Below are 52,251 nucleotides of genomic sequence, written 5' to 3'. Positions count from 1 at the left end.
CTGCTCCTGGAGGAAAACATTGGGTAACAAGTGCATTATCATCAACTTATAAGTTATGGCTAGGAGGTCATGTCAGTACAAGTAGGAATGCCTCTTTAATTGATAACTTATGCAGTTTAGTATCAAAATGTTGTGATCATAAAAAGTTGTTACTTATTGCGACAGATGGATTAAGTAGTTACAAAACAGGTATAAGAAAACATTTTCATAAGAAAATTCCCCGAAATGGTAAAACAGGAAGGTCTTCCTATTGCTTTCCTATAAATATAGTGTTAGTACAATGTATCAAAAACTATGTTCGAAAAGGAAAGCGTTATTTATGCTATGGTGTTAATCATTGCAACATTGCTTTGGGTACCCCAAAAGCAATCCCCTTTCTGATGAAGAAATTAAATAATAAAGGGGTAATTCATACTGCTTTTATTGAAAGATTTAATGCGACAATGAGAAGCAGTATACATACTTTCACACGAAGAAGTAGATCAGTGGTCAAAAATACTAGCTTGTCAGAAAAGTGGTTATATCTTTTCGGTGGTTTTTACAACTTCTGCAGAGTGCATCAATCATTAAAGAAAACACCCGCACAAGCTTCTGGCATTGTAAATCAGAAACTTACCTTTGAAGAACTGACTTTAATACATAGGTCGATAAAAAAATGGACGCCCCCTAAAAAGAAAGGACGTCCATCTAAAAAAGAACAAATATTAATAGATAGGTGGTATAACAACACTTAAATAGTTACCTACCCAAATGAATGATGATTCCGTTTATTAATTAGGGAGGGGCTACTTCTTTGAAAAGATCTTAATACCTGTTTTATAACCAATTTGAAACTTGACAAATTGGTCTTGGTAATTTTTAGCATCATTGGCTAACACTTCATTTGGTGTACCATAATAGTACAGAGGGTTTTCTGTTAGTTCAGCTCTTGAATACATAAACCTTAAAAACACTCTCTTTTGTGTGTTGCTTTTAGGGTTATAGAATAATTCAATTCCAATATTTACTAATCTTTGATCATTTCTGGCTTCAAAGAATTTTGGATCATTGATATATTGCCATTCATATCCACCAGAAACTTCTAGTCCATAATTAGTATAGGCTTGAAGTAAATAATGGAAATTGAGATTTAAACTTGAGGAGGAAATTCTACCAACATCACCTGTGAATGTATTTCTGGTGTCTGTTAAATAATAATTAAAGCCACCATTTATCTCAAATGTATTATTATGAACTTTCCACTTGATAAGATTCAATTGGGCAGAAAGTTCCAAGAACGATTGCTGTTTCACTTTCAGTTTATTATTAACTCTAAAAACAGAGGAAGTATCAGTGCCATTTATAAAGGAAACCGTATCGATATTGGCATATCTTGAAGAACTATCAAGTAGTGAAAATCTTCCGTTAAATTCTATTCGACTTAGGAACTTCAAGTAAGTTCGTCGCTTTTTTGAGGGTATAATGTCATTGAATAATGGAAATGGCATTGACAGCTCGGTATCTACTAATCCATTATCAGCTTGCCCAATTAAACCTAAAGCATCTGTGAAAATTCTAACATCAAGGTAATGATCTAGGGAAACACCTTTATGAAGAGGTAATTTACTTTTAAACCCTTCAATATCATAGTTGCCTTTACCCGGTCTATACATCACATTTTCTGACTTAGGCATCCAGTTAATTACATCATAAAACTTTACCGTTTCTTTTTCTTTTTTATTATAAAACTCTAACTTATTTAACCTGTTTTCCTGTTTTAAGTTGATTGGACCACTACTAAAAGTATTATAATCATGTGTAATTATTTTCACAAATAATATCCCATCTTCATTGACTTCTACATGTGTTGATTTTCTATAATATGTTCTAGTTTTTGATTTAAATTCTCTGAATCTAATTTTTAATGTACTACCTCCAACTTTTAATAATAACCAATCTAGTTGTTCTGGGATGGTACTATTTGAACGAATGTCATAAATTGGATATTCTAATTTGTAATCGTCAGTTGAATCGTTATCGTTTAAAATCTTTAGGTTGATTTTTCTTTCATATGCTCTTGGTTTGAAGAAATGACCCTTATGCTCTTCATTATCTATAGAATGGATGCGTAAAGTTGTTAAAGTATCCTTTTTATGTTTAATTATCATAGTGTCATTTCTGGTAAAGATATCAAGTGAAATTGTATCTTCTTTAAGTTGTATATGATCCTTATTAGTATTGATAAGTATATCAAAATTATTGATCGAAAGTTTTACAGAATCACGGTTTATTACTTCTCTATCTTTTTGGACTTGGAAATTATCGTAAAAATATAAGTAACCAACAGTGTCTAGATAACTTTCATTGATGTACTGTTTTAAAAGCTCAATAGTCTCTTTGTTTTCTTGAGCTATTTTTCTTGCAGTTGCGTCCTTGGTAGAATCAGCTGTTGCAGTTGAGTCGTTTTGACTTTGAGAGAAAGCACTGCTGGTTAGTAATAGTAAGATGAGAATTGTTGTAATAAATGTTTGCATATTTGTTAATGTAGCTAAGTGAAAAATCATTGTGTTAACAAAATTAACAATTATTCTGTTAATGTAAGGAGAGATTGTGGGATTTTATTCTGAGAATATATTATTTAGAATGATAATAAAAAGTCATCAAAAATCAGACACTCCCAATTTCAAACGACTATATATAATTTATACACTTGTCCTTTAAATAAAATCAAGTAACATAATAACATAACCTTTTCTTATTCGTTGATTTTTGTATTAATCATCTGGAGAAAAGTGTATTATTTTTAATCAACTAGGAATGAAGATATGGTACATATTTTTGATCTCTTTTTTCTGCATCTATTATAAACGGGATTATTGTAATCTATTTCCTCATAATACCTGTTGTCTATACAAAGTCTATCCTTAAAAAACATTGAAAAAGCCTTTTATAAGTCCGTTGTAATAGATTTTACAACCTTTTACAATAGAAATTCAAGTCTATAAGAGTGTAAATTTTAATATTAAGTGGGGTGTAATTTTTTTACCACACTTCCGTTTCCTTAAAATTGACTTAGTTTATTCAGCAAATCAATATAGACTAGCTTATTGGACTTCTGTCCTAGCACTTCACTAGATTAATGAATATAACGATAGAAATGAATCGAATTAGATTAATTACACTATTTGTCTTTGCACTGTTCATAGGAGCATGCAATAAACAACAAGAGCAACCTAAAGAAGCTAAAAAACACTTTGAGCCGAATTGGGAATCATTGAGTCAATACGAGTGTCCTGAATGGTTTAGAAATGCCAAGTTTGGTATATATACTCACTGGGGTGTTTACTCGGCTTCTATGGCCACGGGTAATTCAGATTGGTACGGAAGAAACATGTACAATGATTGGCACCCGAATTACAAATTCCATAAAGAAACGTACGGAGATCAGAAAGAATTTGGCTATAAAGATTTAGTGCCGAAACTGACTGGTGAGAAATTTAATGCAGATGAGTGGGCTGAATTGTTCCAAAAAGCAGGGGCACAGTTTGCAGGACCGGCGGGAGAACATGCTGACGGTTTTTCAATGTGGGATTCTAAAGTGAACCCTTGGAACTCGGTAAAAATGGGCCCGAAGATCGACGTGGTTGCGGAGATGAAAAAAGCGGTAAAGAAGAGAGGAATGAAATACGTGGTCAGTCTGCATCACTCTTGGCTTTGGGGTTGGTATCCCACTTGGGATGAAAATACGGATTGTGCTAATCCAGAATTTGCAGGTTTATATGGACCAAAAATTCCTGAAACTTCTCGTCTTCTTAAGATTGGTGATGAAAAAGGGTCTTACCCAATGCCTAGCCCTGAGTTTGAAAGAATTTGGCTAGAAAAAGTAAAAGAAGTAGTGGATGGCTATTCACCAGATTTACTTTGGTTTGATAACAGAGTTAGAATTTTATCAGAAGGTATCAGAAAGCAAATGGTGGCTTATGTACATAATCACAGTGCTCAAAATAATATAGAAAGAGTATTTACATTTAAGCGTCCTGACTTCCCATTGGGTGTTGGAACAGTAGATTTGGAGCGTGAACGCATGCCGGATATCTATCCTGATCCATGGTTAACGGATACATCTATTTCAAAATCTTCTTGGTCTTATGCATCAGACTTAAAATGTTATCCTACGAACCGTTTAATTGATGACCTTGTGGATATTGTCAGTAAAAATGGTTGTCTATTACTAAACGTTGCACCACATCCTGATGGTACAATCCCTCAAGAACAAAAAGAACGTTTGTTGGAAATGGGAGCATGGTTAAAGTTAAATGGAGAAGCAATTTACGATAGCCGTCCTTGGTTGATTTTTGGAGAAGGCCCAACGAAAACGAAAAGTGGTCACTTAGCCGATCAAAAATTTGATGGTTTTGGAGCTGAAGATATCCGTTTCACAACAAAAGGAGATCAGTTATATGCTATTGCATTAGGCTGGCCTGAATCAGGAGTATTGCCTATCAAATCATTAGGTTTAATTGCATATAATTCGAAAGTAAAAGATATAGAATTGATTGGCCACAAAGGGAAATTAAAATGGGAAAGAACGGAAGAAGCATTGAATGTAACGCTTCCTAAAGATAAGCCATGTGATTTTGCTTATGTATTTAAGATCAATTTTAAAGAAAATAAATAATACTTATGATATGGTTCGTTAGGATATTGCATTGCAACGTTCTCACGAACCATATTACAATCCATGATATTTATTATATAAACTAATAGCTCAAACCAAGCTGAGCATCATTAACATTAGAAATAGACATTATATTAAAACAGAAATGAAAATATTTAATCTTCAACTACTCACAAAAACAGGAATGTTACTCGCATTCTTGTTGTCTTCAGCAATTTCTTTTGCTCAAAAAAAACAACCCAATATCATTTACATTATGTCAGATGATCATGCCGCACACGCTATCGGTGCTTACGGTGGACGATTATCATCATTAAACCCAACACCCAATTTAGATAAGCTGGCAGACGAAGGAATTCGTTTTAGCAATGCTTTTTGTAATAACTCTATTTGTACACCAAGTAGAGCATCAATTATCACTGGTCAGTACCCTCAGACAAATGGTGTATTGGACTTGGATATTCGCTTAGAGCCGGAAAAGCAATATTTACCAAAAGAAATGAAAAAGTTGGGGTACAGTACTGCGATAATTGGAAAGTGGCATTTGCATATTGAACCAACTGCTTTTGATTATTATAAAGTGTTACCTGGCCAAGGAAAATATTTCAATCCTTCATTCCATGAAAAGGGAAAAGGAGAGTGGCCAAAAAATAAAGTGAAAACGGAAGGACACTCAAGTGATGTAATTACGGATGTGACGATCGAATATTTAGAAAATAGAGATAAGAATAAGCCATTTTTCTTAATGCATCATTACAAAGCACCACACGATTTCTTTGAATATGCACCTCGTTACGAAGACTATTTAGCGGATACTGAAATTCCAGAGCCTTCAAGTCTATATTATCAACCCAATTGGGGATCGGAAGGCACAAGAGGAGCCAATGATTCTTTGACAAACTATATTGGTACTTCGGTTTCTGACCGTCATATGTATAGAAATTATAATAAATTTTTCCATGAGGATTCTCTAAAAGGGCAACAGTCGGCACACGTTGCTTATCAAGATTATTTGAAAAGATACTTGCGTTGTGTAAAAGGAGTGGACGATAACTTAGGTCGTTTATTTGATTACTTAAAGAAAGAAGGCCTTTGGGAAAATACTATCATTGTTTACACGGCAGATCAAGGAATGATGTTGGGTGAGCACGATTTGCAAGATAAACGATGGATTTATGAAGAGTCTATGCGTATGCCATTTATCGTACATTATCCTAAAATGATTAAAGAAGGGAAGGAAGCCGATCTTTTAATTAACAATACAGATTTTGCTCCAACATTAATAGAAATGGCAGGAGGAAAAGCACCTGAGTACATGCAAGGAAGAAGCTTTGCAAGGACGCTAAAAGGAAAAGAAGAGAAGGGTTGGAGAACGTCAACTTACTACCGTTATTGGATGCATATCATTCATCATTACGTACCGGCTCATTTCGGTTTACGTACCAAAGATTATAAGTTAGTATTCTATTATGGAAAGCACTATTTACCAGAATCAGAGTACGCAAAACATTACTGGGCAAAACAATATTATGGTATCGAAAGAGAAACGCCTCACACTTGGGAATTCTATGACCTTAAAAATGATCCAGAGGAATTGCATAACCGCTACGATGATCCAGAATACCAGGATATTATTGCAAAGTTGAAATCAGAATTAAAACAACAAAGAGAAGACTTGAATGAGACAGATGAAAACTATCCGGAAATTCAAGCGATAGTGGAGAAATATTGGGATACAAAAACGTTATCTGAATAAGAAAAATACCCTCTCTTTAAGTAGTGTTTTACTTTTTGAGAGGGTATTTTTTCATGCTTTTTTATACATCAGAAGATTTCTGATAATCTAAAAGTCATGAATGATACAGTAGGTTAACATTAGTGCCAGCAAGTGTGAGAGTAGTGCTATCCTCTACTTTAAAGCATAACATAGCACAGAAAATTTAATTAGAAGTTGGTGAAAACCTAGTTGATAGTGCATTTATACTTTACTAAATTTAATTACAGATATTTTCCCTGAACTATCATGAAGTCTTAGTATACTCGCAGTATGATATTTCTTTTGAAGTTCCCACCATTTTAATTCTTCTCCAGGTTTTAAATTCAACGAACCAAATTCAATTAATTGTCCATTGAAGTCGTATAGTTTCCAATTTACCCTTCCTGATATTTCTATTTTTGTTTTCTGATTGTTCGCATTATTTACATTGTATTGAACAAAATCTATAGAATTAGGGCAAGATTTCCCATGGTCATATATTTCCCAGCCATGCTCGCTCACTATCTTTTGTCTACCTGCCTCACCTTTACAGTAAGTAGCCGATATATCTATCTCAAGGTACTTTACCAGGTCTAATTGACTCCAACTATTTAATAGATCATCATATTTATCGCTTGGGTAATTTGTATCAAGAAGGAAAGACCGCAAAGCATATACGGATGTTACATCCCATTTACTTAAGTCTCCTTTAAAACTTTTAGCTCTATGAAACATCCCACTCATATCTACTACTGATGAAACATCCCATAAACTAATATCACTATTAAATGTAACGGCCCCATAAAACATCCACGACATATATTCTACAGATGAGACGTCCCAATTGCTGATATCACCGTTAAAACTCAATGCTTCTTCAAACATCATGGGCATATCTGTTACAGAAGACACATCCCATTTACTAAGGTCCCCATTAAAACTACTTGCACCAGAAAACATCCATCCCATATCAGTCACTGAAGACATATTCCATTTACTTAAGTCACCATTAAAGTGTGTAGCTCGAGCAAAAGCCGCCCACATAATTGATACAGAGGATAAATCAGGTGTGTCTTTTGCCGAAAAAGCAATAAGATTCGTACAGTGGTAAAAGGCATTTTGGAATGAGGTGAAATTAGTATGTCCCCATTGTGCTACATCAATAATGCTTTGCGGAGCATTGAAATGATTTAATTCTCCTCTTATGCGGATTGTATCAATAGATCCTGTAAAATGATGTTCAATCGTTTCCATTCCATTGGTAGTCACTTCTACCCAATGACCATCATTGCTCCAGTCGATATAGAAGGATGAATTAGTATTGACTCTAAAAGTAATAGGCGAAAGTTCTTGATCCACGACAATAATAAAATCAGATTCACACTCTTGTGCAAAAACAGTATTGGATGATAGGAGCAAAAATAAGTAAATGATATTCTTCATAATCCATTAGTTTTAATTTTGGGTAATACCGCTTGTTAGATTTAATTATTATTGAAAGTCAGTGTGTTATCTATTTATTAGACTTTGGATTATTTTTTTTGCCACCAAATAACGTTGTTAATAAAACTTAACAAGGGTCTATCCTTTAATCTACTTATTTCTTGGCCTCAAATACTTATATTACTTCGAGTTAATTTGAAAGGAGAAAAAATATTTAGTTTTTCGAAGGTTAGTTGTGTTGATGAAAACCTATTTAATAACCTTATTTTACTGAATAAGGTTATTAAATAAGTAAACGGAAATTTTACATCAAGATATCATTTTTAGCTTGAATAGGTGCAGGTAAATCTTTTTCACCAAGCATTTGTAGTAGGTCTATTTCTATCACTCTACAAAGAGATAACATCGGTATATCATTGGCCATACCTTGAAATGGATTTTCTGAATAATCTCCCACAATTTCCATCATTACATAAACCCAACCTATTAAAGCTGAAATAGGAACAGATATCCAAATGCCCCAACTGCCTAATTTCATTAATTCAGGTATCATACTGAAAGGGAGTAAGAAAATCAGAATTGTTACAAAATACCTACTCATATTGGCATATTGACGAGGCAAAGGAAACTTCTTTATCCTTTCATTTTTACCTTGTAAAGTATAGAAACTGGAAAGTATTTTCATCATTTCCATATGTCTAAAATCTTCAATCAAGTCAGATGCCCTTAGCTGTGTTAATTCGCGTGACTGTTCATTGATAATTTGTGTGGCAGTATTGACATAATTAGTCAACCTTTCATATTCGCTTAAAGGTAAAAAGTTTTTTAGTTCCGATTTCGTCACTTCATCATCTACCAGTCCCACTCCAAAATTTTTCTGAAAATACTTAGCAGTATTTCCAATATGACCTTTTTGACTTGAATGCTCCCATTGTGTAGCCACTAAAAGTTGACTTCGATGGGCGTAAAGCCATCCTATATGACGGTAAATTAATCTTTTTTTGATGGCTTTTATTTCGTTTTCACTTACCTTTTCATTAGTAAACTGATTGGTTATAAATCCATCAACCATCATTCCCCATGTCCTGCTATCATTTATAATACCTCCCCATATCTTACGTGCTTCCCACATTCGGCTATAAGCCTGATTGTTTTTAAAACCAACATAAAAGGCAACAGCTGTTCCTATTACAGAAATCGGTAACCAGGGAATCCTAAATTCAATAATTTTAAAATGGTACAGAGAGGCCATAAAGGCCATGAAAAGTAGAAGCCAAAGCATATGTAGGCCAGACCATTGTATTAATCTTTTTAATCCAATACCTTTTGAAGTAATCATAAACTGTTTTTTTAAGAGAAGCTGTTTAGTAATTCAAAATAGGGTTGTAATCTGTAGTGTAGGTTTGTGTCTATCACTAAAGCAATAAAGAAAAGGCCAATAAACCCAAGAGCTAAACCTTTGAGATAATCTGTTTTAAACAAAAAAAATAATCCCAATGCAATGACAATCAATAATGCCCATACTGGTTTTAATTTTGAATAGGCTTCATGGTCTTTTTTGGCTTTTGCATATTCTTGTTCTATTGCTTTCATTTTACTTTCATTATAAACGGACTCCACCTGAGTGATGTGCCCATTTCTGGTAAAAGTTAGAAAACCTCCATAGCCTAGTAACATTACAATAGCCAGTGAAAAGGGAATCAAAGTGCCTTTTAATAATTCATGATTACTTCTCAGAATCATTATAACAGCAATTAGAAATAGAGCACCTACGCATAACATCACCTTTCCTTGATAAATATCGCCTTTGGCCCAGGTTGTTGTGTGTTCAAGTAGTTTCATAGTAGTTTTTTTGATTTGTAGCAAACTTTAAAAGCCCGACGTATTTAAATTATAAAAAAAACTCCATTACTCAAATTATTGTCGAATACATTCTACTAAGAGAAAGCAGTTAATGAATAGACGTTTCAAAACAACGTCCACTCATTAACCACTATAAAAAACTAAATGCTTTTCTAATCGTGATTTTAAAAAAAACTTTTTCAAAAAAATCAACTGATCTTAAGCCTCTCGGTTAGCACTAAATTTATTAGTCCCGACACTCTCTGTAATCGCTTTGATAACTCCTTCTTTATCCTTTTTCACGAGTTCAATAAATTCAGCACTCACATTTAAGCCATCCTTATGTTTAGCAGACCAGAGTATAAGTTCCAATAATAGTGGGATTAAGTCTATCCCCTTATCTGTCAGTGAGTAAACTTTAAATTTTCTTTGTTTTTCATAAGGATGTGACTCCACAATGCCCAAACTTTCAAGTCGTTTTAAACGGTCTGTAAGGATATTTGTAGCTATGCCTTCCTTCGAATTCAGGATCTCTTTAAAGAATTTTTTTCCTTCAAAAACAAGGTCTCTAATTACCAGTAATGTCCACTTATCCCCAAGGTATTCCAGGGCATAATTGATAGGACATTCTGATCTTAATTCATCTTTTTTCATTTTATAGCTTGTAAAATGCAAGTTAATGCTTTATGTTTGTGATAGATTGCAAAACGCAAGTTAAAGATTATTTATTGAAAAACCTTTTAATAAAGTTTAAAATGGAAACGTTAAAAATTGATTTACAGCAGTATCAAAAGTCAACATGGACAGCACAAGAAGTAGAAAACGCAACGATCGTAGTTGACTTTGTGCAGCACTTGATGAATGATCATGATTTTGAATACATCAAGAATACTTATGGAAGTCACCCTTATAAGCAACACAATCAAAGTATGGTAGATGGCTTAGAAGGAGTATTGGAAGTGGTTTCAAATTTCGCGAAAACATACCCTGATTATATGTATGACGTAAAACATATTTATGTAGATGGTGAACACGTAACAGTCCACTCTCATGCAACAAATGATAAAAAGCATAGAGGAAATCCTCAAAAAGGTTTGAATATCATAGATGTATGGAAAGTAGAAGACGGTCAAATCACAGAACATTGGGATGCTGTACAGCCTATTCACGGTCAAATGAGATTCTATTTCTGGATGGTTGGCGGAAAATTCAAAAACGAGAACACTTATTTCTAAACCATTCACTCTCTTCAAATTAATAACATCATGACAAAACTAGGAGAAGCAACATCACAAGCCATTATTAACGCGAACATTGAAAGTATCAACATTTCAGAATGGCTTTTTACGATTACATCTGAAGAATATGCCGCCTGTTCATCTGGACATCAAAGTGCGGCACAAGGACAATTGCCTTCCGGAAAAAGGGTGTCTATGAATGTAGAAAATGTAGCGGGTTACTTTATGGTTCAGCACTACATAGAAACAATTTCTGAAAAGCACAGAGTATTGACAGTCTCACCCAATACCACACTATGGTTGGATGATGTCAACTATATACTATTACAAATCACTTGGGAGTTGACAGTTGAAAAAATAGATGAGGACACCAGTCTGCTTACTTGTAAAGTGATTTCAGAAACTGAAAATGAAAAATTTATCGAAGCTACTCACGAGCTAACAAAAGACATTGATCCTCAGGAAACACCTTTCCAACTTCATATCAATGAAGAAACACCGCTCTTCGCTAAAGATATTGAAAGAAAAGCACTTGCAGGCGTATTTATGCTGGAAGAGGTTTGAGATAGTACAAACTTCCAAAGAAGAAATGCTTCTGATTTTCCTTTGAATAGAATGGGGGAAATTGGAAGCATTTTTTTGTGGTTGGAATAAAAGGATATTGTTCTTGTTATAGCTGCCGATGTTTAAGTTGGGAGGTAATGTAATTTATCTTAAATGTTTTCTGGAAATCCCATCTTAAAATTCTCCAAAGCATTTAAAGAGGAGCTTCAAAAGCTATCTCAAAAAGGATATGCCATAGCAAAAGCGAAAGTGAGTTATATTATTTATTGGTGGTCAGAAGAACATGAAAAAGAAGTGAAAATAGTAATGCCGGAGTTATTGTTGAGAAGGTTATAAAAATTAGCCATATTTGACTGTTATTACTCAGTTAAACTGAAAAAAAGAAGCTTTTAACTATTAATTATGAAGGATATAGAAAAACAAATACTAAAGGGATTACCTGATTTTCACCATCCAAAAGAAATGGAAGAGTTGTACGTGAGGTTTTTGGATATGGATTATTTTACCATAAAAGATATCCAAAAATTACCCTATGATACTCTAATAGAAGACCTTGTTAAAGGAGTTGAAGATGGACTATCACGCTATACTTACTTTAGAAATATATACGAAGATGCAGAGGATCCAAAAGAAATAGGAATTGTTTACCATGGGCTTCAAATTTTAGGAGAGATGGCTCCTGAAAGAGGAAAAGAGTTATTACTAAAATTATATGCTCAATCTGAAGAGTTCATTGACTTTTATTTATTAGAAGAGATAGTAGATTTTTATAATGTATGTTACAAAATGCTGAACAATGATTTAGCATTAGTAAAAGAATTTTTAGTGTCTCCTCTGCAATCATCATTTGCAAAATCTTCTATGGTTAGAGGGATGTGTGCAATAGCTGTTTATCAACCAGAACGTAGAGAGGAGCTACTAAACTTTATGGATGAAGTATTGCATGAATATCTAACGTCAACAGATTCAAAGGTGATAGATCCCTCTCTAAACGCGATGATCTTAGGTGAAATTGAAAATGCAAATTTACATGAATTAGAGCCTTACATAAAGAAACTATACGATGCTGACAGAATAGATGAGTCGTTTTGTGGTGATTATGAAGAATATCAGACCTTTTCAGAAGGGTTTGCATTGAAGGAAGAAAACTTTATTATAGACGTCGTAAAAGTAACCTACCTTGAATTAGAAGAAACCTATGATCCTGATGATAAAATGTTTGATCTTTCGGGCCTTGAAAGGGAACTAGGTTTAGATGGAGAAGAAGAAGCGGAAGAGATAATGAATGCTTACTTGTATGAGAAATCATTATCTGATGAACCTAAAGTAGGAAGAAATGATCCTTGTCCGTGTGGGAGTGGGAAAAAGTATAAGAAGTGTTGTATGTAACACCTTCCTGTTTTCTCTATTAAAAGAAAGTTGATCTTGTTTGCACCATAGTTAGAACTGTGGTGCAAACAAGATTTCTTATTTCAGGTGTTGAGTGTGAGCGTGAATTTAGAGTATAAAATAAACCCTGTCCGTAATTTTAAAATTTTATATATTGAAAATTATGGCAAAGCAATCCTCAAAAGAATGTGCTGATTTATGTCCTTAAAACACTCTATATTGAATTAGAAAAGATCAATAATCTCACTAAAAAATAGGGTGGTTAACATCGTGAATTATGTTGTGAGCTGAGTATTTGTCAACTTACTTCCTTTTCATTTTTGAGTGAAGACAAAATTAAGAGGAGCACTCTGAAAGCTTATAAAAACATCTTTTACTGATTGGAAATAGATCAGAATTACCCACCTTAAGAAATCTAATAGAAGCCCCACTTGTTAAGTTTTTATCTCCATTAAGGCATTAATTAGTGTTTGATACTTTTTCTTCTTTTAGAAATATCAGTTTATGTGTTAACAAATGTCTATGAAATTAATAATCGAAAAAATGGACATCATTATTGTATGCTAAAAAATACTTTTAAACTTTCATATTTTTTGACTTTCGGTAAACTACTTTATGAAAAATAAGATCGTAAGTATTTTTCTACTTTTATTTATTTTATCCAATTCTTTAAAAGCACAACTTAGGAACACCTCCCAGTTGTCACTTTCTCAATATAAGATGAAGGTGTACACTGACAAGGACGGGTTACCTAACAACGGTGCTTTATTTGTAAAGCAAACTAATGATAAATACATTTGGATCGGAACGTACAACGGGTTAATACAATTCGATGGGGTTCAGAAGACATTTTTTACGCCATCCAATACCAAAGAGATACACGGTAGAGTTTTTCAGGCCATGCTTGAAGATAAAGATACGTTGTGGATCGGTACTCAAGGAGGTTTGAGTAAAGAAACGGATGAAGATTGGAGTTCTTTCCGAACACAAGAAGGGCTTCCAAGTAATATTATTGCCTCTATCAGTAAAGATCAAGAGGGCAAGATTTGGGTGGGAACCTCCAACGGATTGGCCTTCTATGCTCCTCATGAAAATAAATTCATCACAGAAGGCATTACTCCAGAATTACAGAATACGCATATTTCAACCATTTATTCAAGCAAGAATGATGTGCTTTGGGTAGGTACAAATACAAAAGGTCTGTATGGGGTAGCGGATAATAAATTAATCAATTTCAATAAGCGCAATTCAAACTTCACCTCCAATCAAATCAACGCGGTTTTTAAATCTGCCACAGGTAAGCTTTGGGTAGGTACAAAAGAGGGATTGTTTTTTATAGATCAAAATGAGAAAGTACAGCCTTTCCCGCTTCAAAATCAACTGCCCAACAAACATGTAACGGCACTTTATGAAGATCAGTTTGGTGCCTTATGGATTGGTACAGAATCGGGATTGTCTAAGTTTTTTGATGGCAACATTAGTCATATCGTCAAAAATGATAAGATCGATAAGCATATTGTGCTTGATATAACGGAAGATCATGAGGGAAGTATTTGGGTTTCCACTTATCATTCGGGTATTTACTTATTAAACCGCGGAAAGTTCATCACTTACCAAGAGGAACAAGGGGTGATTGATGATGTGATTTATTCTATCAGAAAAGGACATCATGAAGGCGAGTTTATTGTGGGTACTGATGAGGGAATTAGTATTTACAAAGATGGAGATTTCTTCACGCACCGTATCACCAAGCACTTGATCACACCAGTGGTGAAAGATGCATTTGTAGATAGCAAAGGTGTGATGTGGGTTTGTTCTAAAAAGGGATTAATCAAAAGTACTGATCAAGGACACACTACAACGGTACTGACTACGGCAAGCGGTTTATCGAATGATTATGCTCGTCAGGTTTTGGAAGACCATCAAAATAATATCTGGGTAGGTACAGCCAATGGCTTAAACGTAATTCATCCAGATGGCTCTATTGAGAAGTTCTTTATGAAAGATGGTTTGATCGACAATTTTATTCTGTCGATGTACGAGGACAGCCAAAATCAATTGTGGATATGTACTCGTGAAGGGATGACGACCTATAAAGATGGGAAGTTTGAGAACTTCATGAAGAAAAATAATTTGAAAAATCAGATTGTATTTAAAGTATATGAAGATAAAGAGGGGACGATTTGGTACGGAACAAACAATGGTATTTTCTGCTATAAAGACGGAAGTGTTTTTGAATTTGGCAACAAAGTAATTGGTATTACCACCACTGTTTTTGATTTGGTAGAAGATAAAAACCAAACGTTTTGGGTGACCTGTAATAATGGTATTTATACTGTTTCTAAGCGTGATTTATTGGCTATTCGTTCTGGAGAAAAAGAAAATACAGAAATTAAATTATACAACCACAATGATGGTTTAGCGTCGAATGATGCTACTGCCAATGGTGTCTCACTAAAAAGAGAAAATGGTGAAATCTGGTTTCCAACGTTAGGAGGTATTGTTGTAGTGAATCCAGAAAACTTATACGTCAATCCTTTCCCTCCAAATGTATTGATCAATGAGGTCTACATTAATAATGAAGAGCAAGATTTCAAGAAATCCAATGAAGTGACGATTCCTGCAGGAAATGAACGTCTTGAAATTAAATTTACAGGTTTAAGTTTTGTCGCTCCTGAGGTAGTTGCCTTCAAATACAAATTGACGGGTTATGATGAGGAATGGATTGATAGCCGTTCATCAAGAAAAGCATTTTATACCAATATTCCTCCGGGTAAATATCAGTTTGAAGTGATTTCTTGTAACAATGATCAAGTGTGGAATACAAACTCCGCAAAAGTGACCATTATCAAACTTCCTTTTTGGTATGAACGTCCAATTGTTCAATTGCTTATTTTACTTGGCTTAATCGCATTAGTCGCATTAGGGTATAGAGTGAGAGTAAAGCAATTACAAGCACAGCAAGTAGAGTTAGAGCAGAAAGTAGAAGAAAGAACAATTGAAATTAAAACTCAGGCTGACGAAATTCAACAACAAGCGGAAGAGTTACAGCAACAAGCAGAGGAGCTGGAAATTCAAAGAGACCACTTGTCTGAAACAAACTTGATTATCTCTGAAAGAAATCAAGCACTTTACGATAAAAATGAAGAGGTTTCTAAACTAATCGAACAAGTACAAGAAGCCAATTTAGATATTACGAGAAAGAATAAAAAAGTGACGGATAGTATTCGTTATGCGGAAACGATGCAACAAGCCATCTTACCGGAAAAAGACCTTATTTATTCTAACTTCAGCGACTTCTTCGCAATTTTCCAGCCCAAAGATATTGTATCAGGCGATTTCTATTGGATCAGTAAAAAAGCAGGAGATACATTATTTGTTGCTTGTGTGGACTGTACAGGACACGGTGTACCTGGTGCATTGATGTCAATGATTGGTACCAACTTGCTTTCAAAAATCGTCAACGAAAACAATATTCACGAACCGGACTTGATTTTAAAAGAGTTGGACTTAGGAATTAAGTCGGCTTTAAAACAAGAAAAGTCAAACAACAAAGACGGTATGGATTTGTCTGTGATGCGTATTGATCCATTCGTTGATGGAAAAAGTAAATTACATTTCTCAGGAGCAAAAAGTTTTATTTTCTATTTCAATAGAGAAAAAGGCGAGCTAGAGAAAATTACCGGTAACCGTATTGCGATTGGAGGTATCCGTAAGAAGAAAGTAGAAAAGAGTTTTGATGTTCATACAAGATCCATCGAAAAAGGTGATAGAGTTTTCTTGATGACAGACGGTTATATTGATCAATGTAACGACGAGAGAAAGAAATTTGGCTCTACCAAACTAACCACTTTGCTCGAACAAACGGTAAGTCAGTCATTAACCTATCAGCATAATGCCTTGATCGATAGCATGAAAGATCACCAAGGTCAAACTGAACAAAGAGACGATATAACTATTTTAGGCATCGAGTTCTAAACGTTATTGTTTTATTAAAACATCATAATAATGGGCACCCTTTAATGAAGAGGGTGTCCATTTTTGATTCTATATCTTTTCATTTAGCGTTGCTACATTATGAACTAAGTTTACGTTATTTATTGTATTTAGAAATCAGGAGATCTCTGATGATCTGTAGGGCACGAATGACGCTTACGCTTAACATTCGCGCCAGTGGGCTTTTTACTCTATTCATTGGGTAGTGCTTTCCCATGACCTTGAAGGGAAAAGCATTAATGAGTAAAAATGTAGTTGCTTTGAAAGCAGAATTAAATGAATACCATTTTAATCTTAGCCTAGTGTAAGTACTATGACAAAAGAAATGGATATTTTATCTTATCTTTTTTATCCTACTCTTCGTTAGATTTTTATCGCGTAGCTACGGCTATGCTCTGCAAATCTGCCTTGATTAGAATAAAAAATATTAAACTAAAATCATCCCTTTTCTTCTGTCACAGTACTTATTAATTAAAATCAATGGTTGTTTTAATAAGTTTTTTCCAATCATCATCATAATAATTGATTTCATTTTGATGTTTGTCGATATTAGTTTTTACTTTTCTAACAAATGAAAGACAAGTATTATAACGAATATCTATTTCATCAGAAAGCTGTTTAATATTAACGTCTCCTTTATGGATAAAAACGTAATACATAATGTAAAAGGCCTTTTGTAAGGGGAATCTCACTCTGCTGAAAATTGTATTTACAATTTCGGATTCGATATAATTACATTTTTTGCACCTTCTCCCTTTATCTGAATTTGTAAAAAAGTGACCTGAACATTTAGGGCATTGATATTTATTTTCCCATTTCAGACTTGCAACTAATTGCCTACAATTTTCATCTTGAGGATATAACTTTTTAAAGTCATCAAATGACATATAACTGCCAGAAGACATCTTTTCTTTAATGTCTACATTGTCGGCTTCTAACAGTTTATTTTTTTCAGTTAACAAATTATTTATCCTTCTGATTTCTTCTGCTTGATGGAATACCTGTTGTATTGCATTTTCTAAGGATTCATTTTTCTTGACAATGATTTGTTTTTGTTCTTCTATTTCTTGAGTGCGAACTTCTACTTCTTGGCTAATAGTTTGCTCTTTTTCTTTCAAAAAAATGATTAAATCTTCTTGTACTTTTTGTTCTTGAACTTTAATTGTATTGAACTTTTTAAATAGGGAAATACTAAAAGAAATAATCATTATAACTATGCATAAATAGCTACTATAATGGTTAATGATACCTGATTCATTGATGACTCCTGAAAAAGAATTTGACTCTGTACCCAGAATATAGAAGGAACACATCACAAAAAATAACCCAATACAAAAATACCTGTCAAGTGAGTTCACAAACACTGACCAATAGACCAAATAAAGGAATATTGCAATTAATGGAATATAGAAAAGTAATGAATTCCAAATCACTAGATGTTGTGGCGTGATGACAAAATTATTCCATAGGCAGAGAACAATTACATATAAAAAAAAGTAGAGCTTAATTCTTTTTAATCTCTTTTCGATTTTAATATATGACTTTATAAATAGAATAAATGTAACTAATAAAAGTATTGGGGACCAGTTGATTAGATAAATATTAAGAGACTCAAAAGAATACCATATATATTGATACCCTAGTCGGTCTCTGACTAGAGAAGTGATAATGAAACTCAGCAAGAAGAGTGAATAATAAAAATAAAACTTCTCTTTAAAGTAGGTCACCATCAAAAAATTATAAAGTAATATCATGGAAAACAGACCATAAAAAATACCTAGAATACAGTATTCTTTATTAGAGTAGGCATTAAATACATTCTCAGATCTGATTTTATAAATTAAGGTTCTCCCATAAGATTTATAATAACGGATAATAACTGTCACATCTGCGTTATCTTTTATGTCGAAAGTGAAGTTTTTATGATCTCTTGGTCGTTCTTTAAATTGAGTGTATTTAGTATAGGTTCCTATCCATTCATAGTTCTGTTCATTATCATAGGAAAAATAGACAGAAATAGAATCAATATTTGAAGCCATCAATTCTAGTACTCTTTTTTTTGATTTGGAGTCTTCTGCTTTAATATTAATTTTTACCCAATGAATTTCTGATCCTTTTTTAATTTTTTCATAGTAGGAACTTTTACTAAATTCTTTTGACTTCACATCTTCAATACCTTCATTCGGGTTTTGAGAACTGTAATGTGTTATTCTGTCAATAGGAATTAAAAATTCACCCCTATGTTTTTGATCCATTGAGTAGGCATAATCAAAGAAGAAGAAATAACATGATAAGGTTAATAAGAATGATAATAAGAATTGCATTTATAATGGTGAAGTTGGTCTTGTTTAAGTACTAAAACAGAAGAAAAGGGATAATTTTAGTTTAATATTTTTTATTCTAATTGAGGCAGATTTGCAGAGCATAGCCTTAGCTACGCGATAAAAATCTAACGAAGAGTAGGATAAAAAAGATAAGATAAAATGTCCATTTCTTTTGTCTTAGTACTTAAGCTAAATATGGTATGCAAAGGTACTTTTTGCAATAAAAAGATGAAAGTTATAAATGTTTGATATTGACTTGGTAACACTTAAAAAAGTGTAAAACTCATTAATATCATTGATTAATGAGTTTTACTTTTTCTTTAATTTAATATCCTACATTCTGTTTAAAATTAGGACATTTATCTAATTCAGATTGAGGGATAGGCCAGAAGCCTCTCTTTCCAGCATCAAACTGTTTTTCAAAATCTGATGGCACTCCAATATCACCCCATAAAGGTTCTTCTTCATTGGGCCTCATTTCATAATTTACCACATCTAATTCCTGTTGAGCAAATTGAAAACCTCTTCTGAGGATATCCCAATAGCGGTGCCCTTCCATGGCTAATTCTAACCTTCTTTCTAAATAGATATCATCAAGAGTAACTAATGATAAGTTTTCAAGTCCTGCTCTATTTCTTACTCTATTTACATAGTCCGTTGCTTTACTGATATCGGAAGTGAGTTGCAGTTCAGCACCAATAAGTAAAATATCAGAGAAACGGATATAATGATAATTTTGATCATAATTGATTGCTGTGTTGCTAGGGTTGGCACGGTAGGCGTGTGTAGTATATTTATAACCAAATGCTCCAGTATTTGTGAAACTAGGGTTTAATCCATTACCAGATTCATCTTCCATGAGTGCTTTGGCAGTTATAAATGTTGACTTTTTTCGTTTATCCTGATCAGAATATAAATCCATGAGTTCATGTGTCGGTAACCCAAAACCCCAACCATTACTTAATAAATCACTTCTATATCCTCTAGGCCCTGCTAGCATACTTTGCATATTTCCTAAGGAGTTGATACCCCAAGTATTTGAATTGATGTTTCCAAAGCTAATTTCAAAAACAACTTCCTTAGAAAAGTCACCATCATAGGTGAAAATGTCATGAAATGAATTTAATAATCCATGGCCAGAATTATGAATTAAATCTTCAACCATCTGAATAGCATCCTGATGGGTAAACATACTGCCATCATTTTTTGGGAGGTGATCCTTTTGGTAGTAACCTGTGTAGAACATAAACATCTTTAATAATTCAGCTTTTGCAGCCCAAGAAGTTAAACGACCTTCAATAATCCCAGATTCGGCCATTAGCGGTATTGCATCAAGCATATCTGTTGTGATTTGAGCATATAATACTTCAGGTGATGCCTGAGTGTATTCCCTCCAAGATAAATGATCTTCTGATTTTAATGTGAGCGGTACATTTTCAAAGAAACGGGCCAATTCAAAATAAAAATGGGCTCTTAAAAATAAAGCTTCACCTTTATAGTTATCCTTCTCTTTCTGTTCATTTGTTTTAAAAGTGATCTCATCATATTTATCTAATAGGGTATTTGAACGTTGGATGGCGATATAGCATTTCTTCCAAATTTCTTCCCCATTGATATTGGCAGGATCTCCTCTAAAAGCACCGAGTTGTTTTAATCCAATATTATCAGCGGCACCGCCACCTCCAACATACAGGTCGTCTGACATGGCATCTGCTGTTAAAGCTAATGGAATATAGATATTGGTGTGATCATGTCTTAACTTCTCATAAATCCCTATTAATGCCTTATAAGCATCATCAGCATTATTATAAAAGTTATCTTCAGTTACTTTATCGTTAGGGGAAAGCTCTAAGAAACGGGAACATGAAGTAGTAAAAATAATTCCCATCAAAAATATAAGTTTTATAAAGTTATTCATTGTTTGCGTATTTAGAATGAAATATTGGTACCTAACATAAATGACATAGCTTGTGGGTAAGAACCTTTATCCCAGCCAGCGCCCATAGCACCTCCAAATGATAATTCAGGGTCAAATCCAGAGTAATCTGTAAAAGTGAGTAAATTGTTCAATGATAAGTAAACCCTTAATCTGTTAATCTTTAGCTTGTTTAAAACCTCATCATTAAAAGTATAGCCTACTTGAATATTCTTTAATCTTAAATAGGACGCATCCTCGATATGAACCATGTCATTGATGTAGTCATAATTATGGTTAGGATCATTGAAAGTCATCCTTGGGAAAGAATTTGTAGAACCCTCACCATTCCAAGTATTCGCATATCTTGAATTGTAATTTTGAAGCGGTGCTAAATCTCTTCTTTGAACAGCATTGATCATTTGAGCCCCGAATTGACCTTGCCAGAACATTGAAAAATCCCATCCTTTATAATTGAACCCAACGGTAAGACCTGCAATCCAATCAGGAACCGGAGAACCTATATTTGTTCTATCATTTGCATCAATTTTTCCATCACCATTCGAGTCTACATATCGGATATCACCAGGTCGTGCATTGGGTTGAATACGTTCTCCCTTATCGTTGACATGAGCATCAATCTCCGCTTGATTCTGGAAAATTCCATCCGTTTTAAAACCATAGAATATTGGTAAAGGCATTCCAGCTACCATAGCAGATTGTCCTGTGTGCTGGAAAAAAGTATCGCCGAAGATAATGCCTTCATCATTAGCAATATTTAAGACCTTGTTCGTATTGTATGCCGCATTAGCGGTGATGAAATAATTAAAATCTCCTTCACTTTTTCTGTAAGTCAATGCCAGTTCAACTCCTTGATTCCTTACATCACCAATATTTGCAGCCGGTGATCCTTTACCAACAAATGAAGGAATAGGTAAGTAATCCAAGAGTCCTTTTCTTGTTCTGCTGTATATATCTGTTGTAAAAGTTAGCTTATCATGCCATAAACCAACATCAACTCCAATGTTAATTTCTTCAACTTGTTCCCATTTTAAATCAGGGTTATCCATTGCAGTAATTGCCATCCCTGGATTATAAATAGTATTCGTGTTAGCACCTAATGGATAAGCAGGAGTTGCACCAATTGTAGATAAATACATAAAATCACCGATGGCTTCATTACCTGTTTGACCATATCCTCCTCTTAATTTCAAAAATGTAATATGTTCATTATTCTTCAAGAAATCTTCATTTGAGATGGTCCAACCTGCCTGCACAGAGAAGAAGTTACCAAAACGATTATTGGCACCAAATCGAGAAGATCCATCCCTTCTATACACTAGGGTTGCCATGTATTTATTATCATAATCATAATTTACTCTACCAAAGAAAGAAGCTAATCGGTGTTCATATCTCATACCATTTGCCGCTTGTGAACCATCAGCAACTCCATTTCCAACATATCCAAAATCCCAACCTGGTATTTGATTATTTTTCCTGTTGGCTTGAGTCCAAATTTGATCTTCTGAAAGCAAAGTAAAGCCTAATAAGCCAGAGAAATTATGTAATCCAACACTCTTATTGTAAACTAATGTAGACTCCCATTGCCAGTTCTGAAAAGTTCTATTAGACTGTGTTATTGCCGATTGATCGATAATGTTTCCACTATTGTAATAGGCCTCAGGTTCATATGTTCTAGTATTTACACTGGAAACTTTTAGTCCAAAATCAGTTTTAAAAGTAAGTCCTTCGAATACATCCGCCGACAAATAAATATTTCCAAGCAAGTTGTTTCTTTGTGTTTCATTATATGTGTTTTCAATTTGTGCTAACGGGTTTGCTATACTGTTAGTAACATGTTCTGAAATACCATAATATCTTCCATATCTATCTTTCACTGGTGAGACAGGGTAGTTATCATAATCTTCTATGGTATTCGGGTCAGTCACATAAACGGGTGTCAGAGGATCATGAAGCATAACATTCTGAAGTATCGATCCATGAACATTATTTTCTCTTATCCCTGTTTGTTTGGAATAGCTATAAGTCAAGTTTTGTCCAAGTTTTACCTTATCATTAATTTTATGCTCGGAGTTTAATCTATAGTTTATTCTTTCAAAATGAGACTTGTCAGGAGAGACAATTCCTTGTTGACCATAATACCCAAGACTTGATAAATAGGTAGATTGTTCACTTCCTCCATTAATACTGATGTTATGACTTGTCATGGGGGCAGCATTAAAAACTTCTTCTTGCCAATCTGTATTGTGAGCAGGGTTAGCTATTTGATGGTCAGTGAATTTTGGATCTTGTCCATCATTTATCCGGCCCTGATTATGCAGTTGCATATATTGTTGACTATTCAGCAAATCAACTTTATTAGTAGGCTGTTGTATAGCTATAAAACCATCATAACTGATCTTCATTTTACCAGAATTCCCTCCCTTTGTAGTGATGATGATAACGCCATTGGCAGCTCTAGAACCATAAATTGCGGAAGAAGCGGCATCTTTCAAAACCTCCATAGATTCTATATCTGAAGGGTTTAAAAAATCAATATCCTGCATTTGTACCCCATCTACAATATATAAGGGCCTATTATCTCCATTTGTTGCAGTTCCTCTCACTCTCACATCTACACCTGCTCCTGGGGCTCCAGAAACCGTTTGTACTTGAACACCGGCGGTTCTACCTTGCATGGCCTGTGCTGGAGACATCACAGGAGTGGATGTAATATCATCTGATTTAACAGAGGCAATTGCACCCGTAACAACGGCTTTCTTCTGTACACCATATCCAACAATTACTAATTCATCCAATTCCTCCACATCTGGAACCAATTGGACTTGTACATTGGTCACAGTACTGACATCAATGAATTGAGTAAGATAACCGATGTACGATACCTTCAATTTATGATGCTTTTCATCAAAACTTAATTGGAAATTACCATTAAAGTCTGTAATAGCTCCACTTGTTGTTCCTTCTATTTGAATAGAAACACCAGGAAGTCCTTCGCCATGCTCATCAATAACATTACCTGATATATCTTTAGTTTGAGCAATAGCAGTACTCATAAGCCATAAAGATATAAGACTTAGTAAAAAAAATCGTTTCATACTTTGAATCAATAGTTTTAGTTGTAATAAATAGTGGTTTGTTTTTAAGCTAATCGTCTAATTAGTGTAACTTGAACACCTCAAAGGTGGATCTTTTTTCTTTTATTTAAAAATATGAAAAAATGTACGTTTAACGCTTAAGTAAAAATGTAAAATGCTAATAATGAGTTTTTTATTTAGATTATTAAAATGCACAATTATGGATGTGACATCATTTAAATAAAGTCTATGTATACACTTGTTAACAGATAAACTTGTGTGGTAAGAAAAATAACAAGTGCTGTATCTAACAGAGCTTTCATGGTATTGAAACGGCTCGAAAATTCAAGGCTTTGAAGTCAAAAGCTAAATTCCATTCTTTTCACCTAAATGATTTTAAACTCCCAAAAGATCAAACAGGAAAATCATTTTTAACGGCTCAATACATGAAATTCTTATCGCTTTTCCCTTCAAAGTTTAGATTTTTTGCTTCGTTTTTTATCAATGGAAAAATGGAACTTGAAAGCAGGTCATAAAAAGCTTACAGAAATGTTGACAGTAAGTTGTTATCTTCTTCATTCCTAGTGTTAGGAATTATCAATTCTATCCTATAACTTGTATATGCTTAGAAGTACAAATGTCTCGATGAATAGGGATGCATAATTGGATAAGTTTCAACTCATACAATGTAACTCTTTACGCTTCCGTGATTATAATCATAAGCTTACTAAAAACGGGATAACAAACTTAAGCTTCAATTAAAAAATTATTTAATGCAAACGATAACTAACAAGACTAATTCTATCTCTTATAAAGCCATCTTGGTTCATCCTGATTTACCTTCAGCAAGAAAGCAAGGAGACGTGCGGTTTGGATCTCAGAAAGTAGATATCCAAGCAGGCGATTTCTATTACGCCATTCCTTATGCTGAGTTAGAAATTGAAGCTGGAGGAGCCTCTGGTCAGTTTATCTTTTTCAAATCAAGAAAAGAGAAAGATATTTCCTTCTATACAAAAGACAAGTCCATTCTCAAAGACGATTACTTGATCAGTGATCCTCGTTTTCGGGAACATATCAAAGAGACCAAATTTGCTTTGACTAACCTTTATAGAGGAGTAGCTTTGTTTTTGAGTCTCTGTGTGTTGACTGTCACCTGCTTTTATCTGTTTAAAGACAGTATCGTAAAAGTAGCCGCTCAGAATGTGCCCATTTCTTGGGAAGAACAATTGGGTGATGAGCTTTTCGAATCCATCGAAGAGAAATACACTTTTATCGAAAGCGACTCTTTGATTGGGGTGTTGGAAAATGAATTGCAACCCTTAATGAATCAAGTGGCGGCAGAAGGGTTTAAAATCGAATTGTACTTGGTGGAAGATGCGGCCATAAATGCTTTTGCATTGCCAGGGGGAAAGGTGATGATCAATTCAGGCCTGATAAAGAATACCTCTTCATGGGATGAACTGGCTGGAGTAATAGCACACGAGATCTCTCATGTCTCTCAAAGGCATCATGTTCGAGGAGCAATTGATAAAATTGGCTTTTTCAGTATCGTTTATTTATTCTTTGGAGATGGATCTGCTGTAATGGGAACCTTGGCCAGCACCCTGTTTCAATTACAAACGACTGCTTACTCAAGAACTTTAGAAAAAGAAGCCGATACTCAAGGCATTAAATATTTAGAGCATTGTAGAATCAATCCAGAAGGTATGGTTCAATTCTTTGAAATGTTGGATGAGAAACATGAAATGACTCAGATTGATAGTCTGCTTCAATTTGTATCTACACATCCCACCACTCCAGATAGAATAAATGATCTGAAAGAACAGATCACAGATATAAACGAAAATAACTATATCTCTTTCCAATCGAATTACGACGATTTTAAAGAGGGTGTATTACTAACAACTAATTAAATTTTTTATGAATTTAGACGTTAAAGGCAAACCTGCTTTTGCCCATGTTCATGTCACAATTGAACCCGGGGAGTCGTTTGTCGCAGAATCAGATGCGATGTCAAGTATGTCAGCTCAACTTGATATGACTGCCGAACTCAATGGAGGATTTTTTAATGCCATACTTAAAAAAGTCTTCGGTGGTGAAACACTTTTTGTAAACCGTTTTACCAACAACACTTCAGAACCTCTTACTCTAACTATTACTCAACCGACACCTGGAGATATGGAGGTGAAGGAGCTGAATGGAGAGAGTTTCTGTTTACAGCAAGGAGCATATATCGCATCTACGCCAGATTTAAAACTGGGTGTAAAATGGGCTGGTTTTGGTTCTTGGATAGGCGGAGAAGGCCTCTTTAAATTGATGGTATCTGGACATGGAAAAGTCATTTTTGGTTCTTTCGGTGGTTTAATCGAAAGAGAGGTCAATGGCGAATTTATTGTCGATACAAGTCACTTGGTTGGTTATGAGCCAGGAATGAAACTGAAGCCTCAACTGTCTGGTGGTATTTTCTCTTCTCTTTTTGGAGGTGAGGGATTAGTAACTAGAGTAGAAGGTTCAGGAAAGATTTTTATTCAGACAAGAAGTTTGTCTGGGATGACATCATGGGTAAATAGAAACTTATAATCATGGCAGAACTATTAAAAACATCATTAAAAACTGAGATTCAGTTGGGGCCAGGGGCATCAGCTGTCAAAATAGATTTGGAGCCAGGACAACATTTCACTGCCGAGGCAGGAGCAATGATTGCCATGAGTCCATCCATTAAGATGACTACCACCACGCATAAGAAAAGTGGAGGAGGCATCATGAAAGGTCTAAAAAGAATGCTATCGGGAGAGAGCTTTTTCATGAATCACTATTCGGCAGGAAACGAGCCTGGAACCGTTTGGTTAAGTGCAACCCTAGCAGGTGATATGATGACGCATGAGTTACATGGTGAGGGGCTAGTTGTTCAAGCGGGTTCATACGTGGCCTCATCGCCAGACGTTGAAGTAGATTTTAACTGGCAGGGTTTTAAAAGTTTCTTCTCAGGAGAAAGTGCTTTCTGGTTGAATTTAAATGGTCAAGGTACTGTAATCTTCAATTCATATGGTGCTATTTATCCACTAGAAATTGATGGTGATTATATCGTAGATACAGGGCATATCGTTGCTTTCGAAGAGACATTAAACTTTGAAGTAACTAAAGCTGGAAAAAGCTGGGTGAGTTCATTCCTTGGCGGAGAAGGCTTGGTGTGTAAGTTTAAAGGCAAAGGAACCGTTTGGGTACAATCCCATAACCCAAGTTCATTCGGACAAATTTTAGGACCAACATTAAGACCAAGATAGATCATGCTTACAGAAGATAAAAAAGGATTAGATTTTAGATTTGACTGTAAACCTGATTTTGGTTTTATCACAGTCAACATCCCTTCGGGAGAAAAAATAAAAGTAGAAGCTTCGGCAATGGCAACGATGGACACCAACATCGAAATGCATACAAAAATGAAAGGTGGATTCAGTAGAATTTTCTCTGGAGAATCACTTTTCATTAACGAGTTTGAAGCAAAGAATGGAGCAGGAGAAATTCAAATTGCCCCAGGCGCTCCAGGCGATGTAGAACATGTGTATTTAGAGAATGAATCAATTTACCTTCAGAGTTCTGCATTTGTAGCTTCAGCAATGAGTGTTGAAGTAGAAACAAAATTCCAAGGGTTAACAAAAGGCTTCTTCTCAGGCGAAAGCTTGTTCTTGATAAAATGTTCAGGAACAGGAGACCTGTGGTTCAACTCTTATGGCGGAATCATAGAAATTGATGTAGAAGACGGCTATGTTGTCGATACAGGTCACATTGTCGCTTTCACAGAAGGCTTAGACTATAATATCTCAAAAGTGGGAGGTTATAAATCCCTTTTCTTCTCCGGAGAAGGCTTAGTTTGCCGTTTTTCTGGAAAAGGAAAAGTATGGATCCAAACGAGAAAGGTAGGGCCATTTACAAGTTGGATTTACCCTTACCGTCCAGCAAAAAAGAAGAATTAATATTCAAAAATCCATCTGAGAAATCGGATGGATTTTTTTTTGATTATTCTGTTTTAGGGGGTAGTGTTACGTATGGTGGATTATTGAGCAAGTGGGCTTATGATGAGATTCTACATAAGTGATATCAACTATGTAAAGATTTTCTCATTTTCTTTACATACTAAATGACCTATGTAAAGATTTTTCTATTTTCTTTACATACACAATAAAGAAAATAGAATTAATAATGTGGAAATTAGATACGATACCTTATAAATCTTATGATTTAGAATCAAAAGCAGTACTCAGTACTTAAAGCGTTGCCAAAAGCCCATTTTGCATTGGCAGAATTAAAAGGAGAAGTATCCTCAATTCCAAATCAAGAAATTCTCTTAAATACATTAGCATTACAAGAAGCAAAAGACAGTTCTGAAGTAGAAAACATTATTACTACTCATGATGATTTATATAAATCTACTTTAAACCTCGTGAATGTATCTTCTTTAGAAGCAAAGGAAGTTCAAAACTATATTTCAGCACTTAAAAAGGGATATTATAAAACAAAGGAGGAAGAACTACTAACAAATAAAACAATATTAAGTATTCAGGAAGAGCTAGAAAAGAATAATGCAGGTTTTAGAAGTGTACCCGGAACTTCATTAAAAAACGCCAAAACAGGGGAGGTAATTTATACTCCTCCTCAACATAAACAGGAAGTAGAAAAGTTAATGTCAAATTTAGAAGTATATATTAATACTCCAGAAATGGATGATATTGACCCATTGATAAAAATGGCATTATTACATTTTCAGTTTGAGAGTATCCATCCTTTTTATGATGGAAATGGAAGAACGGGAAGGATTATTAATATTCTTTACCTTGTACTTCAAGGTTTACAAGAATTACCCATTTTATACTTAAGTAATTATATCATTCATCATAAAGCGGAATATTATAACCTCTTACAAGGAGTAAGAGATAATGAAGAATGGCAGGAATGGTTACTTTTTATGATTAAAGGAGTTGAAACAACAGCATTAGATACGATTCAACGAATTCATGATATTAAAAAATTAATGATGCAGTATAAACAACAAATTCGTGCGAATTATAAATTCTATAGTCAGGATTTGTTGAATAACTTATTTAAGCACCCTTATACCAAAATAGAATTTCTAATGGATGAGTTATCTATTTCCAGAGTGACTGCCTCAGGTTATCTCAATAAACTAGCAAAAGATGGACTTTTGGTAAAGCATAAATTGGGTAATCAAAACTACTTTATTAATGAACCATTATTTCAGCTTTTATCAAAATAAGTAATAGATCAACACGAGTGATAAAATAACATTCATTATTCCACATGTGCACATTGACTGCACACTTCAATTTTACATCATCCTTAAGAAAAGGACAGCCCCACAGGTAATAGTGCAACCTCATCAAGACTGAAGTCTTGAAGGTTGGTAACGAAGACAACTCTTTAGTGTTGGTCACCTGCCCATGATTTTAATCCTGGTGCACGTTATTATATACACCTCCTGATTGTGTACACATCGAAAGTCCTAGCATATACGGTATGTAAGTGCTAGTCTGTACACACCGTAGGTCCTAGCATGTACGGCATGTAAGTGCTAGCGTGTACACACCGTAGATCCTAGCATGTATGGTATGTAAGTGCTAGCGTGTACACACCGTAGATCCTAGCATGTACGGCATGTAAGTGCTAGCGTGTACACACCGTAGATCCTAGCATGTATGGTATGTAAGTGCTAGCGTGTACACACCGTAGATCCTAGCATGTACGGCATGTAAGTGCTAGCGTGTACACATCGTAGATCCTAGCATGTACGATATGTAAGTGCTAGCGTGTACACATCGTAGGTCCTAGCATGTATGGTATGTAAGTGCTAGCGTGTACACACCGTACATCCTAGCATGTACACGTTGTATCTTCATTGGGACATCAAAAAGCCCCTTTAATATCAAAAAATATAAAAGGGGCGATGCTAAAAACCTGCTTATCTAAAACGTTCTAATTGACGATCAGCACAGCTTCCAATTTTTCAGAGCGGGGTGCTTTAAGTAAAGCATTTCTATTAAGTTGAGTAACTAACTCCAACTCATAGTTGCCTTTTGCTAACGCAGGCACCATAAAGATGACCGCTTTATTTTCATTATTGATCAGTTGCGTTACTTTCGTACGGCTTTGATCATCAAGATTGATAAAGAACAATCCCACTTCATCCTTGAACTCCTCTGAACCATCAATTTTAATCCGATCACCATAAATGGTCATTGCATTATTAGGAGTGATTTGGGCGTTGACTTCACCCGTAAAACTATCCACTACTTTTAGTAATACAGGGCCGGTTTGTGCCTGACCAAGTACCGTCACTTTAGTTTCATCAATCAATTCTTTAGTATTAGAAGTTAGATTAATACTAGCGTTGAGTTGGTGTTTTTTAGGATCAAAAACCTCTTCATAAAATACACCGCTGACACTCAGTCTTGCATTGACAAAACCTGTATTGACATTGTAGCCTTGTGCCAAACCTTCTCCCTTGATACGGTCTGCACGATTAAGTAATTCAATTATAGTTTCAGCTTGGTATTCAGAACCCTCTTTTTTGATACGACTAGCTATCGTTTCATTGTCAATAGTTCCTTTGCTTCTTACTCTACCAAAATAGTCATTAGGATCTGGGGTAACGGCGAGATCATACAACTGTATGTCCACTTTGTTGGTTTCTTTTGCCATGGCAAATGTTTGATTTAAGTTGTGAAAATTAAAATAGGATTTGAATCGTTGATGATGAGAAATATTGTTATATACACCTATTTAAGCAGGTTTTTAGATGAAGTTAGTTTCGTTTTTAAGGTATAACAATGCAGAATCGTCTCAGTAACATAGTTTATTCAAATCGGCTGTAATGATAAGAGTAAGATAGCTTATTTACAAGTGTTTGCATTTTTATTTTCTTCAATATATTGATTTTAACACCATTCAATAGACTTTGTTACTTAATTTTTTACAAAGTGGTTCGTTAGCCACAAAGCATTGTGGCTCTACATTACGGTGGTAATTTACCACACCCTGTTTCAAGTGTTAAGTGCGAGAGTCACTTGGAACTGACTATTGGGCAAGTCTTCTGACTTGCGAAAGATAAGAAACACCATTAAAAGCAGAAATTCAAATTGTATGATGTTATAAAATGTTCATGCTTCTCCTTATATTTATATCACTTATGATAGGAAATAGCCAATTATAACAAACAAAGATTTAACCATGGATTTTTTTATTGACGAAGACCAAATTGAAAAAGAATTTGAAAGATTAGCAAACGAGCTCTTGTTCACTAAAAAGTTGAACGTAAATGGTGAACATTTTTCATTTACCGAAATAGAATTTTATTACTATTCTGAAAAAAAACATCAAGATGCCTATACCCATCAGCATAATGAAAAAGAAGGGAAATGGAGGTTTCATAAAATGGGGTTTGATATCACATTAAGAGGAAAAACTGGCTTTGGTGGGATTCTGATCCGAGGAGTAGAAAACAATGGTGAGTTTATTAATGGACCTTTAAGATCCTTATTTCATATTATGAGTCATCTGAATGATGTGAATTCAACTGACAACAAGTTAGGTTTGATAGAAACAGAACAAGCTAAATCAACAGTATATCAAACGTTCAGAAAAGGGTTGAAAACTCCTGATTCACAATTGAAATGTAATGACCCTGAAGGTTTCAAAAATGCACATTATCGATTTATCATAAAACCAAGAGAAAGTAAACAATTGGAACAAAGAGAAGCAATAGCTAGATCTTTTAATAATCCGGAAATGAGCAGGGAGTTTTTGGGGTATAATTTGAAATCATAATTTAACAACACGAACAAAAAGGTGTTTGGAAAAAATATCTTCATATGCTGCTTCAGCAAGAATAGATGAAACTAAAATTAATTAAGTATGATAACTGATAAAATAAATTCTCTTTTCCAATTTATTGATTTTTTATATTCTAATATTGATGCATTTAACAAGTATAATTCATTGATTGAGGAAATAAATAGGCTATCAGCGGAAAAGAAAAAATTAGAGCCAGATGTTAACTATAAAGAAAGGATAGAATACAATTCATTAAATGAAAAGTTGAACATAAAGTATGATTTGTTACAAGAAAATACCTGTTTATTAATCAAACAAAAAGCAATTGAATTAGAAGTGTGTAGTTCATTTGAATCTCCACTTTATTATTTCAATGGTATTGAAGCAGAGATAGATACTCTCAAAGAAAAATTTAATGAAAATGACTTAGAAGACATTTTTGACTATAAACAAAAGTATTTGTTCTATAGGACTCATACTCATAAAAGTTTTTTATCATTAGATTTTTTCTTTACAGAATTGGATGAATTAACAAAAAGACTATTTGATTATTTTAAAGAAGATAAGAAGATAAATGAATATGAAAGGTTTGAACAAAGAACTATTACTGTAAATAGTCTTGAGGAAGGAATTGAACACTTAAGAAAAGGAGATAGGATTACCTTACCTAATAGTTTTATTATTAATCCTCAAAGCAATTGGAAAAAAGATAATATTCAGGACTTCGATAGTGATGAGCCAGAATATCTAAAATTTGAGTTATTAAATAACGTAAGTAGTAATGAAAAACTATTAGAATATTTAAAATCAAAATTTACTGATAGTGCTAAGGGAAAGGATTTATCAATTCTATATAAAGCTTTACAAGAATTAGAATTATTAAATGAAGATTATTACTTAACAGATGAGCAAAGGGTATCTTCTTTTAGGAGTTTATGCATAGGGAATCAATCAACTTCTTTAAAAAGTTTATCAGAAGGATTTCGGCAGCAGCTGGAAAAAGCAGGGGATTTAAAAAGGAAAAAAGAAATAAATGAATTAAAAGAGATTATTAAAGACTTTATTTAATTGGAATATTAAGTTCCAATTGGATCCAACTATTCCAATTTTGCCGATAGATACCTTTACATTATGAAAAATTTATTTTTAAAAATTGTAATAGGTACTTCTATTAACAACCCTAATAAATCCTTAGAAAAAAGGTTGATTCAACTCGAAAATAAAGTCGCAACTTTGTCAGCAGAACAAATAAAACAAGTAAATTCTAAGAGAAAACTTTTAGATGGAAAAGTAAGCGAACTTTATCTCACTTTAAAAGCAGTCAGCTTCCTCATTGTGAAATTGGGTAAACCCATATTATCAATTATAGACTGTGTCATGAATAGTAATTGGTTGTAATGACCCAAAGGAGTTTACTATGGGTGTAAATATCTAAAATGATGAATAATGTACCATCAACTTTTATGTGAAAGTTGGTGGTTTTATCATTTCACCACTTTTTTCCCTTAAAAATAAAAAAAACCGCCCTTACATTACTGTAAACGCGGTTTCTAGTGGAGTCGGAGGGAGTCGAACCCTCGTCCAGAGAAGGACTCCGTCAAGCCTTCTACATGCTTAGTTTCTCTTAAATTTTCGAGAGAAGCCCAGCCGGAAACAACCTAAACTTATCCTTATCTGCTTAAAGCTTCATCTTCAACCCACAGCAGGTATCCGACTAGATCAATGATTACGGCACCGCCGATTCTTCGCCCAAAGATCAAGGCAAAGGACGATGTAGCTCGGGAACGCAAGTGCGTTCAACCATTTAAGCCCAGATGTCTACAACCCTAAGGGAGACTAGGCAGCCATAGCAAACGAATTGTTGCCAACTAGATTTTGGAATTATCTTTCAAGGCTCTCATCCCATGAGCCTGCATGCTTATACTTGCAAAATCTCAGCCTGTCAAAACCAGTCGACCCCAAGTTAACTGGCCACCCTCTTTTGAGTGGACTACAAAATTAGCTATTTCAATGGATTTTGGAAACTATTTTTATTAAAAAATAGATAAAAAGTGCTATTGGTTTGAGGATTAGGAAGTTGTGTTGGGGAGAGGTATTGCTTATTGGTAAATTGAATATTTAGCTTTAGAATTGCATTCTGATTGTCTTATATAAGAACTAGGACAAAAGAAATGTTTTTAGGGAAGAGTTAAAAGGGAAGAATGAAGAATTGTGGTTCATAAAATGGTTTTTATGGTGGTTCAGTGGACGTTGCAATGCAACATCCCTACAACTGGATCCTTCATAAATGATATTCTGCCAAAAATTATTGAACCACAACACAAACCACTTTTTTTACCTTTAAATTCCCATAATTGAAATTATGGACTTTTGGGAAGATAACTCATTGATCAAATATTGATAATAATATTTAGCTTATTTTTATTTAGCAAGGTTATATAAACTGTAAATCTTTGAGATATATCAAGTTTATAATGAAAGTTGGAGAATGGGATAGCTTCCCATAAGCCCATGACTTCCAGTCGTGGTGCACGATATTATTGTTCTATTTCTTTTGTCACAGGACTTACTAATTTTTAAACTGATATGAACAAGCAAACTTTTTTATTATTAGCTTCTTTGATGTTGTTAATAATGCTCTCTTTCAAAACTCAGGCACAACAAAAAGTGGGATTGCTTTTTGATGCTGGAGGTCTGCCTATTCATGGCTACATCGACCCTATCTCTTATGCTCCGATGGTGAGTATTTCAAAGGATCTTGGTAATTATATGCCTTCTATTCTTTATTATAAAGATGGTAAAAGTGAAAAACGATTAATGAAGTTTGAAGATGCTAAACTTGCCATGAAAAATGAAACAGGTTCAGAAGTCGTATTGTCTGTAGATACCTTTTCAGGGGCGAAAGTAGGGTTGGATTCCTTTTTTGTCGCTCAAAATATTCACTTTAGAGGTAGAACAAGGGAAAGGCCAACTTTTGTACAATTTATTGCCAAGCTTGATAGTACTACCTTTGCAAAAATCTATAATAATAATTACGATAAATCTATTCTTCACCAAACATATATCGCAAAAAAAAGTGGGGAGGAGCGATGGGAGGAAATTAACCCTCAAAAAGAATCAATCGATGCAGTGATTAAAAAGTATTTCGTGGATTATGATAATGTCATTGCTGCTAGTGAAAACATCGAACACAAAAAGGTGAATTTTTACACTAACATGATAGGGCGATATGAAATTAACTATAAGGAAAATGAAGGAAATATTGGAGCTTTAATCAATCTTGCTTTGGTGACAAATAGGCATGTCTACAAGAAAAAAGAGTATTATGACCAATATTTCAGAAAGACAAAAACAGCTGAGTCTTTTCAATATTATTCATTAGTCACGGCATTGAATGACAGAAGCTATACAGAAGAGTATTATTCATTGGATGATCAGAAGGTTTATAGCATAGAGTGGAGCACCAAAAAAAATGGAGAAAAACAAGGCCCGTCTTCCTTCTTTATTGATGGTGAATTGGTCATGAAAATGCTATATGATAGAGACAAAATGAAAAGTGGGAAAGTTTATCATGAAGGTAAATTGCTTTATAAATATGATTTACGAGAGGATAGGATGAATAATACAACAGAATGCTATTTTAATTTCATGGATGATGACCGTCTTGCAGAATGGAAAGATTATATGGATGTATTAGATAATACTAAAAAGAGGATAAGAAATGAAAATCTTTTGGTGAAAGAGGTATATACCAAACATAAAGGTAAAGAATACAGCAACATTACTGATCCTAAAAACCCTTTAAAAGTAGCAAAGCTAAATAAGCTTTTTGATAAGTATATAGATGATTCTTTCCTTAGTGATAAACCTATTTTAAGGCCAATTTTGGTGCAAGTGTGGACAGATAAAATGGGGGTTATTAGAGAATATAAAATCCTGAACAGGACGAATACTGATTTTGATAAAAAGGTGGATAGTTTTGTAAAAGAGCAATTATTGAATGGAGGAAAGAAAGGTAAACTGAAAATGGCATATGCTGATTCAAAGCCGATGAAGAAGCCAACCACTTTTGTATTGCCATTTAAATTAAATATTAATAGTCAATATTGGTTCTTCTCTAATCAAAATGACATATTACGTCATCAAATGTGGATGTATCAGCATAATATGCAAATGATGCATTTACATTCAATACACCCTCCACGCTAAAATTTATTTCCATAAATTAGGGTAGGTTGATAGAAAGCTTGTTAAGATTTTAAGTAAGGTGAAAAAAACGCCCTAGATAAAATAAAAAGGGATGCCGTCTGACCCCGGCACCCCTCTGTCTAATCTATCTGAAAATATGAAAAATACTATTCTTTGATAAGTTCCACTCCCTTGCTGTTAGGGAATGTTCCTTTATACGAAAGCCATTGGTCTACAGTGTTGAACTGATTAGTGTTGCCATTTGCTTCTGCTCTTTGTCTTTCTACTGCTTCATTGTAGTTTGTCGCATTACTTGACATCTCGTTATTTGGATAGTCAAATCTTCTTGATCTTACATATGAAGTAGTACCAGGAGAGTGGAAAGGAATTGTTTTGTAACCTACTACCTCAGGCATCGGACGACCGGCTGTGATTTCATCTCTTGGGTCTACTTTGTATACAGGGATATCAAGTGTTTCGTATTGATTTCTATCCAACTCAGGTGTTACAAAAGAAGGAAGGTGTGTTCTGTTCCAAAGTGTGAAAGTGTTGATACCGTGACCAATTTGTGAAATCCATGCTTGGTAGATGATGTTGTCTAATTTGTTGGCAGACGAAGCGAAGGCCATTACTTCAGAAGCAATGTAGTTTTCTTTTGCTGCATTGTAATCAAACCCTTGACCATCTTCTGTTGTTTCATAAGCATCAATAGCCCCCTCTACATAATCAGAACCAGGGTAGAAGCGGTTGTATTTATCAAATGCATCTCTGATACCTGCTTCAAAAAACTGTTGTGTATTACCACTGATAAGGTTTTTCTCAATTGCTTCTGCAATCATAAAATTCACTTCATCAGAACCCATGATCATGGTAGGTGAAAGTGGGTTGAATAAAGTCATGTTGTTTAATGAGGCGAAAATAAATTTATCACCGCCGTCTTCTAAACGATATTTATCGTTGATTTTTAAGTCACCATTATTCATTCTGGCAAAATAAGCGGCATTCACAGGCGATGCATTGTTGATATCACCATCCGCTTCCACTGCAAAAACGGCTGTTTGACCATCTTGATCACCCATTCTTGTTCCTCTTAATGAAACAGGCTTGTAAGGAGTTCCCCATTCCTCCGCCATTTCAAATGGATCAAAATCTTCAGAAGGAATGACCATTTTTGATGGAGAAGAAGAGTAATCATGCATACCTGTCACCCAGAATAAACGCGGGTCTTTACGTGATTGCATTGATTTCAATGAAGTTTCACTGATATATCCATAAGCAAAACCACCTACTTGAGAAGTCATACATGCACCTACACCATTCATATGTTGCCCCCAAGGACCGCCATTTAAAGAGTGCTCTAATTTTGCTGACTCATCCAAAGAAGAAATATAACCAGCAGAGTGAGTGAATGCTTCTGAGAATATTTCTTTTGCTCTTCCAGCATCACTTTCTGACATGTAAAGTGCAACTTTCATTAATAATGAGTTGGCCAATTTTTGCCATTTAGAAGCGTCACCTCTGTAGTAGAAATCATCTGTAAATGTCTCTCCGTTAGCGACAAAGTCTCGTCCTTCTTTCAAGTCCGTCACCATTGCTTCCAAAGCTACTTGCTGAGGGTCGTATTTAGGATATAAAATTTGCTCCACATATCCTTTTCCTGCTTCTGTATAAGGGATATCACCATAAAGTGACAACACTTTCAGCATGTCAATCACCTTTGTAATTTTCACCTGACCTAATTGAGCAGAAGTGGCAGGAAGATTTGCCTCTAAATCGGCTACGTTTTTCATCACATCCTTATAGATGTTGTTCCAAGCCCAGTCTTTATATGAAGTGCTGAATGCTTCGCCTGCAGCGTATAAGTTACCGGTAGCTTGAGACATAGGGCCAGTCATGATGATTTGTGTTCTCCATGATTCACCACCGTCTGTATAAGGTTTGTTTTGAATGTGAGTGAACTGATACTTAGGGTTCATTTCATCAGAAGCCCAAGGATCTGAGTTCATTTCTTCAAATTTATTTGTACAAGAAAACATACTTGCGGCTAAAACAGCCCCCAAAAATAGTTGGTTTGCTTTCATCGTTTTTATCAATTTATAGGTAGTTCCGCCACCTCCTTTTTACAAGTGGCAGAAGTGTATGGATTAATTAAAATTTAGCGTTTAGTTTTAAACCGAATGTTCTTGGCAGAGGGTAAGATCCCACTTCCATACCTTGAGCATTTCCGTAAGCAAAACTAGCGGCAGGGTCAATGTTATCAGTATTCTTCCATAAGTAGCCTAAGTTAGAAGCTACGAATGATAACTGAAGGTTTTGCATTTTTGCACTTTTGACCATCGTTTTAGGGAATGTGTAACCCACTGAAATTTCAGCCACTCTAATGTAAGAAGCGTCATAAACGTGCGCTTCATCAATTCCTGCTACTGTTTGGTAGTAGTTTTGAAGGTCTTGATCGTTTGTGAATCCAGTGAAAGGCTCTCCGTTTTCGTAAACCATTCCTCCAGGGTTGTAAGTACCCGTTTCGTGCATTGTGTTTCTACCGTCTGCCGTATCTTGGTGTTTACCATTAGAGTACATATTGGCATTTGTAGAAGAGTAGATGTCACCACCAAACTTCGCATCGATCACCATGCCGAAAGAGAAATTTTTGTATTGGAAGCGGTTGACCCAACCTACCATAAACGGCTGAACACCATTACCGATTTGCTGATATCCATCTTCCACCATTGGCATACCATCTTCGTTTACAATGATGTTGCCGCTGTCATCTCTTTTGTAAGCCGTACCCATAATAGTACCATACGCTTGCCCTGGCGCTGCTACAATATTTACCGGACCTTCACCTACTAAATACTGGTCAACTCCTTCAGATAATGAAATCACTTCATTGTAGTTGTAAGCGAAGTTCACTTGTGTATGCCAGTTCATGTCTTTCTTTCTGATCACATCATACCCTAGAGAGATTTCCACACCTTTGTTGATGATTTCACCAGCGTTGATAATGGCATCTTCATAACCTGATGATTCAGGAATACGCACTTTCATAATCTGATCCACAGAACTTGAATTATAGTATGTCATGTCTAAATTCACGCGGTCATCAAACATTCTTAAGTTCATACCCAATTCATATGAAGTCTGCATTGAAGGTTTTAGCTGACTGTTGTTGATGGTATTGCCATAAATAGCACCTGTTTGAAGACCATCTTGCGTTTGACCATCAATTTGGTAGTACTGTTGCAACATATAAGGGTCTGTATCAGAACCTACCTTTGCCCATGAAGCTCTCACTTTACCAAAAGTCAACCAATCTGGAGTGTCCCAATCCATATCTGAGAATACCCATGAACCACTGATAGAAGGGTAGAAGTAAGAGTTGTTATCTAAAGGAAGTGTTGAAGACCAGTCATTACGGCCAGAAACATCTAAGAATAAGTAACCATTATAACCGATAGAAGCAGTGGCGTATACAGAACTGATGGCTTTCTCATACGTGTCGTAAGATGAAAAACGGTCAGAACCTGATTGAGGATTTTGCTGTAATGGATCTGAGAAGTTAGAAGAACCTGTGTCAGAATATCTTCTGTAGATGTGCATGTATGAAGTACCTACATTGGCCACAACATCAAACTTTCCAAACTTATTATCATAAGTCACCATGGCATCAAAGTTATCTTCTCTGTCAAGCTGTGTTCTTTCATAAGCTCTTCCTGACTCATACCAAGGTGTATACAAAGGTTGTAAAACATCAGCTCTCCAAGCAGTATAATCTGTACCTGCTCTACCTTGTACTTTCAAGTGGTCTGTGATATCATAAGTGGCAGTAGCCATACCCAAAATTCTGTCTTTTGTATCATGGAATTTCGTCTCATACATTGTCCAGTAAGGGTTTTCGTTATTTTCGTTATAACCGATCGGACGTCCGTCTTCATCTTTATAATCCTTCATCCAAGTCACATCATAAGTGTTTGGAATTGCATTGATATTGCTCATGTAGTTGTTGACGTTGTTACCCATGTACGGTCTGTTATAGGCTTCCTCTTTGATGTAGTTCATACGAGCATCAATATGGAATTTGTCAGAAATATCACTTGTCCCTCTTAGTGAGAAAGTATTTCTCTCATAACTTTGATTATCCGTATTACCGTTGTTTGACATGTTTGAGTAAGAGAAACGAAGCGTTCCTGCATCAGATACTTTTGTCAACGCTACACCTGTATTGGCAGTATAAGAAGGTTTGAAGAATAAGTCATAGTTGTCATAGAATTGCACGTTTCTTTCTTGACCGTCATAATATTTATCAGTAGTCATACCTGGTGTCACTTTAGGACCCCACATGCCATAATCACGTCTTGGGTCAGTAGGGAACATGCCGTTTGTACCATGAGCGTATTCTTCTTGATTGTCAGGAGTAATCCCCAAAGTACTGATGGTAGAAGAGTGAGAAAAATCTACACCCAAACCTTTCTGACCACCTTTACCTGATTTGGTTGTGATCATGATTACACCATTGATACCTCTTGAACCGTAAATCGCCGTAGCAGCAGGTCCTTTCAGCACGTTGATGGATTCAATATCCTCTGCGTTGATACCTGACATACCGTCACCTGTATCAATACCGCCACTGTCGCCATCGTTGGCATTGGCAATATTGGAGTTGTTCATCGGGATACCATCTATTACGTATAACGGTTGATTGGAACCGTCAAGAATTGCATTACCACGTATCACAACATTGGAAGAAGAACCCGGCGAACCACCTACTTGATTGATCTGTACACCCGCAACTTTACCGCTTAGGTTGTTCATCACATTGGAAGAAGAAGTAACAGCACCAAGGTCATCTCCAGAAACTTCCTGAACCGCATAACCTAGTGATCTTTCTTCTCTTTCAACGCCAAGACCTACCACTACTAATTCTTCCATTTCAGTAGCATCAGGATCTAGTTTGATGTTGATTGTGGATTGATTGTTTACGTTGATTTCTTTTGATTTATAACCGATATAAGAAATCTGTAAGATACTATTCGGGCCCGCCTGAAGTTTAAACTCTCCATTAAAATCGGTAATCGACCCTTTTGAAGTTCCTTTGATTTTGATAGACGCACCAATAAGTGGTTCACCCGTCATTGTATCTTTAATAGAACCTGTGATCAACTGTTCTTGTGCATGAAGTGTAAGCGTACAAGTCATGAACAATACAATCATCAGACTGATGGAATGTAAAATTCTTTTCATTTTACGGATAAATGAGTTAATAAAAATAGTTTACATTAAGAGGTTATATTATGCATCTATTTAGGTTTAATTACTAAGACAAAATTATTTAATACTAATTCAAATTATTGTTTTGCGATTACTGCCTTAAAAAAACAGTCAATAGAACCACTATTCATCCGTTTTTTTGCGTTGTACTCACAAAAAATAATTAAAAATTAATTATCAAATATTTTTGGCTTAGTACTTAACGATTTAAAAAATGCAGTAAAAATTCATTCTTAGTAACTTAAGTTATCGTGCGAAAAATCTTTGCTTTAATATAAACTCTGTATGTTTTGATTTATTTTGTTTGTGTATAAACACTTTGTAAGTGTATTATGAACACAAATGTATACGATTGTTTTTAAAATGCAATAACAAAATGCACGATGTTGCATGTTTGTGCTTTCGAGGTGCATGTTTTTGGTCCATTTTAACACTGGTAATAAAAGAAAAACACTGTTTCTATAGTGTTTTTTGAAGGGTTAATAAAAAATATTAATATTACTTTAAAGATGTTATAAACAATGTTATGGGTTAAATTTAGCCTTTTTTTAAATTGTAATCTACTATAGAAACAGTCCTTTTTTGGACTATGAAATTGGAAAGTTTTTCTAGTTGATAGGGTGTGCATGAATAAGCATTGTGTGATACCGATGAAAAGATTTACCTGATGAGATTAATCTGCCTTTTGCAGTAAAATAAAAAGCAGTATTTCTATTGATTTATTTAAAATAATAATGTTTGATGTCATTCAAGTTGAATTTATCTTGAATGAAGAATGAAGAATGAAGAATGAAGAATGAAGAATGAAGAATGAAGAATGAAGGTGGATCGTGTTGTGGTTTTTGGGAGTGGCTGTAATGCAATACTAAAATAAGTGTATTATTAAAAGTATAGACTACTCTAATATAGAAGGGGGTAATGCAATATTTAAGAGAATCTTAATGGAAGTCATTTCAAGTAACAATGCACGAACCATTTTTTCTTCATTCTTCCTTCTTAATTCTTCATTAAAAACGTCCTTTATTCTTGCAATTGTTACTGCCAGTTAACGTCTGTTTGCACTTAAAACATGCATAAAAATTCCCGTTTATGCTTGTTTGTTAAAGTAAAATGCGGAATTTGAGTGTTTTTAACTATAAAAACGCAAAATAGTATTAAAAAAACCTTTTACGTTGTGCGTATTCGTGCATGATACTACATTTGTAATGTAAACAAGACACTTTTAAAGCTGTCTGACTTATCTCGATGTTATACTAATCATTAAACTGAAACTCAATATTTGAAATGAAAGATTTTTACAAGTTTAATCAGAAGAGCTTTTATACTTAACTAGGATGTGAATTAATGTCCGAATAGTTATTACTATTTCATAGCTATAAAAGAGTAATACTATTTTAAAATTATGCTATAAAAACTACGACCATTTGCTAAAATAAAACCGATGAAATTCTACCAATTAATAAGTGCATTGTACTTATAGAAATTTCTAGCAAGTGCTAAAGCAAAAGTAATTTATTATTGCTTTGGTGCTTAAGCCGATATCCTTTGGCAAAATAGCATGGTTCAAAAAAAATATTTTTGACTAAAGTCAATTTTAACTACTACACTAATCTAATACTGAAAATGAGTAAATTTTACTTAATGCTGTTAAGCATGTTTATGCTTACAACAGGCGCATTGTATGCTCAAGAACGTACTGTAAAAGGTACGGTGACTGATGCGGCCGACAACTCTCCATTGCCAGGTGTGAACGTATTAATTAAAGGTACGAGCCTTGGAGCGGTAACAGACTTCGACGGAAACTTCTCTGTTATCATTCCATCTACTGAAAATAATACACTTACATTTTCTTTTATTGGTTATAAAACTACTGATTTTAATGTTTCTAACGCTGATAATATTCAAGTAGGCCTTGAAGCAGATGCTGAAGAACTAGAAGAAGTGGTGGTAACAGCCCTTGGTATCAAGCGTGAAGAAAGATCGCTTGGTTATGCAGTTTCTGAAGTGAAATCGGAAGATATTGGTGAAAACTCATCAGCCAATTTAATGAACTCATTAAATGGTAAAGTAGCTGGTGTTCAAATTACTCCAGTTTCAGGTCCTGCTTCATCATCAAACGTAACAATTCGTGGTAATGCAGTACTTTCAGGTTCTAACCAGCCATTATATGTAGTGGATGGTGTACCAATGAGTAACTCTAACTTCGAAAATGCAGATGACCATGACAACGGTGGTATTGATACAGGTGACGGTCTTTCGTCAATCAACCCTGATGATATCGAGTCAATGTCAGTACTTAAAGGTCCTGCTGCAACTGCATTATACGGTACACGTGCTATTAACGGTGTAATCTTAATTACTACAAAGTCTGGTGAGAAAAGACAAGGTTTAGGAATTGACTTCTCAACAGGCGTAAACTTTGACGTGGTTGGTATTACTCCAACAATGCAAAACCAATATGCTCACGGTACAATGGGTGACTTCCCAGTTGACCCTAGATCTACGGAAGGTAACAGAATGTGGGGTCCTATGCTTACTCCAGGTATGACTACTGATAAATATTTTGACGGTAAAACAAGAACTGTTCAGCATTATAATATTTATGATGAATTATACAGAACTGGTGTAACATTCAACAACAGTATTTCATTGACAGGTGGTAACGAATCATCAAATGTACGTTTCTCTTACTCAAACATGAGTAACCAAGGTAACGTTGAGAATTCAACTTTCAACAGACATACCTTCAACTTGAGAGGTACAACAAAAATGATCAATGATAAATTGACAGTAGACTCAAGAGTTACATACACTCACCAGGAAGCGAATAACAGAATGGCGATGGGTAACTCGGTATACAACTACCAAAATGCTTTAATGGGTATTCCTAATACAATTAGCATGGATTGGTTGAAAAACAATTATAAAGATTCAAATGGACGTCCTGTAGGTTATGATCAAATCAATAGCAACCCTTACTGGACAATGAATGAAGTACAAAACTATGACAAGCAAGATCGTATGTTAGGTATGTTAAGCTTAAACTATGAGTTTAACGAAAACCTTAACTTAGTTGCTCGTGGTGGTACAGACGTTACATCATTCAGACAAAATGTTCTTGACCCTCTTTATACTCCAAGATATGAGCAAGGTAGAGCGTTTGAAAGAACAAACCTTAGTGCAGAAAACAACTTTGATTTTCTTTTACAGTACAGTAAGAAATTTGGAAACTTTGATGTAAATGCAACTGCAGGTGGTTCTTATATGCACCAATTGATTGATGCAACAGACGCAGGTTCAGTAAACTTTATTTCTGATGATCAGCAACATCCAGGTGCAGGTTCAGATAGATTCTTAGCATTCAGCAGATACGAAAGAGCAATTGCTTCAGTATACGCTACAGCTTCAATTGGTTATAAAGGATTCTTATTCTTAGATGTTTCAGGTCGTAATGACTGGTCATCAACACTTCCTTTAGATAACAATTCATATTTCTACCCTTCAGTTTCAGCATCATGGGTATTCTCAGATATGGACTGGAATACACCTGAATGGTTATCATTTGGTAAGTTGAGAGCATCATGGGCACAAGTGGGTTCAGATACAGACCCTTACAGCTTGTACTTACAGTATAATGTAAACGGTATGTTGGGTGGACGTCCAGGTTTTGGATTCCCAATGGGTGGTATCGAAGGATCTGTGATTCCAAACCAGAACTTAAGACCTTCAATGTCTAACTCTTATGAATTTGGTTTAGACTTAAGATTATTCGACAATAAATTAGGTTTCGATATCGCATACTACAATCAAGTAGCTACGGATCAGATTTTACCAGTAGACGTTTCTAACGCATCAGGATACAACCAAGCTTTAATTAATGCTGGTGAAATTCAAAACAGAGGTGTGGAATTAATGATCAACTACAGCCCAGTTCAAACAGATAACTTCCGTTGGGACATGACTGTGACAGCCGCTTACAATGAAAACCAAGTAGTTTCATTGACAGAAGGAGTGGAGTCTTACTTACTAATGCCAACATCTGGATCAGTTTCAGTTCAAGCGATTCCTGGTCAAGCTTACGGTGTGATTATGGGTAAAACGTATGTGAGAGATGATGCAGGACATGTTGTAGTAAATGAGAACGGTCTTCCATTAGTATCAGATGAAGTTTCAGAAATTGGTAACTCTATTCAACCTTGGATGGCAGGTTTAAGAAACACATTCAACTATAAAAACTTCTCATTATCAGTATTGATTGATGGTAAGTTTGGTGGTCAAATCTACTCGCAGACAAACGCATCAATGTACTCTAATGGTAAGCACGTGGATACGATTGAAGGTAGACATGATTTCTACTACGGTAACGGCTGGAACCCTGGTAACTTAGTATTGGAAAATGGTGAGCCTTTCAACGGTTCGGTTGATCCAGAATTATACTATAGACAAGTGGCTTTAATTGATGAGCATTTCGTTTATGATGCATCATTCATCAAATTAAGAGAGGTATCGATCTCTTACCGCTTACCAGCGAAAACATTGGAAAAAACTCCATTCAGAAACTTAGCGTTTACTGCTTACGGTAACAACTTAGGTTACTTATGGAGAAATACACCAAATATTGACCCTGAAGCATCATTTACATCAGGTAACGGTCAAGGTATTGAAATGTTTAACATGCCTCTACCTAGAACATTTGGTTTCAAATTAAACGCTAATTTCTAATCTACATCTCATGAAAAAATTAATCATAAATATATTCGTAGTGGCTTTAGCAGCCCTTACATCTTCTTGTACGGATCTTTTCCGTGAAATGAATGACAACGACTATACAAGTGGTGATATGGACCCAAAGTACCAGTTTACTTTTATCCAAGCCAAATTGTTCTCAAGTGGTCATGAAGGATACAGAGGTAACTTGATTATGGCAGGTCCAATGTCAGGTTTAACAGCCAACCCTCAATATACACAAGGGCAAGGTTTCAACAGAAGTGATGCTTTCACAGAAGCAACTTGGACATTGTTCTATGGTGATATCGTGAAGAACCTTGAGGACATCCAAGTTCGTCTTAACAAGAGAATGGACGAGAATGGAGAAGAAAACACAGGTAAGTTAGCACAAGTTTCAATTGTAAAAGTGATTAACTTCTTGAGAATTACTGCTATGTATGGTGATGTTCCTTACTCTGAAGCAGGTAAAGGTTATTCAGAAGGTGTTTTATATCCAAAATATGATACACAGCAAGAGATCTTTGAGTCAATGGCTGAAGAACTTCTTGAAGCGAGAGAGAACCTTTCTAATGGTGAATTATTCTCAGATGATTTTTACTTCGCTGGCAATGCGGCCGCTTGGGAAAGATTAGCCAACTCATTATTGATGAAAATCGGTCTTTTCATGGCTGAAGGTGATGATGCAAAAGGTAGAGAGATCTTCAATGCAGCATACAGCACAGGTAACTATATTACTTCTTTAACAGAGTCAGCAGTATTGGAGCACAACGAAAGTGACGGTCCTTGGGGACAAACAGTCAATGGTTCTGGTGTAGCCAACGAAGGTAGAGTAGGTGGACAGTCTTATCAATTCCTTTCTCACAACGCATTAGTTTCAATGCAAGAGAAAGCAGATCCACGTCTTTTCTGGGTAGCTTCACATATTGATAACAGAGGATCATCAACAGCTGCATTTTTGAATACAGATCAATATACAGACTATGATCCATTTGCTTACAATGATAATGAAGGAAACGAATTCAAGAGAATTCACTACCGTGGTGTAAAAGAAGGTGACAGACCTGATGGTAACAGAGGTATCTTTATTGCAGATGGTAATATTGAATATTCAGCATATACTATGACAAAAACAGATTCAGATGGTAATGCAGTGAATAACCTTGGTTATACTTTTAAAGATGGCGGTCAGTATGGACAGTTAGTGGCTGTAAACCCAGCTACAATCTTAAATGCGACTTCTCCAACAATGATTTTAGCTTCTGATGAAGTTCACTTTATGATTGCTGAAGCGGCGCAAAGAGGATGGGTTTCTGCAGACATCAGTTCTCACTTTAAAACAGGTGTAGAGCATGCCATCAAAAAGTACCCTACATTCTACAGTGGTGCTGATTATGTAAGTGCATTTGTTGATTTGTATAAGGATCAAACAAACCCTAGTTATAACTGGGAAGGTGCAGTGCAAGATTACATAAATCAAGTTGGTAATGACTTAGGTAAAAACGGAGATGCTCTAGAAGATATCGTTTACCAACATTGGTTGTCTCAAATAGGGAATGGTTATAACTCATTTGCAATTTGGAATAGAACACATTACCCGTCGTTTGTGAAAGCAAATACAAGAAATGAGGCCAATGTAGAGGTTCCTGTAATGGACAAAAACCCATTGGAGAATGACGATGCCATTGCAACTGGTAGCCAATCAGTAGAATTACACACAGGTGGTATTACAGGTTTCTACAGATCAAATAGATTCCCTTATCCAAACAGAGAGTTCACAGTAAACCCTTCAAATGCGAATGGTGCTGTGGATAACCAAAGTGAAAACCCTTCATCAGATTTTATTACTGCTTACCAGTTTATGAGTAAGAAGAACTAAAACGGATGAATTATATATAATTATTTTGTAGGAGTTTTTATTCTTTTCAGAAATCCAGCGATCTAATAATTCTATAGCTCTATTTCTAGAAAAGAGTATAAATCAATGAATATTAACTTGTTCATGATTAAAAAGTGAAGATAAAAAGGTGGTGCTTCTTTGAGGCATCACCTTTTCTTTTTGGAAGAAACTTTTTCACTATTCAAGCAAGTACAAAAAAAGTGATGCATTAAATAAAGAATCTATAGCAGGACGCCTTTAAGTGGAAACTTTCGCGGGATAGCATCTTGTTATAGTATTCGTAATTAATCATATCCAAAAAGCAAATGAAATATTTATTATACATCCCATTGATCTTAGGAGTACTTTCCTGTGAAACCTATTCAGACCCTTCTATTGAAGAGTTGAGAAATACTAACATTATCAGCACATCAAATTGGTCTGCTCAAAAAGCAAATTTTGTAACCAACTTTGATGTTCAAACAAGAGAATTATCAGCCACTTATAATTATGGTCCTGGTGAAGTAGATTTTATCTTTTCCCTTGATGCCGGTATTGATGGAATGATCGATTGGGATACGAAGAAAAGTCTTGACGATACAGATATCAAAAGATATTTTATTGTAGATGAAGACTTCTTATTTCAAGATGGCTTGCACATGGATGATTGGGAATGGAATATATTAAGTACAGAAGCAAAAGATTCTCTGCCTTATACAAGAGCCTACTTGAGAGTGGGGAGCACTAGAATAAAAGCCAAGCTGTACGAGGATAAACCTAATCAAATCTATTGTTATTATGATAAAGCAAAAAGAGTGAATGGTTATACTTATAAGTATCATATTAATTTTTGGATGAGGAAAGAGTAGAGTAAAACACCTTATAAATCATCTGGAATAGTTTACAAAAATTATCATTTCATTAAGCTCATTTAACAAAATAAAAGACCAAAATTTAAAACAATATTATCGTCAAATTCACAACGTTTATTCTCTGTGAAATATTTGGACTAATTAACAAATCAATTCAGGTGTTGGGCTTAATATAAATTGTCTTATTAGAAGTATGAATATTTCATTTTCTTAATTTTTGTGTTGTTTTGGGCTATTTTGGTATTCTATTAATTGAAATTTTATAAGAATAGTATTAATTGTAGAAAATACACAAATAATCCAACATTGTCATTATATTTACGTATATAAATTGTATATTAAGAAATAGAAAATTTAAACCTCGTTACTATATGAAACCTATTAAATTTGGATCTATACAGTTGATGCCTATCGCGCAGTTTGGAATCGTTTTGACGATCGTTTTATTATTTGCTTTTGCTTATATCAAATCGTTATTACTTTCACAGGGAATCGTCGTTCCCCAACGTTATTATGTATATGTTCCAATTTTAATATTCAGTGGCGTTTGGCCATTCATGATTAGTCGAGGAATTGAGCAAAATCCTGAATTTGAACCTGAAAAATAGAACCACATTATTAATCAATCATATTATAAGAGCTTCTCCCTTAATTGGAAGAAGCTCTTTTTTTTAATATTTAAATTCTATAAGATTCATATTTAGGATCTCTTGAGGGATATTGTCTGTATTGAGGTCGTTAAACTGAAGGTGTAAATACTCAAGATTATTCAATTGTGATATATCACTAGGTATGTCTCCTGTTAAATTGTTTTCGTTGAGATATAGATGTGTTAAGTTTTTCAATTTTGAGAAGTCAGGGGAGATATTACCAGTTAGAGCATTTCTAGTTAAGTATATTTTCTTAAGTTGATCACAATTAAATAATTTGGTAGGGATCTCTCCATCTATTTGATTTGATGTAAAATTGATTTCCTGAAGCTGAGGTAATTCTTCAATCCACTCAGGTATGTTAGTCAATTTGCAATTTTCAAACGTAAGTTGTTGAAGCTTTTGTAAATTCTTGATAGATTCAGGAATAGAAGTATCGACTCCTTTACGATAGGTTAGACTTTCTAAGTTGGAAAGCTTGCTCACCCATTCTGGTAATACTTGAGAATTATTATGGTCAATACCATTTAATACAATGTGCTTTAGTTTTGTACACAAAGATAAATCAGGGTATGATTTTAAACTATTCTCATTTATTTGACAGAATTCTAGATTCTTATTGCTGGTTAAAAAATCTTGTATATCGTCTCTGTCATTACTGTCAAATGAATTCCATACAATGATTGCACTTTTTAAGTTGGTGACATTCTTTGGTAAAGTATTGAAATTACTATTAAAGAGTCTAAGGTATTCTAGTTGAGTAAGATTTTCAGGAAGCATAGAGAAGTCTGAATCTTCAATAATTAAAGTGGACAAAGAGTCATAATTTGTAAAATCTTTCGGAGCCACACTCAAAGAGCTTGAAAGTCTATTGTATGGTATATGAAATCTATAGATCTCAATTTCAGATACATGTTGTGCTCCTTCTTTTTTGTTAGCACTAAAGTATACTTGCCCATTTTTATCAGATTCAAAACCAGAAACTAATCTGAAATATGTTAAAAGAGATAAAGTAGTGTTACTATCAGAAAAAGGTGAGCTTCCACCTAATACATCGTCAATAACAATTGAATCTCTAAACAGAGAGTCGACGTCAGCAAGAATAACTTTTGTAAGATACTTAGTCTTGCCATTAATATCAGCTTGGCATTCTACTACATATGCTTCCTCTTCCACAAAGAATGTATTGTCAACTTGATTATTTTCCTTGTCGATAATATATTCTCCTGACTTACTTTTAAAAGTGACTTTTAAGTTTTCAAATTTTGAAAATAAATTATCAGTAATACTTACACTCATTAGTTTGTCATCAATAGTTATTTCCTCATTTATATTGAGTGTTAGGGTCTCTTGGTCCTCTATTTCAAACTCTTTCTCAAGTAAGATTGTAAGCGGAACTCCTGGTAAAGGTGTCTTGTTGTCAGATCTTTGTATTATGACCTTGTATGAGCCAGGAGAAAAAGGTATCTCCGACAAGTCATAACCTTCTTTTGTAAACTCGCTGCTGAATTGCCCATTTTCTTTTTTACTTTTATAAGTAATGTTGATCATTTCAGGTGGGAGTACGACTGTTTTGTTATTTAAATTGATAGAAATCTCTTCTAGATTTAAATATCCTTCAGCCACAGAAGGTGTTGTTTCTTCCTTATCAACAAGGGAACAGTTACTTAATAATAGCAGTAGGACTGAAATTATTGCTAGTGAATAGTTTTTCATTTAATCAATAGTTTGAATTCTGATTCAGTTTTTTTAAAAGCTAAAATAAGAGAATTTATAGCGAAGCTGAAAATTATTTGAGGATAAATATTAATTTGTTTTCATCTTCTTTTCGGACGCCTTACCAATCCTCTTCATCCACAGTCTCATCATTCTTATAAATAGAAGGTAAAGTGATTTCTTTATATACCACCCAAGTTCTCAAAATAAAAATTGTAGAAATAGGAAGGAGTTCTGTGATGAGGCGGTTGATTTCTAGATGATGTAAAACGATATAAAAAACAGCACCAACGATACTGATCGTAGCATAAATTTCTTTTTGAAAGACTACAGGGATTTCGTTTACCAGAATATCCCTTGAAACACCTCCAAATGAACCAGTGATTACCCCCAATATAATACAGATGATATAGGGTAAATCATAAGTAAGTCCAATTTGTACACCGGCTACTGAAAATAAGGCTAGACCTATCGTATCAAAAAGCAGTAAAGAGGTTCTAAAACGATCTAGTTTATTTTGAAATATCATTGCGCATATGGCTCCGGCAAGAATAAAATAAATGTAACTTGGATCTGCAATCCAAAATACATCTCTTTGTTCTATTAAAACATCTCTCAGAGTGCCACCTCCAACTGCAGTTACAAAGGCTACGATGATCACGCCAAAAGGATCTAATTTCTTTTGCATCCCCACCAAAGCACCTGAAATTGCTAATGCGAAGGAACCGACAACGCCTATGTAATAGATGATTTCTTTCACTGAATAACTTAGTTTAACGAAATGAATAATAAAATTAGCCTCTTATAAAAAGAGGAGGTAAGTACTGTGACAGAAGAAAAGGGATGATTTTAGTTTAATATTTTTTATTCTAATCAAGGCAGATTTGCA

33 protein-coding genes, 1 other RNA gene and 1 pseudogene are annotated in these 52,251 nt (G+C 34.7%); 21 read left to right on the top strand and 14 right to left on the bottom strand.

Going from position 1 to position 52,251, the window contains the following annotated elements:
* A pseudogene (locus tag HHU12_RS35075) lies at positions 1-734 on the top strand (hypothetical protein); the annotation flags it as partial.
* Positions 735-785: 51 nt separating this feature from the next.
* Here the strand turns inward: HHU12_RS35075 and HHU12_RS20390 are convergent.
* The gene (locus tag HHU12_RS20390) at positions 786-2,513 is read right to left on the bottom strand and encodes a hypothetical protein (RefSeq protein ID WP_169658586.1); all 1,728 of its coding nucleotides are present in this window, start codon (positions 2,511-2,513) and stop codon (positions 786-788) included.
* Between the two features lie 623 nt (positions 2,514-3,136).
* Between HHU12_RS20390 and HHU12_RS20385 the strand changes: the two genes are divergently transcribed.
* The gene (locus HHU12_RS20385; protein ID WP_169658585.1) at positions 3,137-4,657 is read left to right on the top strand and encodes an alpha-L-fucosidase; all 1,521 of its coding nucleotides are present in this window, start codon (positions 3,137-3,139) and stop codon (positions 4,655-4,657) included.
* Between the two features lie 145 nt (positions 4,658-4,802).
* The gene (locus HHU12_RS20380) at positions 4,803-6,413 is read left to right on the top strand and encodes a sulfatase family protein (RefSeq protein WP_205959937.1); all 1,611 of its coding nucleotides are present in this window, start codon (positions 4,803-4,805) and stop codon (positions 6,411-6,413) included.
* A gap of 222 nt (positions 6,414-6,635) precedes the next feature.
* Here HHU12_RS20380 and HHU12_RS20375 read toward each other — a convergent pair whose 3' ends face one another.
* From HHU12_RS20375 to HHU12_RS20360, 4 genes are all read right to left on the bottom strand, one after another.
* Positions 6,636-7,856 carry a BspA family leucine-rich repeat surface protein gene (locus tag HHU12_RS20375; protein ID WP_169658584.1) on the bottom strand — a complete coding sequence of 407 codons (1,221 nt, stop codon included), beginning with the start codon at positions 7,854-7,856 and terminating at the stop codon, positions 6,636-6,638.
* Positions 7,857-8,160: 304 nt separating this feature from the next.
* Positions 8,161-9,195 carry a bestrophin family protein gene (locus tag HHU12_RS20370; protein ID WP_169658583.1) on the bottom strand — a complete coding sequence of 345 codons (1,035 nt, stop codon included), beginning with the start codon at positions 9,193-9,195 and terminating at the stop codon, positions 8,161-8,163.
* Positions 9,196-9,206: 11 nt separating this feature from the next.
* Positions 9,207-9,698, bottom strand: coding sequence for a hypothetical protein (locus HHU12_RS20365; RefSeq protein ID WP_169658582.1), 492 nt, complete (start codon positions 9,696-9,698; stop codon positions 9,207-9,209).
* 219 nt (positions 9,699-9,917) lie between these two features.
* Positions 9,918-10,352, bottom strand: a complete 435-nt coding sequence (locus tag HHU12_RS20360; RefSeq protein ID WP_169658581.1) for a winged helix-turn-helix transcriptional regulator — start codon at positions 10,350-10,352, stop codon at positions 9,918-9,920.
* Positions 10,353-10,453: 101 nt separating this feature from the next.
* Between HHU12_RS20360 and HHU12_RS20355 the strand changes: the two genes are divergently transcribed.
* From HHU12_RS20355 to HHU12_RS20335, 5 genes are all read left to right on the top strand, one after another.
* On the top strand, positions 10,454-10,933 hold the full coding sequence (locus HHU12_RS20355; RefSeq protein ID WP_169658580.1) for a nuclear transport factor 2 family protein: 480 nt from the start codon (positions 10,454-10,456) through the stop codon (positions 10,931-10,933).
* A 30-nt stretch (positions 10,934-10,963) separates the two neighbouring features.
* On the top strand, positions 10,964-11,500 hold the full coding sequence (locus HHU12_RS20350) for a hypothetical protein (RefSeq protein WP_169658579.1): 537 nt from the start codon (positions 10,964-10,966) through the stop codon (positions 11,498-11,500).
* Between the two features lie 153 nt (positions 11,501-11,653).
* Positions 11,654-11,836 carry a hypothetical protein gene (locus tag HHU12_RS20345; RefSeq protein WP_169658578.1) on the top strand — a complete coding sequence of 61 codons (183 nt, stop codon included), beginning with the start codon at positions 11,654-11,656 and terminating at the stop codon, positions 11,834-11,836.
* Positions 11,837-11,902: 66 nt separating this feature from the next.
* A complete protein-coding gene (locus tag HHU12_RS35355; RefSeq protein ID WP_240971041.1) occupies positions 11,903-12,889 on the top strand; it encodes a YecA family protein in 987 nt (328 codons plus the stop codon).
* A gap of 615 nt (positions 12,890-13,504) precedes the next feature.
* Positions 13,505-16,867 (top strand): two-component regulator propeller domain-containing protein, encoded by a 3,363-nt coding sequence (locus tag HHU12_RS20335; protein WP_169658577.1) that lies wholly within the window; start codon positions 13,505-13,507, stop codon positions 16,865-16,867.
* Between the two features lie 485 nt (positions 16,868-17,352).
* On the opposite strand, the gene HHU12_RS20330 is transcribed toward HHU12_RS20335, so the two are convergent.
* The 3 genes from HHU12_RS20330 to HHU12_RS20320 all read right to left on the bottom strand — a co-directional run bounded on the left by HHU12_RS20330 (position 17,353) and on the right by HHU12_RS20320 (position 24,243).
* Positions 17,353-19,140 (bottom strand): 7TM diverse intracellular signaling domain-containing protein, encoded by a 1,788-nt coding sequence (locus HHU12_RS20330; RefSeq protein WP_240971048.1) that lies wholly within the window; start codon positions 19,138-19,140, stop codon positions 17,353-17,355.
* A 394-nt stretch (positions 19,141-19,534) separates the two neighbouring features.
* Positions 19,535-21,097, bottom strand: coding sequence for a RagB/SusD family nutrient uptake outer membrane protein (locus HHU12_RS20325; RefSeq protein ID WP_169658575.1), 1,563 nt, complete (start codon positions 21,095-21,097; stop codon positions 19,535-19,537).
* A gap of 41 nt (positions 21,098-21,138) precedes the next feature.
* Positions 21,139-24,243, bottom strand: a complete 3,105-nt coding sequence (locus HHU12_RS20320) for a SusC/RagA family TonB-linked outer membrane protein (RefSeq protein WP_169658574.1) — start codon at positions 24,241-24,243, stop codon at positions 21,139-21,141.
* Positions 24,244-24,995: 752 nt separating this feature from the next.
* Between HHU12_RS20320 and HHU12_RS20315 the strand changes: the two genes are divergently transcribed.
* The 5 genes from HHU12_RS20315 (at position 24,996) to HHU12_RS20295 (ending at position 29,494) form a co-directional block, all read left to right on the top strand.
* Positions 24,996-26,135: a M48 family metallopeptidase gene (locus tag HHU12_RS20315; protein WP_169658573.1), complete on the top strand. Its 1,140-nt coding sequence runs from the start codon at positions 24,996-24,998 to the stop codon at positions 26,133-26,135.
* Positions 26,136-26,142: 7 nt separating this feature from the next.
* On the top strand, positions 26,143-26,802 hold the full coding sequence (locus tag HHU12_RS20310; protein ID WP_169658572.1) for a TIGR00266 family protein: 660 nt from the start codon (positions 26,143-26,145) through the stop codon (positions 26,800-26,802).
* Positions 26,803-26,804: 2 nt separating this feature from the next.
* Entirely contained in the window at positions 26,805-27,506 is a 702-nt protein-coding gene (locus HHU12_RS20305) for a TIGR00266 family protein (RefSeq protein ID WP_169658571.1), read from the top strand.
* A 3-nt stretch (positions 27,507-27,509) separates the two neighbouring features.
* Complete coding sequence (locus HHU12_RS20300) at positions 27,510-28,196, top strand: TIGR00266 family protein (RefSeq protein WP_169658570.1); 687 nt, start codon at positions 27,510-27,512, stop codon at positions 28,194-28,196.
* Positions 28,197-28,516: 320 nt separating this feature from the next.
* A complete protein-coding gene (locus HHU12_RS20295) occupies positions 28,517-29,494 on the top strand; it encodes a Fic family protein (RefSeq protein ID WP_240971039.1) in 978 nt (325 codons plus the stop codon).
* A 716-nt stretch (positions 29,495-30,210) separates the two neighbouring features.
* On the opposite strand, the gene HHU12_RS20290 is transcribed toward HHU12_RS20295, so the two are convergent.
* Positions 30,211-30,936: a DNA-binding domain-containing protein gene (locus HHU12_RS20290; RefSeq protein ID WP_169658568.1), complete on the bottom strand. Its 726-nt coding sequence runs from the start codon at positions 30,934-30,936 to the stop codon at positions 30,211-30,213.
* Positions 30,937-31,464: 528 nt separating this feature from the next.
* On the opposite strand from HHU12_RS20290, the gene HHU12_RS20285 reads away from it, so the two are divergent.
* From HHU12_RS20285 to HHU12_RS20275, 3 genes are all read left to right on the top strand, one after another.
* Complete coding sequence (locus HHU12_RS20285; RefSeq protein WP_169658567.1) at positions 31,465-32,061, top strand: hypothetical protein; 597 nt, start codon at positions 31,465-31,467, stop codon at positions 32,059-32,061.
* Positions 32,062-32,148: 87 nt separating this feature from the next.
* Positions 32,149-33,135: a hypothetical protein gene (locus HHU12_RS20280; RefSeq protein WP_169658566.1), complete on the top strand. Its 987-nt coding sequence runs from the start codon at positions 32,149-32,151 to the stop codon at positions 33,133-33,135.
* Between the two features lie 63 nt (positions 33,136-33,198).
* Positions 33,199-33,465 (top strand): hypothetical protein, encoded by a 267-nt coding sequence (locus HHU12_RS20275; protein ID WP_169658565.1) that lies wholly within the window; start codon positions 33,199-33,201, stop codon positions 33,463-33,465.
* A gap of 153 nt (positions 33,466-33,618) precedes the next feature.
* On the opposite strand, the gene ssrA is transcribed toward HHU12_RS20275, so the two are convergent.
* Positions 33,619-34,027: a transfer-messenger RNA gene (gene ssrA, locus HHU12_RS20270) on the bottom strand.
* A 626-nt stretch (positions 34,028-34,653) separates the two neighbouring features.
* On the opposite strand from ssrA, the gene HHU12_RS20265 reads away from it, so the two are divergent.
* Complete coding sequence (locus tag HHU12_RS20265; RefSeq protein WP_169658564.1) at positions 34,654-36,276, top strand: hypothetical protein; 1,623 nt, start codon at positions 34,654-34,656, stop codon at positions 36,274-36,276.
* A 146-nt stretch (positions 36,277-36,422) separates the two neighbouring features.
* Here the strand turns inward: HHU12_RS20265 and HHU12_RS20260 are convergent, their stop codons facing one another.
* Entirely contained in the window at positions 36,423-38,336 is a 1,914-nt protein-coding gene (locus tag HHU12_RS20260) for a SusD/RagB family nutrient-binding outer membrane lipoprotein (protein ID WP_169658563.1), read from the bottom strand.
* A 67-nt stretch (positions 38,337-38,403) separates the two neighbouring features.
* Positions 38,404-41,493: a SusC/RagA family TonB-linked outer membrane protein gene (locus tag HHU12_RS20255; protein ID WP_169658562.1), complete on the bottom strand. Its 3,090-nt coding sequence runs from the start codon at positions 41,491-41,493 to the stop codon at positions 38,404-38,406.
* A gap of 1,650 nt (positions 41,494-43,143) precedes the next feature.
* Here HHU12_RS20255 and HHU12_RS20250 point away from each other — a divergent pair.
* The 4 genes from HHU12_RS20250 (at position 43,144) to HHU12_RS20235 (ending at position 49,604) form a co-directional block, all read left to right on the top strand.
* Positions 43,144-46,242: a SusC/RagA family TonB-linked outer membrane protein gene (locus HHU12_RS20250; RefSeq protein WP_169658561.1), complete on the top strand. Its 3,099-nt coding sequence runs from the start codon at positions 43,144-43,146 to the stop codon at positions 46,240-46,242.
* Positions 46,243-46,252: 10 nt separating this feature from the next.
* The gene (locus tag HHU12_RS20245; RefSeq protein WP_169658560.1) at positions 46,253-48,124 is read left to right on the top strand and encodes a SusD/RagB family nutrient-binding outer membrane lipoprotein; all 1,872 of its coding nucleotides are present in this window, start codon (positions 46,253-46,255) and stop codon (positions 48,122-48,124) included.
* Positions 48,125-48,450: 326 nt separating this feature from the next.
* Positions 48,451-48,993 (top strand): hypothetical protein, encoded by a 543-nt coding sequence (locus tag HHU12_RS20240; protein ID WP_169658559.1) that lies wholly within the window; start codon positions 48,451-48,453, stop codon positions 48,991-48,993.
* 374 nt (positions 48,994-49,367) lie between these two features.
* Positions 49,368-49,604: a hypothetical protein gene (locus tag HHU12_RS20235; protein WP_169658558.1), complete on the top strand. Its 237-nt coding sequence runs from the start codon at positions 49,368-49,370 to the stop codon at positions 49,602-49,604.
* Between the two features lie 63 nt (positions 49,605-49,667).
* On the opposite strand, the gene HHU12_RS20230 is transcribed toward HHU12_RS20235, so the two are convergent.
* Positions 49,668-51,362, bottom strand: coding sequence for a leucine-rich repeat domain-containing protein (locus tag HHU12_RS20230; protein WP_169658557.1), 1,695 nt, complete (start codon positions 51,360-51,362; stop codon positions 49,668-49,670).
* Between the two features lie 121 nt (positions 51,363-51,483).
* Positions 51,484-52,122 carry a trimeric intracellular cation channel family protein gene (locus HHU12_RS35840; RefSeq protein ID WP_205959936.1) on the bottom strand — a complete coding sequence of 213 codons (639 nt, stop codon included), beginning with the start codon at positions 52,120-52,122 and terminating at the stop codon, positions 51,484-51,486.
* Positions 52,123-52,251 lie beyond the last annotated feature (129 nt).

The sequence above is a fragment of the Flammeovirga aprica JL-4 genome, from assembly GCF_012844305.1.
GTDB lineage: Bacteria > Bacteroidota > Bacteroidia > Cytophagales > Flammeovirgaceae > Flammeovirga > Flammeovirga aprica.
This window is presented reverse-complemented; position numbering and strand designations above follow the sequence as displayed.

Excerpts from the sequence above, each read along its gene's own strand:
- HHU12_RS20390 (WP_169658586.1), bottom strand. The coding sequence starts at position 2,513 with ATGCAAACATTTATTACAACAATTCTCATCTTACTATTACTAACCAGC.
- HHU12_RS20385 (WP_169658585.1), top strand. The coding sequence starts at position 3,137 with ATGAATCGAATTAGATTAATTACACTATTTGTCTTTGCACTGTTCATA.
- HHU12_RS20380 (WP_205959937.1), top strand. The coding sequence starts at position 4,803 with ATGAAAATATTTAATCTTCAACTACTCACAAAAACAGGAATGTTACTC.
- HHU12_RS20375 (WP_169658584.1), bottom strand. The coding sequence starts at position 7,856 with ATGAAGAATATCATTTACTTATTTTTGCTCCTATCATCCAATACTGTT.
- HHU12_RS20370 (WP_169658583.1), bottom strand. The coding sequence starts at position 9,195 with ATGATTACTTCAAAAGGTATTGGATTAAAAAGATTAATACAATGGTCT.
- HHU12_RS20365 (WP_169658582.1), bottom strand. The coding sequence starts at position 9,698 with ATGAAACTACTTGAACACACAACAACCTGGGCCAAAGGCGATATTTAT.
- HHU12_RS20360 (WP_169658581.1), bottom strand. The coding sequence starts at position 10,352 with ATGAAAAAAGATGAATTAAGATCAGAATGTCCTATCAATTATGCCCTG.
- HHU12_RS20355 (WP_169658580.1), top strand. The coding sequence starts at position 10,454 with ATGGAAACGTTAAAAATTGATTTACAGCAGTATCAAAAGTCAACATGG.
- HHU12_RS20350 (WP_169658579.1), top strand. The coding sequence starts at position 10,964 with ATGACAAAACTAGGAGAAGCAACATCACAAGCCATTATTAACGCGAAC.
- HHU12_RS20345 (WP_169658578.1), top strand. The coding sequence starts at position 11,654 with ATGTTTTCTGGAAATCCCATCTTAAAATTCTCCAAAGCATTTAAAGAG.
- HHU12_RS35355 (WP_240971041.1), top strand. The coding sequence starts at position 11,903 with ATGAAGGATATAGAAAAACAAATACTAAAGGGATTACCTGATTTTCAC.
- HHU12_RS20335 (WP_169658577.1), top strand. The coding sequence starts at position 13,505 with ATGAAAAATAAGATCGTAAGTATTTTTCTACTTTTATTTATTTTATCC.
- HHU12_RS20330 (WP_240971048.1), bottom strand. The coding sequence starts at position 19,140 with ATGGATCAAAAACATAGGGGTGAATTTTTAATTCCTATTGACAGAATA.
- HHU12_RS20325 (WP_169658575.1), bottom strand. The coding sequence starts at position 21,097 with ATGGGAATTATTTTTACTACTTCATGTTCCCGTTTCTTAGAGCTTTCC.
- HHU12_RS20320 (WP_169658574.1), bottom strand. The coding sequence starts at position 24,243 with ATGAAACGATTTTTTTTACTAAGTCTTATATCTTTATGGCTTATGAGT.
- HHU12_RS20315 (WP_169658573.1), top strand. The coding sequence starts at position 24,996 with ATGCAAACGATAACTAACAAGACTAATTCTATCTCTTATAAAGCCATC.
- HHU12_RS20310 (WP_169658572.1), top strand. The coding sequence starts at position 26,143 with ATGAATTTAGACGTTAAAGGCAAACCTGCTTTTGCCCATGTTCATGTC.
- HHU12_RS20305 (WP_169658571.1), top strand. The coding sequence starts at position 26,805 with ATGGCAGAACTATTAAAAACATCATTAAAAACTGAGATTCAGTTGGGG.
- HHU12_RS20300 (WP_169658570.1), top strand. The coding sequence starts at position 27,510 with ATGCTTACAGAAGATAAAAAAGGATTAGATTTTAGATTTGACTGTAAA.
- HHU12_RS20290 (WP_169658568.1), bottom strand. The coding sequence starts at position 30,936 with ATGGCAAAAGAAACCAACAAAGTGGACATACAGTTGTATGATCTCGCC.
- HHU12_RS20285 (WP_169658567.1), top strand. The coding sequence starts at position 31,465 with ATGGATTTTTTTATTGACGAAGACCAAATTGAAAAAGAATTTGAAAGA.
- HHU12_RS20280 (WP_169658566.1), top strand. The coding sequence starts at position 32,149 with ATGATAACTGATAAAATAAATTCTCTTTTCCAATTTATTGATTTTTTA.
- HHU12_RS20275 (WP_169658565.1), top strand. The coding sequence starts at position 33,199 with ATGAAAAATTTATTTTTAAAAATTGTAATAGGTACTTCTATTAACAAC.
- HHU12_RS20265 (WP_169658564.1), top strand. The coding sequence starts at position 34,654 with ATGAACAAGCAAACTTTTTTATTATTAGCTTCTTTGATGTTGTTAATA.
- HHU12_RS20260 (WP_169658563.1), bottom strand. The coding sequence starts at position 38,336 with ATGAAAGCAAACCAACTATTTTTGGGGGCTGTTTTAGCCGCAAGTATG.
- HHU12_RS20255 (WP_169658562.1), bottom strand. The coding sequence starts at position 41,493 with ATGAAAAGAATTTTACATTCCATCAGTCTGATGATTGTATTGTTCATG.
- HHU12_RS20250 (WP_169658561.1), top strand. The coding sequence starts at position 43,144 with ATGAGTAAATTTTACTTAATGCTGTTAAGCATGTTTATGCTTACAACA.
- HHU12_RS20245 (WP_169658560.1), top strand. The coding sequence starts at position 46,253 with ATGAAAAAATTAATCATAAATATATTCGTAGTGGCTTTAGCAGCCCTT.
- HHU12_RS20240 (WP_169658559.1), top strand. The coding sequence starts at position 48,451 with ATGAAATATTTATTATACATCCCATTGATCTTAGGAGTACTTTCCTGT.
- HHU12_RS20235 (WP_169658558.1), top strand. The coding sequence starts at position 49,368 with ATGAAACCTATTAAATTTGGATCTATACAGTTGATGCCTATCGCGCAG.
- HHU12_RS20230 (WP_169658557.1), bottom strand. The coding sequence starts at position 51,362 with ATGAAAAACTATTCACTAGCAATAATTTCAGTCCTACTGCTATTATTA.